This is a genomic window from Streptomyces botrytidirepellens (assembly GCF_003721215.1).
Lineage (GTDB): Bacteria > Actinomycetota > Actinomycetes > Streptomycetales > Streptomycetaceae > Streptomyces > Streptomyces himastatinicus.
Genome location: NZ_RIBZ01000179.1, coordinates 56,447 through 110,808, shown reverse-complemented (window position 1 = coordinate 110,808; position 54,362 = coordinate 56,447). Strand labels below are relative to the sequence as shown.

Here is a 54,362-nt window from a genome sequence, read left to right as displayed (position 1 = left end):
TGTACGGGCCCGGTCGCGACCGCGGCGCGCTCGGCGAGCCCGGTGCGTACCCCTTCACCCGCGGCGTCTATCCGTCGATGTACACCGGCCGTCCGTGGACGATGCGTCAGTACGCGGGGTTCGGCACCGCCGCCGAGTCCAACGCCCGCTACCGGGAGCTGATCGAGCACGGCACGACCGGCCTTTCGGTCGCGTTCGACCTGCCCACCCAGATGGGCTACGACTCCGACGCGGCGCTTGCGCACGGCGAGGTCGGCAAGGTCGGCGTCGCCATCGACTCGATCGAGGACATGCGGATCCTGTTCGACGGTATTCCACTCGACCAGGTCTCGACGTCGATGACGATCAACGCGCCCGCCGCGCTGCTGCTGCTCCTCTATCAACTCGTCGCCGAGGAACAGGGGGTGCCGGGGGAGCGGCTGACCGGCACCATCCAGAACGACGTCCTCAAGGAGTACATCGCGCGCGGCACGTACATCTTCCCGCCCGCGCCCTCGCTGCGGCTCATCGCGGACATCTTCCAGTACTGCCGGGCCGAGCTGCCCAAGTGGAACACGATCTCGATTTCCGGCTATCACATGGCCGAGGCCGGTGCCTCGCCCGCGCAGGAGATCGCGTTCACGCTCGCGGACGGCATCGCGTACGTCCGTACGGCGCTCGCGGCGGGCATGGGTGTGGACGACTTCGCGCCGCGCCTCTCCTTCTTCTTCGTCTCCCGTACGACCCTCCTCGAAGAGGTCGCCAAGTTCCGCGCCGCGCGCCGGATCTGGGCGCGGGTGATGCGCGAGGAGTTCGGGGCGCGCGATCCGAAGTCGCAGATGCTGCGCTTCCACACGCAGACCGCGGGCGTCCAACTCACCGCCCAGCAGCCCGAGGTGAACCTCGTCCGGGTCGCCGTCCAGGGGCTGGCGGCGGTGCTCGGCGGTACCCAGTCGCTGCACACCAACGCCTTCGACGAGGCCATCGCCCTGCCCACCGCCACCTCGGCCCGGCTCGCGCTGCGCACGCAGCAGGTGCTGGCGTACGAGACGGATGTGACGGCGACCGTCGACCCGTTCGCGGGCTCGTACGCGGTGGAGGCGCTGACCGACGCCGTCGAGGAGGCGGCGGTGGACCTGATGCGCCGGGTGGAGGATCTGGGCGGGGCCGTGGCCGCCATCGAACAGGGCTTCCAGAAGGACGAGATCGAGCGCAACGCGTATCGCATCGCCCGCGAACAGGAGGCGGGGGAGCGGGTGGTGGTCGGGGTGAACCGGTTCCGGACCGACGCGGACGAGCCGTACGAGCCGCTGCGCGTGGACCCGGCCATCGAGGAGCGCCAGCGCGACCGGCTCGCCCGGCTGCGGGCCGGGCGGGACCGCGCGGCGGTGGGGGCGGCGCTGGCGGCGCTGAAGAAGGCGGCCGAGAGCGAGCCGGGCACGGCCAATGTGCTCTACCCGATGAAGGACGCGCTCGCCGCGCGGGCCACGCTCGGCGAGGTGTGCGACGCGTTGCGGGAAGTGTGGGGCACGTATGTCCCGGCTGACGCATTCTGAGCGGTAACGGACGGACACCTGCTACGTGGTCACCCCCGCCTCCGCTATGACGGCGCGTCCCGCCTGGGCGAAGGCGGGTTCGGCCCGGAAACTCGCCCGGGACATCCGCGGTGGGTGAGCGACACTGGGGTCATGTCTGCTCCCCGCCGCACCTGTCCGGTCTGCACCCGTGAGATCGCGGTGGTCGGCGGGCGCTTCGCCCGCCACGATCCGCCCGGCCGCCGCTCCGACTACGAGCTGGTCTCGTGCCCCGGGTCGCGGCGGATCGCGCCGCTGCTGACCACCCCGCCGAAGCTGTTCGGCGGGGACGAGCCGCCGACCCCGGGTCAGCAGCCGCTGTTCTAGCTAGCTCACGAGCCGGGAGGCGATCACGACGCCGGGGCCGGACTCGGCCAGCGCCTCGCTGAGCCGGTCGCCGGCCGCCGTCAGCGCGGCGTCGTCCATCGGCCCGAGCGCGTCCAGCACGAACATGGCGCGGGTGGTGGTGTGGGTGAGCCGGGTGCGGGTGCACTGCCGCCAGTTCCAGCGACGGCACGTGACGCCCGCGTCGTCCCGCCACACCACCTCGCCGGGCGCAGGGTGCTCCACGGCGGGCTCGCCGCTCGCCGTCGTCTCGAACGCCTCGTCGCCCGTGGCGCGCACCAGCCGGGCTGCGCCGGTGTAGTGGTCGAGGTCTTCGCCGCCCAGCGGGATCACGTGGGCGACCGAGATCGCGTTGTAGAGGTCCGTCAGCCGGTCCACCCGGGGCAGTCCGGCATCCAGCCTGCGCAGCAGCGCCTCCGCGCTGGGGCGGGTGCGCTGCGGCTTCGCGCCGAATCCGCGGAACGCCTCGCGCCATGCGGCCAGATGCGGATGCTCCTCCACCGGCCCGTCCCCGAAGCGCTCCCGCGCCTCCGTCTCGGCGGCCGACAGCCACTTCTCGCTCAGCTCGTCACTGGGCCCTGGGCGCAGGCCCTCGGCGGTGATGAGCAGCGCGCGGTAGTCGGGGCGCAGCGCGTGCACGGCGGGGTCGACGGTGGCGGAAGCGAGCCAGTGGGATGCGGTGGACGTCGTCATGCAGTCCACTATGACATACGCGTCGGTGCAGTTTTATGCACCGTCCGGGGTCCTGTCCGCGGTCCTAGAACAGGCCGATCTGGACGGTGAGCATCGCCATCACGATGGCGAGGACCCAGCCGATGGCGTGCTCCACCAGCTTGTCGTGGTCGGAGCCGGAGGGGCCGCCGGTGCCGGTGCGCGGGACGGCGATCTCGGTCATGCGGGTCGTCCTTGCTGCTTGGAGAAGCTGAGTCTGCTTATCGATGCTGAGTCTGCTTGGAGATGCTGAGGAGGATGGTGATGATGGTGATGAAACGGGCAACCACTGTTGCCCAGGGTGCGTGGCGTCCCCTCCCCGGGTAAAGGGGGAGTGGCCTAATTCACCTAGGTGTGAGAGCGAGGAGGTCCATCGTTGACCAGCGTCATTCCGAAGGGGCTGGGCCAGCAGGTCAAGGCGCTGGCCGACGGCGAGGTGACCTCGCGGGCGCTGGTCGAGCAGGCGCTGCGCCGCATCGCCGAGACTCAGGCCACCCTCAACGCCTTCCGGCGCGTCCGGGCCGAGGCCGCGCTGCGCGAGGCCGCCGACGCCGACCGGCGGCTGGCGGCGGGTGAGCGGCTGCCGCTCCTCGGGGTGCCCATCGCGGTCAAGGACGATACGGACGTGGCGGGCGAGCCGACCGCCTTCGGCTGCTGTGGCGACTTCCCGGCCAAGACGGAGGACGGCGAGGCGGTACGGCGGCTGCGGGCGGCCGGGGCCGTGATCGTCGGCAAGACGAACACGCCCGAGCTGGGCCAGTGGCCGTTCACCGAGGGCCCCGCCTTCGGCGACACCCGCAACCCCTGGAACCTCGCCCACACCCCCGGTGGCTCCTCCGGCGGCGCCGCGGCCGCCGTCGCCGCCGGGCTGGTCCCCGCCGCGCTCGGCTCGGACGGCGCGGGCTCGGTCCGCATCCCCGCTGCCTGGACCCATCTCGTCGGCATCAAACCGCAGCGTGGCCGGATCTCCACCTGGCCGGACGCCGAGTCCTTCAACGGCATCACCTGCCACGGCCCGCTCGCCCGCACCGTCGCCGACGCCGCCCTGCTGCTGCACGCGGCCAGCGGCAACCGTGACGGCGACCTGCACTGTCCGGACCCCGTGGACGTGCTGTCCGCCCCGGGCCGCGACCCGGGGCGGCTGCGGATCGCCCTGTCGTTCAAGCCCGCCTTCACGGGCACGCCGAAAAGCCTGGACCCGGCCGTCCGCGCCGCCGTCACCCGGCTCGCCGAACGGCTCGCCGCCCTCGGCCACGAGGTCGAGGAGGCCGAGCCGCGCTACGGCGCCGTCGGGCTCGCCTTCCTGCCCCGCGCCACCGCGGGCCTGTGCGAATGGGCGGCCCGCGTCCCCGATCCGCTCCTGCTGGACGTCCGCACCCGCGCCGCCGCCCGCAACGGCCGCCTCCTGCGCGGCACCGCCCTGCGCCTCGCCCGCGCCGCCGAAGAGCCCCTGCGGCGCCGGGTCGGGGCCATCTTCCAGCGGTACGACGTCGTCGTCTCCCCGACGACCGCCACCCCGCCCCCGCCCATCGGCGCCATGGCCCGGCTGTCCGGCTGGCACACCGACCGCGCGATGATCGCGGCCTGCCCGTACGCCTGGCCCTGGAACGTCCTGGGCTGGCCCGCCGTCAACGTCCCAGCGGGCTTCGCCGACCCCGCCACCACCCTCCCCCTGGGCGCCCAACTCCTGGGCCCGGCCTGTAGCGAACCCCTGCTGATCTCCCTGGCTGCCCAGCTGGAGGCCGACCAGAGGTGGTACGACCGCTGGCCGTAGGGCCGGGCTGCTCAGTCTGCCGGGCGTGTGCCCAGCGCCTTCGCCAGCGCGGACAGGTGGGTGTCCACCGGGCCGAGCGTCAGCAGGCCGCTGGCCGCGCCCGCCAGCTGGCCCGCGGCCGGGAGGAGGCGGGCGTGGGTTCGCTCCAGGGTGTCGCGGTCGCCGACGTCCCGGGCTACCGCCGCCTCCAGGCAGCACAGGGCCTCGTACAGCAGGTCCGCCGGTGGCTCCGGCAGGGCGCGCAGCGCCGTCCGTGCCTCGGCGGTGGCGCCCTCGCCGAGCAGGGCGAACGGTTCCGCCCAGGGGCGGTACGGGCCCCAGTCCGCGTCCAGGTCGACGGCCCGGCCCGCCTCCCGCGCGGAGCGCTCCCCGTCCGCCAGCCGTACGCACAGCAGCGCCAGCGGCAGCAGTCCCCGCTCCACGCCCGGCATCCCGGCGCCCTCCAGCCGTGTGGCCGCCGCCCGGTACGCGGCCTCGGCCCGGGCCGTCTCTCCGGCCGCGGCGAGCCGTAGCGCCCCGTACCACTCGGTGAAGACGCCCACGAGCGGCAGTTCGTGGCGCGCGCCCAGCCGGTCCGCGGCGGCGGCGTGCTCGTCCGCGGCCGGGAAGTCGCCGAGCGCGGCGCGCGCCTGGAGGCGGACCAGGTGGCCCAGCACCTCGTACGTCACCAGCCCGTGCCGGGCGGCCACCGAGATCAGCTCGGCGCCGATCGCGTCCCGCCGCGGCGCGAGCCCGGCGCGGGTGCAGGACTGCATGAACGCGCCGTTGAGGGCGAAGACCAGCAGCGCCGGATCGTCCAGCCGCCGGGCGATCTCCTCGGCCTCTCGCGCCGCCGCGGGCCCGCGCGGGGAGCGGGTGCCGCGCATCTCCAGCGCGATGGTGGCCAGCAGACGGCAGCGTGCCGCGCCGCCCCCGGGCAGGGAGGGCAGCGAGGGCAGCGCGGTCAGGGCACGTTCGGCCGCGCCGACGATCCGTTCCGCCAGCTCCGGATCGTCGCTACGGGTCCAGATCGCGGGCACGTCGTACGCGCCGATCACCCGCGCGGTCAGCTCCGGGTCGCCGCACTCCTCGGCGGCGGTGATGGCGGCCAGCCGGTGTTCGCGGGCCGCCTCCAGCCCCCCGCCGCCGGTCACCGCGAGGTTCCGGATCAGCCCCACCGCGGCCTCCAGCCGCGCCCGCGCCCCACCGCCGACCGTACGGTCGTAGACCGCCGCCGCCTCCGTCCACACCCGGGCCGCGACGCCTGCCCCGGCCTCCAGCCCGGGGTCCTGCGCCAGGATGTCCGCCTGGAGGCGGCGGAGGCGGGGGCCGGGGTCCAGGCCGAGCTGGTCGATCAGCGTGGTGCGGGCCCGGCGCAGGACGGCCAGCGCGTCCCCCTGGCGGCCCGCGCGGTACAGCGCGAGGGCCAGCAGGCGCCAGGCGTCCTCGCGCCAGGGGTGCTCGGTCAGGTGGGCGTCGAGGTCGGGGACCGCCTCGGCGGCGCGGTCCAGCGCGAGCAGGGTCTCGGCGCGCTGCTCGACGGCCCGGAGCCGCAGTTCGGCGAGGCGGGAACGTTCGCCACGGGCCCAGTCCGCCCGCTCGAACTCGGCGTACGCCGGACCGCGCCACAGCTCCAGCGCTTCGCCGAGCCGTCGCAGCGCCGCCGCGGGCGGCAGGTCCGTAGCGGCGGCGACGGCCGCCTCGAAGCGCCACGCGTCCACGGCGTCCGGCGCCGCCCGCAGCGTGTACCCGGGTCCCTCGGTGACCAGCAGCCGGGACCGGGCGCGCGGCGGACGGTCGGGTTCCAGGGCGCGGCGGAGGGCGCCGACGAAGGTCTGTACGGCGCCCACGGCCCCCGCCGGGGGCTCGTCCCACAGGTCCTCGACGAGTCGGGACACCGGTACGACCCGGCGGCGGGCCACGATCAGCCGCGCCAGCACCGCCCGGTGCCGCGGCCCCTTCAAAGCGAGCACGCCGCCGTCGCCCTCCGCCACCACCGGCCCGAGCACACCGAACGCGACCCGTTCCCACGTCACCCGGCCACCGTAACCGGGCGGCCAAGCCGGACTCCCAACGCCGGGCCCGCCACCGTGCCCGGCGCCTCGCGGCACCGTGCCCGGCGCCTGGCGGCACCCAGCGCGGAGCGTGGCGGCACCGAGCGCGGCGGCCTCGCGCCACCTGGCACGCCACCTTGCGCCACCGCTGGTGGGCCCCGCACCCACCAGATCCCGCTCGCCGCCATCCGGCCTGATCGGCAAGGCGGCCCCCGCCCGCGCTGACCCGCTGCTGATCCGGGCGCGGCACCCTCGACACGTCCGCCGGAAAACCCGGCGGATCCGCCACCAGCCGAGAGCAGCACGCGCCATGCCACAGATCCCCGCCATCCCCGGCTTCGCCCACCACCGCATCCCCGTCACCGACGACGGTGTCGCCCTGAACGTCGCCGTCGGCGGCACCGGCACCCCCGTCGTCCTGCTGCACGGCTTCCCGCAGACGCACCTGATGTGGCGGCACGTCGCGGCCGACCTGGCGGCCGACCACACCGTCATCTGCCCCGATCTGCGCGGCTACGGCGCGAGCGACAAACCGGCCGAGGCCGCCGACGGCGCGACGTACGCCAAGCGCACCATGGCCGCCGACATCGTGGCCGTGGCCCGGGCCCTGGGCCACGACCGGTTCGCCCTCGCCGGTCACGACCGCGGCGCCCTGGTCGCCTTCCGTGCCGGGCTCGACCACCCGGACGCCGTCACCCACCTCGCCGCCCTCGACGTGCTGCCGACCCTCGACATGTGGGAGGCGATGCACGGCACCACCGCGGCGGTCGGCTTCCACCTGTATCTGATGGCGCAGCCCCCGGGCCTGCCCGAGCGGATGATCGCCGCCGCGCCGGACGCCTTCTTCGGCCACTTCCTCGACCTCTGGGGCACGGACCCCGCCGCGATCCCCGCCGCCGTCCGCGCCGCGTACCTGGACGCCTGCCGCGCCGCCGTCCCCTCGATCGTCGCCGACTACCGGGCCTCCGCCGGGATCGACGTCGCCCACGACCGGGCCGACCGGGAGGCGGGCCACCGGCTGCGGATGCCGGTCACCGTGCTCCAGCAGGACTGGGGCGCCGCCCTCGGGTTCGACGCGGAGGCGCTGTGGCGCGCGTGGGCGCCCGACCTGCACCACGAGACCGTGGCGTACGGCCACTTCATGGCCGAGGAGGCACCCGCGGACGTCGCGAAGGCGCTCCGCGCGCTCCTCGCCCGCCCTTCCTGACAGTTCACACCGCCCGGGTCACCGCCACCGCCGCCTTGAGGTCCGCCCAGAACCCCGGCTGGGCGCTGACGCGGTAGCCCAGCCGGTAGACGGTCGTCCTGGCGGGGCCGCGGACCCGGAGCCGCACCTCGCTGGGGCCCGGGTGGGCCTGGAGGATCTCCTTCAGCTGCTGGACGGACCGCGGGGTGACGTGCGCCGCGAGCATGTCGAGGCACAGCGGGGCATCGGCGGCGCTCAGGTCGGGCACGGCCAGCTCCATGGCCACCAGCCGGGGCACGTCCTCGCGCTTGTCGAGCCGTCCCTTGACGAGGACGATCGCGTCCTCCACGAGCCGGGTGGACACCAGCTGATACGTGGCGGGGAAGAACATGCAGTCCAGCGAGCCCGCGAGGTCTTCCACGGTGGCGATGGCCCAGGCGTTGCCCTGTTTGGTCATCTTGCGCTGGAGGCCGGAGATGATGCCGCCGATGGTGACGATCGCCCCGTCGGCGTGCTCACCTCCCGTCAGCTGGGCGATGGCGGCGTCCGCCTTGTCGCTCAGCAGGTGTTCGACGCCGAAGAGCGGGTGGTCGGAGACGTACAGCCCGAGCATCTCCCGCTCCTGGGCGAGCAGATACGCCTTCTCCCACTCGTCGTCGGGGAACTCCACGTCGAGTCCGAGGGCGGGGGCGTCACCACCGTCCCCGGTCCCGAAGAGGTCGAACTGCCCCTCGGCCTCCTTCCGCTTGACCGCCACCACGGTGTCGACCATCGGCTCGTACCGGGCGGCGAGCCCCTTGCGCGTATGCCCCAGCGCGTCGAACCCGCCCGCCTTGATCAAAGACTCGATCGTCCGCTTGTTGCACGCGACCGCGTCGACCTTGTCCAGGAAGTCGGGGAACGAGGCGTACCGCCCGGCGGCCCGGCGGCGGCGGACGATGGAGTCGACCACGTTCTGCCCGACGTTGCGCACGGCGGTCAGGCCGAAGACGATCGTGTCGTCCCCGCGGGGCGTGAAGTCGGCGTCGGACTCGTTGACGTCCGGGGGCAGCACCTTGATGCCCATCTTGCGGCACTCGTTGAGGTAGACGGCCGACTTGTCCTTGTCGTCGCGCACCGAGGTCAGCAGCGCCGCCATGTACTCGGCCGGATAGTTGGCCTTGAGGTACGCGGTCCAGTACGAGACGAGCGCGTACGCGGCCGCGTGCGCCTTGTTGTACGCGTAGCCCGCGAACGGCACCAGCACGTCCCACACCGCCTGGACGGCGTCGTCCGGGTAGCCGCGCGCCCGGCAGCCGTCCCGGAACGGGATGAACTCCTTGTCCAGCACCTCCTGCTTCTTCTTGCCCATCGCCCGGCGCAGCAGATCGGCCTGGCCGAGCGAGTACCCGGCGAGCACCTGGGCGGCCTTCTGCACCTGCTCCTGGTAGACGACCAGGCCGTAGGTGATGTCGAGGACCTCCTTCAGCGCGTCCTCGACGCCCGGGTGGATCGGAGTGATCTCCTGCTGGCCGTTCTTCCGCAGCGCGTAGTTGATGTGCGAGTTCATGCCCATCGGGCCCGGCCGGTACAGGGCGGTGACGGCCGTGATGTCCTCGAAGTGGCTGGGCTTCATCAGGCGCAGCAGCGAGCGCATCGCGCTGCCGTCGAACTGGAAGACGCCGAGCGTGTCGCCGCGGCCGAGGAGTTCGAAGGTCGTGGGGTCGTCCAGCGGCAGGTCGAGCAGCGTCAGATCGATGCCCTTGTTGGCGCGCACCATCTTCACGGCGTCGTCCATGATGGTGAGGTTGCGCAGGCCGAGGAAGTCCATCTTCAGCAGGCCCAGCGACTCGCACGTGGGATAGTCCCACTGCGTGATCGTGACCCCGTCGGTGTGCCGCACCCACACCGGGACGTGGTCCACGACCGGCTCGCTGGACATGATCACGCCCGCGGCGTGCACACCCATCTGCCGCACCAGGCCCTCGACGCCCCGCGCGGTGTCGATGACCTTCTTCACGTCCGGGTCGCCCTCGTACATCGACCGGACCTCGCCCGCCTCGCCGTACCGCGGGTGCTCCGGGTCGGTGATCCCGGACAGCGGGATGCCCTTGCCGCCGACGTCGGCGGGCATGGCCTTGGTGATGCGGTCGCCCATCGCGTACGGGTAGCCCAGCACCCGCGCCGAGTCCTTGATCGCGTTCTTGGCCTTGATGGTGCCGTACGTGCCGATCATGGCGACCTTGTCGGCGCCGTACTTCTCCGTCACGTACCGGATCACCTCGGCGCGCCGGCGCTCGTCGAAGTCGATGTCGACGTCCGGCATGGAGACGCGCTCGGGGTTGAGGAACCGCTCGAAGATCAGCCCGTGTTCGACCGGGTCGAGGTCGGTGATGCCCATCGCGTACGAGACGATCGAGCCCGCCGCGGAGCCGCGCCCCGGGCCGNGTACGAGACGATCGAGCCCGCCGCGGAGCCGCGCCCCGGGCCGACCGCGATGCCGTTGTTCTTGGCCCACATGATGAAGTCGGCGACCACGAGGAAGTAGCCCGGGAACCCCATCTGGATGATGACGTCCATCTCGTACGCGGCCAGCTTCTCCCGGTCCTCGGGCACGCCGCCGGGGAAGCGGCGGGCCATGCCCCTGCGGACCTCCTCCCGGAACCACGTCACCTCGGTGTACCCCTCGGGCACGTCGAAGCGCGGCATCAGGTCGCGCTTGGTGAACCAGCCGGTGACATCGACCTGTTCGGCCACCAGGAGGGTGTTGCGGCAGCCCTCCTGCCAGGCGTCCGAGGAGTCGATCGCGTACATCTCGTCCGCCGACTTCAGGTAGTAGCCCGTGCCGTCGAAGCGGAAGCGGTCCGCGACGGCCAGGCTCTTCCCCGTCTGGATGCACAGCAGCGCGTCGTGCGCCTGCGACTCGTGCGCGTACGTGTAGTGCGAGTCGTTCGTCACCAGCGGCGGGATGCCCAGCTTCCGCCCGACCTCCAGCAGCCCGTCCCGGACCCGGCGCTCGATCTCGATGCCGTGGTCCATCAGCTCCAGGAAGTACCGGTCCCGGCCGAAGATGTCCTGGTACTCGGAGGCCGCCTTCAGCGCCTCGTCGAACTGCCCCAGCCGCAGCCGCGTCTGCACCTCACCCGACGGACACCCGGTCGACGCGATCAGCCCCTCGGCGTGCTCGGCGATGACCTCCTTGTCCATCCGCGGCCACTTCTGGAGCCAGCCGTGGGCGTACGCGTCCGACGACAGCCGGAACAGGTTGTGCAGCCCGGTCCTGTCCGCCGCCCAGATCGTCTTGTGCGTATAGCCGCCGGAGCCGGACACGTCGTCCCGCTTCTGGTGCGGCTGCCCCCACTGCACCTTGCGCTTGCTGCGCCGTGACTCCGGCGCCACGTACGCCTCGATGCCGATGATCGGGGTGATCCCGGCGCCGGTGGCCTGCTGGAAGAAGTCGTACGCGCCGTGCAGATTGCCGTGGTCGGTCATGGCGATGTGCGACATGCCCATCTCCCGGCAGGCCGCGAACATGTCCTTCAGCCGCGCCGCGCCGTCCAGGAGTGAGTACTGCGTGTGGACGTGCAGATGCGTGAAGGGGCGTGTGGCTGGCACCGCTGACCCCTGTCAGGCGCCGGAGACGTCGGGGTCGAGGTCCTCGGCGCTGTCAAGGTCTTCGGCGATCCTCCGCAGCCCCGCGGCCACCTCGCGCGCCGACGGGGCGTGTTCGGGGTCGATCAGCCACTGCTGGGTCAGCCCGGCGACCAGCGCCATGTGCACCGACCCGACCGCGCGGGCCAGTTCGCGCGCCTCCGCGCTGTCGGTGGCGTCGATCCCGTGCAGATCCGCCGCCATTTCCGTACGGGACCGCTCGAACGCCTCCGCGATCTGCTGACGGATCTCCGGGAACCGCTCGGCCTGCGCGAACGCCTCGACGCCGGCCACCAGCAGCGGCCGGTCCGTGGCCTCGGACCCGACCATCCCCGCCCACATCGCCTCCAGCCGCGGCCCCACCCCGGCATCCCGGGCGGACCCCGCCGACCGGGTCAGGACCTTCTCGCCCCACTCGTGGAGCGTCTCCAGGAGCGCCGCGTTGAGCAGCGCTTCCTTCGAGCCGTAGTGGTAGTTGATCGTGCCGAGCGGCGCGTTGGCGGCGGCGGCGATGTCGCGCGAGGTGGTGCGGGCGTATCCCCGCTCCTCCAGGCACTGCTTCGCCCCGGCCATGAGCTGTTCGCGGTGTCGCATGCGGGGCAGCGTACCTCACTTCTGAACGAGCGTTCAGGACGGTCGTTCAGAATGGTCGCCCAAAGCGCTCCTGGGCAGCAGCGATAGCGAAGCGTGAACGGGGTACGGTGTCCCATGCCTGCCACCTTCAGTTCCGCGAGAACCCGCGGCGCACTCCGCTCATCAGCGCGTATATCCGGTGAATTGCTCCTGGTCCTCGCGATGACCGCGGTGGCCCTGTGGCTTCTGGGTCAGATGTGGTCGATCGTCTGGCCGCTCATCGTCGGCTTGCTCCTTACGACGCTCACCTGGCCCCTGACGCGTTTTCTGCGCGGGCACGGGTGGCCTCCCGCCGTGGCCGCGTCGGCTGTGACCGCGCTGTTCCTCCTGGTCGCCACGGGCGTCGTGGCGCTGATCGCGGTCCCGGTGGCATCCCAGTCCGGCGAGCTGGTCGACGGCGTGACCCAAGGCATGCACCAGGTGCGCGAGTGGGCCGCCGGGCCACCGCTGAACATCGACGACGCTCAGATCGCGCAGGCGACCGACACTGCGGCCGCCCGCCTGCAAAAGAGTGCCAGCGGCATGGTCTCCACTGTCGTCACGGGAGTGAACGCCGTGGTCGGTGGTCTGGTCACCGCCGTCCTGGCCCTCTTCCTGATGTTCTTCTTCCTCAAGGACGGCCCGCGGTTCCTGCCCTGGCTCGCTCGCCAACTGCCCGGTCGGCTCGCCACCGATGTCCCCGCCGTGGCCGCGCGCAGCTGGGACACGCTCGGCGCGTTCGTGCGGTCCCAGGCGCTGGTGGGTCTGCTCGACGCCGTCTTCATCGGCCTCGGCCTGTTGATTCTGGGCGTGCCGCTGGTGCTGCCGCTGGCGGTGCTGACCTTCGTATCCGCGTTCGTGCCGATCGTCGGCGCCCTGTTCGCGGGCTTCGTCGCGGTGCTCATCGCGCTGGTGGCCAACGGCCCGACGGACGCGCTGATCACTCTGGCGATCATCGTGGTGGTGCAGCAGCTTGAGGGCAATGTGTTCCAGCCCATGATCCAAAGCCGCGGGCTCGGCCTGCACGCCGCGGTGATCCTGCTGGCGGTGACGCTGGGCGCCAGCCTGGCCGGTGTCGTGGGCAGCCTGCTCGCCGTACCGGTCGCCGCGCTGATCGCGGTGGTCTGGAACTACGCGCGCGAGCAGCTCAGCGACCCGCTACAGGAGCCGGAACACCTCGGTTAGCCGGGCGTTAGCGGAGTGGCAGTGGAGCGGCAGCTTCACGGCAGCGGTCCCGACCAGAGTGGTTGTCGTACCGAGGAAACAACGACACCAACTGCCCCGGGGGGGACCCGAAATGAACGCCACCACCACTGCCCGCACCGCTCGCCGCCGCACCCTGCGCGTCGCCGCCGCGACGCTCACCGCGGCCGCCGCCCTGACCCTCACCGCATGCAACGGCTCGGACACCGCCGGCGCGAAGACGTCGGGCAAGGCGGACTCGGCCGCGGCCGCGGACCGCGAGGGCGCGGGCTCCTCCGAGGTGCAGGGCTCCGAGTCCCAGGCGGACGCCGGCACGAAGGCGGGGGCCGCGGGCAAGCAGTCCGCCCCGCGCTGCCACACCGACGGCCTGAAGGCGGCGTTCGCCACGGGCGAGGACGCGGTCCCGGACCCGAACGCGGAGGGTTCGACGACCACCAGCATCGTGCTCACCAACACCACCGGCACCAGCTGCAAGATCGGCGGCTTCCCGGGCGTGGACCTCAACACCGAGCACGGCAGCGGGGACTGGTCGCTTCAGCGCTCCTCGGCCAAGTTCAGCTCGATCACCCTGGGCCCGGGGGACAGCACCGACTTCACCATCAACCTCGCCCTGGCCGGGGAGGACGACGAGGACTCCTGGACGCCCGCCTACGCGGTCATCACCCCGCCGAACGAGACCAAGTCGATCACCCTGGACTGGCCCTGGGGCGGCCTCGTCGACCAGCGGAGCGCCACCCACCCGGCCACCTTCGTCAACCCCATCGGCTGAGCCGAGAGAGTCCGCTGCCCCGGTGTGTCACACCGCGGCAGCGGACGTGGTGCTCTCCTTACGCTCCTCAACGGCGCCCAGCTCTCCGTGGAGACGCGCGAACACCGCGCACACCAGCGGCATGACCACCGGGGGCAGCAGGAGAAGGGCCACGGCTGTGGGCAGGATCTTCACCAGCACGCCGGTGATCCACACGTTGTCGTCGCTGAGCCACAGCATGCCGAGCCCGGCGGGGTGAGTGAGGGGAGCGGCCGCGTACCGGGCCAGCAGGAAGACGAGCACGGCGGCCACGGTGACCAGCGCGCCCATGCCGAGGGTGCGCCACCGCGCGCGGCGGGTCAGCACCCACGAGCGGTACAGCGCCACGAACGGGGAACGGCGTTCCAGCACCGTCTCGGCGGTGGCCACCGCCAGGCGGGAGTACAGCAGCGGGCCGAGACACCCGATGGCGATCGGCAGCACCCATCCCACCAGCGTGTACTGCCAGGTCGCCGTCTCGTGCAGGGGTGTGGGCTCGACACCGGGCACCTTGCTGCCGTCCACGAGGCTCCACAGCACCAGCCCCGCCACCTCCACGGCGCCCACGGCCAGTCCGGTCAGCGCGTTGACCCCGAGGGCGGCGGGAAAGCGCCGACGGGTACGCCGCCACACCTCGCGGCTGGAGAGCGGCCCGCCGTCCCGCGCGGCATGGGAGTCCCCGACGGCGTACGCGGTGTGCAGGACGGACACGACGAGGAGCCCCAGAACGAGCAGCAGCAGCGACACCACGAACCCGACCCTGACCAACGGGGGCAGGCCACCGTCGGCGTAAGCCACGTAGGAGTCCTCGTTGGCGATGTTGCGGTCCGCGTAGTCCCGGACCCTCCCGAAGGCATCCCACGCCGCCGCGAACCCACCACCCACGATCGCGCAGCCGAGCACGGCGGTCAGGGCGGACACGCGGAGGGTGAAGCCGTACAGCGCGCGGCGGTAGCGGTTGACCACGCCGAGCGCCCCGCCGATGCCGCCACCCGGCTGCCCGGTCGACTGGTTTCCCTCGTGTGCCATGACCCGCCCTGATCTCCGTACGACTCCGTGGTGACGGCAGCCAAGACGGCTGCCGGGCCCATGGGGTTCCCGGGACCGGGTTCACTCTGGCCGGCTGGTCACTGGGCGAATCAGTCCGAAGGCCCGGATGCCGCGTACAACGCGGTGCGGATGCGCTGGGCGGTCCGCGCGGCGAGCGAGATGCCGGTTTCCTTGTCACCGCCGGACGTCACGATGGCGAGCACGCCTCCGACGCGGACGTCGACGGCATAGGACGGAGTGCCGTCGTACTCGTCACCGCCGGTTCGTCGCGAGATCTCCAGCAGCGCGTCGTCGCCGAGGGCGGCGACATCCCGGGCCTCGTGGTGCTCCTGGACGGGGGCGGCCTCCGTGTCGACGGTGACGTCCGGACAGGATGTGTGGAGTCCGCGCCGGACCTTCAGATAGCGCTCGGCGCGCCCGGCGGGCATCGACACCAGCTGTACGGTGACGATCCGGTCGTTCTCCGCGGCGCGTGCACGGTGCACGGTCTGCTGGGCGCTGGCCCCCTTGAAGCCCCTCAGCTCCACGCGCAGGTCGTTCCCGGCCCGGCACTGGGCCCAGTCGCCTCCCCCGTACCGGCCGAAGAGCCCCAGGTCCGTCCCGATGACCTTCGCGTGCCTGCCCAACGCCCCGGCGGGCGGGAGCGCGGCCTTCAGCTCGGTTTCGGTGAAGACCCGTTCCGGGTCGGCCTCGCCGTCGACGCCGGGCGCCGTCGTGGCGGGACGGGGAGCAACGGACGGGCTCTCCGTGTCGGCGCACCCTGCGAGGAGGGCCACCGCCAGCATGACGGCATGGCCCGCTATCCCCGCGCGTACCGCGGCTCGCACGTCAACCTCCCCCGGTCGGCGAACAGTTCGACAGGAACCCTGGACGAATGAGTGAGCGGGTCATTGGGTGAAGAAGGACGGCGGGTGGGTGGGGTCCGTCGCGCAGAGGAAGAGGCCCGCGTGGCTGCCGCGGCCGACCGTCATGCCGGTCGGTTCGCGCGCCGCGTTGAAGGCCGGGGTGCCCGGTTCGAGGTGGCGTTCCTCCAGCGGCCAGAACCGGTCCGGTTCGCGGCCGCCGTACGTGAACTCGTACGTATCGAACTGCACGAACAGCGCGAGCGGGCCCCCGCAGTCCCCGCACGTCAGCGAAAGCGGCATGTCCGTCGTCGCCCAGCCCATGCCGCCGCCGAGCTTGCAGCCGGGGACCGTCGACACGTCGTCGTACGCGTGGTCGTCCAGCCGCTCCCTGAGGTCGTCCGGCAACTCCTCCGGCCACGGGTACTCCACCACCCGCTCCGGATCCAGCACGCACGGGCGCGGCACCATGTCGCTGTCGTACTCCCAGTGTTCCGCCGGATCGGGCTGTTCGGCCAGCACCTCGCCGACGTCCGCGGCCCGCCGCCAGAACACCCGGCACGCCTGCCCCCACCCCTCCGGGTGCGGCTGGTCGTGCCAGTCGGGGCACCAGAGGACCTGGGCGAGGTCCGTCCCGGCGGGAAAGGCGATCTCGGGGAAGTCGGCGGCAGTGAGCTGAGCCACGGCGACGAGCGGATACGGGCCGAGCGGCCTGCCGTTGATGTCCTTGTGCTCATCGCAATACGGCCACGGCTCGGCGCCCGGCCACAACAGGGGCCCGCCGATGTGACTGTCCCGCACACCGGGCTCACCCCGCCGGGGATGCAGCCGGACCGTCGTCCGGGCGTACGGGGCGATCTCGGGGAGGCTCTGTGCGAGGTCGACGGAGGGCGCGCCGGTGGTGAGGGCCATCGGGGCAGTGTCGCAGCCGCCGCGCGCGGGCTGTCTCCGGGGACGGCCCGCGCACGGTGCGGTCACGCTCGGGCGGCGATGCGCTCGCCGAGTTCGGCGGCTGCCCGACTGTCGGGCATGGACGTGACGCGGGCGGCGATGTTGGTCAGGCCGTCGTTGATCCGTACGGACTGCACGCCGTCGGCGCAGTCGAGGAACTCCCTCCAGGTGGCCAGAGCCGTCTCGCTGTTGCCGCGTTTGAGCTGGACGTGTCCGAGGTCGGCGAGCACGATCGCCCGGGTGCGCTTGCGGTCGAGGCCGTGGATGTCGAGGGCGAGATGGAGGTGTTCTTCTGCGGCGGTGAGGTCGCCGAGCTTGGCGTGGATCATGCCCGATTCATGGGCCACCGGCCGTGGCTGTAGTGGCTCGCCCAGGATTGGCCCGGCCGGGACGGCGCCTGCTCGATGGCGGCTTGGGCGGAGGTGAGCATCGTCGTGGCGGTGGGGTGGTCGCCGTCGGCGGCTGCCGCGCGGGCGAGGGTATTGCGGTAGTACGCGAGCGCCTTGGGGTTGTCGAGTCTCCGGCCGCGCTGTTCGCACGCCTCGGCGAGCCGTACGGCGGTGGGAATGTGGCCGAGGTCGATGGCCTGTTCGGCGAGTCCGCGCAAGGCCGTCGCCGCGAGTTCGTTCTCCCCGGCCTCGGCGGCGAGTTTGAAGCTGTGCAGGTGGTATTGCTGGCTCAGCCCTTGGTCGCCCTCGTCACGGGCCATCCAGCCGATCAGGTGCACCAGTTCGCTGGTCGCGGCGAACAGCTCGCGGCCGACCTTGTCCGCGTAGCGGCCATCCAGCCATCGCTTGACGTCGACGGTGAGGTAGCGCACCGCGAGATGCCGGGCGTGGCCGCCGCCGGTCTCGGAAGCGGCATCGCCCAAGGTGGTGGTCATGGTGCGGACGGCGGCGACTTCGCCCATGCCGACCGCCACGGGGCCGGGACGGTTCACACGGCGGGTGACCGCTTCGGTGTCAGGGAGGTCGAGCGCGGCCAGGCCGACGGCGGCGGATGCAGCGAGGAACTGTCGTCGGTCCACGTCGCTGCCTCCCAGGATCATGACCGAGGTCACGGTATCGGCGAACTCAGACTCATTGTCCTCGGACAGACTGACGGTGAGGACTTGTTCGATGAACGGCAACCACACCTGGGGCACTCGGCGTCCCGTTTCCCATCGGTAGACCTGCTGCCGGTCGCAGAACCCCGTCTTCCCCCAGCGCGCCACTGAGAGTTCGTCCGCAAGCCTCGCCTGGCTGCACTTGGGGCGCCGTGCCGTGCGTGCTGTGCGGATGCGCTCCCCGATGGTCATGCCCGGCCCGATCGTCGGTCCTGGTTCACAACTGGCCTACAGGTGGCAGACATTGTGGCAGCTCCCCACACGACGCATCCGGGCGTTGACTGATGGTAACCACTCGGTGGGGCAGCCGCCGGGTAGCGAGCGGAAGGAACACCCTCATCATCACCCGAACTGGCACTTCCGCTTCGCACTACAGCGTGCTGCATCTCCGCCACCCGCAAGGGCGCCCGTCTCGCCCGGCTGCTCGCGACCGAGCGCATTCGCGCCTGGGAGCTGCCGCATGAGAAGGCGGCGCTGATCGTCGCCGAGCTGGCCGCGAACGCCGCGCTGCACGGCCGCGTGCACGGGCGGAACTTCCGGCTGGCGCTCAGCGCGACCGCCGAGACGCTCCGCATCGAGGTGAAGGATCCCCGTGCCGAGCGGCTGCCCTCCGTGCGGCCCAAAACCGACACCGGCGAGCCGCGCGAATCGGGGCACGGGCTGCTGCTCGTCGAGGAGTTGGCGGACCGCTGGGGTTTTCGGTCCGAGCTGATCGGCAAAACGGTCTGGGCCGAACTCGACCTCCCCGCCTGAGCCCGTCCCACCGGAGGCCCGGAAACCTGGATCCGGTGGGGTGCGCGCCGGTGCGGCGGGCCATCAAAAGCCAAGAACCCTGGGAAAGAACCCTCCCAACCCATCCAAACCTCACACTAGTCACCCGGACGGGTGATTCCGCCCAACTCGGCTGGCGCGAGGACGGATTGGCGCGGCAGGCTCGGGCACAACAACCCCAGACATGCGACGGCCCCCGGCCGGGACTGGCATCCCGAGTCGAGGGCCTGACCACCGAGGAAGTAGGGCTTCCCGATGGCTGAGCAGCACCCTAGCGCGCCTGCGCGCGCCCTATCTCTCGTTCGCCGATCCGCCGGCGGAGTCACCCATGTGAGGGAACGACACCCGAACCGCTACACGATCGTCGGCAACCACCTCACCCAGCACCGCGAACTGTCCCTCACCGCGATCGGCCTCGCCGCGCACATCCAGTCGCTGCCGGACGGCGCGCCGGTGGACATCCGTACGCTGGCCGAGCGGTTCCCGGAGGGGCGGGAGCGGATCGCCGCCGCGCTACGGGAGTTGGAGGCGTACGGGTACCTCGAACGCGTCCGGGAGCGCACCTCGGACGGCCGGGTCGTGACCCGGACGTACGCGTACAACCACCCGGAAGCCACGCGCACCCGCCGCGCCCGCGAGTCGCAACCTGTGCAGCCCGTACGCGAGTCGCAACCCGTGCAGCCCGTACGCGAGCCGCAGCCCGCGCCGCCGCCCACCCGCCACACCCCCGAACCCGAGCCCGAGCCTGGACCCGCCCCGGCGCCCGTTGCCGCGACCGCGCCCACACCCGCCGCGGCCGCCATCCTCGCCACCCTCCGCCGCGACGACGACCGGTTACTGCTCTCCGAGCGCGACGTACGCCGCCTCGCCCCGGCCGTGGCCGCCTGGCTGGAGCGCGGCGCCGCGCCCGACGCCGTACGCCGCACCCTCAGTGCGAACCTTCCGCCCGACCTCCGCCACCCCGCCGCGTTCCTGGCGCACCGCCTCACCGCGCTGCTCCCGTCACCCCTCCCGGCGGCTCCCGCGCCCAGCCCCCGGTCGGTGGTCGTACCCCTCCGGAACTGCAACGGCTGCGACCGCGCCTTCCGCTCGCCCACCCCCGGTGCCCGCTGCCGCGACTGCCGCCACGCCGCCGCACCTGCGGCCGCGTGATCGGCTCGCCCGGAGCGCGGAGGAGTCGCATGGGGCGTATCGTCGTAAAAGGACTTTCGGAGGGGTGGATACCACCCTGCGCCGGAAAAGGCCGCACCTCATCTGGTCAACCCCTGTTGCTATGCAGATGGTCACCACGTCACCAGAGAGGTCAGGGATTGCCATGGCTACGGTGAGCAGCGTCCGGTACGTTTCCCCCTTCTCCTGGGTCAGCCTCAATGCGAACGAGGGGCTGGAGGTCTTCGCCCGCGGTTCCGACGGCACCCTTCAGCACAACTGGCAGACGGCCCCGAGCCGCAACGAATGGTCGGGGTGGAAATCGCTCGGCGGCAACCTGCAAGGCGACCCGGTCGTGGCCACGAACCTCGATGCTCGGATGGAGGCTTTCGTCCGCACTACGGACGGCAAGGTCCAGCACGCCTGGCAAACCGCCCCCCACAGCACCTCATGGTCGCGTTGGGAATCGCTCCCCGGCAACCCGTCCGCGGCAGGCATGCCGACCGTCGCCAGGGACTTCGACGGCCGACTGGAGGTTTTCGTCCGTGCCACGGACGGTTCCGTCCAGCACATCTGGCAAACCGCCCCGAACAACGGATGGCGAGATGATTGGAAAGTTCTCTTCGTCGACGACGTGATGGGCGACATGGCGGTCATCCAGGACTCCGATGGCCGACTGGAGGCCTTCGTCCGCGGCTACGACGACGAAAATGGGGTGCTCACCGTTCTGCACGCTTATCAGCGACCCCACGTCGACGGATGGGCCTTCGGCGAACTCGGCGGCACCCCGCAGGGCGACCCGACGGCCGTCTTGAACACCTCCGGCCAGCAGGAGGTCTTCGTCCTCGGCCCGAGCGGCTCCATCGAGCACATCTGGCAGACCAAGCCCAGCAATGGATGGGCCCCGGGGTGGACATCGCTCGGCGGCGACAATCCGGTGGGCACCCCCGCCGTCGGCGTGAACACCGATGGCCGGCTGGACGTCTTCACCCGTCAGGAAGGCGGCGCCCTCGAGCACATCTGGCAGACCAACCCCGCCCCCGACGGCCGGTGGTCGCCCCATTGGGCATCGCTCTACAACGGCGCCCTGCTCGTGATCGGCGACCCGGTGGTCGCCTCGAACGCCGACGGCCGCCTGGAGGTCTTCGCCCTCTTCGGCGACGGCACCATCAGGTGCACCTGGCAGAACACCCCCGGTGACGACACCGACTGGTCGGCCTGGCACTCGCTCGGCGTCCCCGGACAGTAGTCCTCCGGGGCCCCAGGGGGCTGCTCACGCCGCCGCGTGAGCAGCCCCCGGATCTTCGCGGATCTACCTTTTAGTTCTTCTCGCACTTCTTGGTGTCTTTGCTGACACCCATGATCTCGTTGATGTGCGCGAACTTGTACGTGCCCTGGGTCATTCCCTCGAAGCTGACGCACTTGTACCAGGGCGTCGCCCCGTCGTTCCAGAACTTGAAGGCAACCTTGGTCTTGAAGCCGCCCAGGCAGTGGTTGTTGTAGTACACCTTGGTGCTCGCGTATCCGGTCTTCCAGGAGAAGTTGATCCGCGAATTGTTTTCATTGCACTTGACGCTGCCCTTGCCCGCCTTCGGCGGGGGGCCCTGTACTGCCGCCGCGGTGGCGTCGGACGCCGAAGTGGGCGTCGCGAATGCCGGTGCGGACATCAGGCCGAGGGTGAGACCGGTGGCGGCGAGCATGCCTCCGGCCATGGTGAGCGTGCGCATGGATTCCCCCGTGGGAAGTCGCGTTTCAGATTGGTCGCGATCACTAAATGCTCCCGGGCCGGTAGGCGTCAACCCCTCATCCATAATGGGGCGTTGGGGTCATCAATGCTCACGGGGAGCTACGGCTTCCACGGCTGTAGAGGACGCGGGCGCGCGCCATATCGACAGACCCGTCCCCTGTGAAATCCAAGAAGTATTTTGTCTGCCATGCCTGAGTTCTGCTCGCCTGGCGATTGGTCGTGGTCACCCACGGTGGATAGACGCGGAAGCCACGCTTCCCGCCGGAGCCGCCACGGGACACGATGCCGTGCTCGCACAGCACGTCTCGCGGGTTGTGAGCAACGAAAGCCACTCGGGTCGTACAGCAGCGTGTTCGCCGCCAGCAAATCGTCGTGAAAATCCGCCCACGGCTCATTCGTCGCCATGCTCACATCCTGCCAGGGCCGTGTTCATCCGTGCCCATGGACATCCGTCCGCCATTATGGGGGAGAACATCCGATTTGCCTGGAGGTCTCGCATGCACCATGACGGCTTTCCTGCCCCGGATTCCGGGCTTCTCCTCACCCACTTTCTGACGGTGGCCGACGTGGCCCGGTCCCGCGCCTTCTACGCCGACGTCCTCGGTGGTGAAGTGGTGCTCGAGGAGAACCCCTGCACCATCAAGCTCGCCAACGGCTGGATCATCATGAACCCGGGCGGCGGCCCCACCCCGGACAAGCCGGACGTCACCCTGCGCCCGCCCGCCGACCCGAGCACGGTCAGCAGCTTCCTCAACCTCCGCGTCGCCGACATCGAGGCGTGTCACCGGGAGTGGAGCGCGAAGGGCGCCGAATTCCTCACGCCACCCATCGATCGCAAGGCCGAGGTGCGGTGCTATTTGCGCGACCCGGACGGCTATCTCATCGAAGTCGGCCAGGCCACCGGCATGATGCGCGGCGTCTACGCCGACCCGCCCGCCGGTGGTCACATGTAGAAGCGGACGGTCGTGCCCTCGGGGCCGGTGTGGACGCGGACGAGATCGGCGAGGTTGTTGACCGTCAACAGGCCCCGGCCTCCGGGCTCGTCGTGCTGGGGCGGGCGACGGCCTGCCAGTGGGTCCCGCAGCCATCCTCGGTCTCTCACCTCGCACACGATCTGCGTCCCGTCGTCCCAGACCGAGACGGTGCCCGAGCCGCCGCCGTGCCGCACGCTGTTGGTGGTCAACTCGGTGACGGCAAGCGAAAAGTCGTCCCATCGCTCACCTGTCAGACCGAGGCGCTTGGCCAGCTCGACGGCCAGGTCCCGCGCGCCGGGCAGACGGTCGGCGCCAAACGCGAATACGACGGCCCAGGGTGGTGGCACGAGGAGTTCATTGAATGCGGAGACAGCGCCGTCGGCGTCGTAGGCCGTACTGCGCTGCTCCCTGCCGTCGACGACGACAACGGGATGCGTGGTGTACGCGTCGGCAAGCCATCCGGCGTTGAGCCGTACGGCGTCGTAGGGGCACAGGATGGTGACCTTCCGGCCGCGGAAGGCCTTGTTGATCAGTGCCTCGTGCTGGACACAGGCCGGATATTCGGCCGGTGTACGGGCGGGCCAGATCGGCTCGCCGATGATCCGTACCCGCTCGGTGGGATGCGCGTCGGCGAACCCCCGCAGCACCTGGGGAATGATCCGCCCCGGGTTCCGCCCTGCCCGGCTCATGTCGGTGAACTGCACCTGTTCGGCGCTTGCGCCCAGCTCCGCGCGCAGTGGCCCGATGTTACTCGCGGGCACGGCCACCGCCACCGGCTCGCCCGCGGCCAGACCCTCCTCGATGAACGGGACCGTCCCGGCCACAAACTCCCGGACGCCTCGGTAGAACAAGGCCGGATGCGCGAAAGGCTCAGCCGCGCACATGCGTCATCGCCTCGATCGCCACCGAGTCGGGCAACAAGGCAGCCCATGTGCGCCACGGCGTTGGCGGCGGCCCCCTGATGACCAAGCGCCGCCTGCCGTCCAGGTCCTGGGCAGCCAGCACCAAGGCGGTCGCACCGCCGACATCGACGAACGTGAGCCCGGACAAGTCCAGCATCACGTCGCCACTTCTGCGGACAGCATCTTTGGCGCCTGCTCTCACGAGGCCCGGGTGGATTGGGTGACCTCGCCGGAGACGCGTATTCCAGTCCGGTCCGGGAGCGGGCGGATCTTCAGTGCGCTCACTCTTTTTTCGGCGGCCAGCCATGTGCCCGACCGGTCCGAGGCGCCCACGTTCGCACCTCCACCGGCCTCGACGCCGGAAGCACCACCTCTTTCACCGTAGCTCGGTAAGGGGGACCTACCAAGGGACACCCTGTTGCTCGCTCTCAGTGACCGTACGGAGATCGACTGGCCGCGGCGGTAAAAGGGATGCCGTGGTGTCCGACCGCGCTGTTAGCGGCTCATTCAAACGGGAGGACGGGGGCAGCACGTGGCAGCGGCCACGTTTCGTATCGGCTGCCAGGTCGCCCTCGCCTGGCTCCTCGGCCACTCACCGGTCATGGTTAACGCCGCGGGTTCCCTCGGCATCGCTGCTCGCCGCGCTGGTCAGGATCGCGCTTGCGACAACGTCGAAGAGGTGATCGGCGCGTGGCGCCAGCGAGGGTTGATCACCGATCCAGGCGAGCGCCGCTACCAGTGCGAACAAATCGGCGCCATCAATGTCGGTCCGCGCCATGCCCGCGGCCTGGGCACGGGTGAGAAGCCGTGCGCCGGCCGCGCGCAGGGTGACGCACGAAGCGTGGAGTGCAGACTCGGTGTCCTCGATGGCGGCTGCCATCAGCACGGTCACGCCGCGGTACTCGGTTGTCCACGCGGTGCAGTCGCGTAGCCACGAAACGAGAGCGTCTTCGGGCGAGCTCGACGTCTCAAGCTCGCCTGCCTTTGCCGTCAGTTCGCCGAAGCTCGTATGGAGCAGGGCTTCGAGCAGCGCCTCGCGCGTCGGGAAGTGCCGCAGGAGCGTCGCGAGCCCGACGTCGGCTCTGCGTGCGATGTCGCGCAGGGACACGTCGACGCCGTGCTCGGCGATGGCGGTGCCCGCTACTGCCAGCAGGTGGTCGCGGTTCTTCCTGGCGTCGGCTCTCATCCGTCCTTCTTGACTATTCGGATCAGTGGTCCGTATATTCCGGATCAGTGATCCGATTACCTGGACCGCTGATCCGAATAAGTCTATCCCGCGGCGCGAGCAGGAGAAAAGCGTGTCCACACACACAATGAGGGCCATCCGGCTGCACGACTTCGGCGGCCCCGAGGTGCTGCGTCACGAGGAGGCGCCGGTTCCCCAGCCAGGGCCGGGCGAGGTGCTCGTCCGCGTGCACGCGGTCGGCATCAACCCTCCTGACTGGTACGCGCGTGAGGGAATGCCCGACGTTCCTCCTGAGGTCAAGCCCACGTTCGATCTCCCCCTGATTCCGGGGACCGACGTCTCAGGCGTCGTAGAAGCCGTCGCGGCCGACGTCAACGGCTTCGCGGCCGGAGACGAGGTGGCCGGCCTCCTGCGCTTCCCCACCCTTCTCCAGGCCGGCGCGTACGCCGAGTACGTCACCGCGCCGGCATCGGACTTCGCACTCAAGCCGGCCGGCGTTGACCACGTGCGGGCCGCCGGCCTGGCCATGTCGGGGTTGACGGCGTGGCAGTTCCTGATCGAGCTCGGGCACGACCACCCCTCGCCGTTCCAGGAGGCCCAGCACCGCCCGACGGCACTCGACAGCGAGACCACGGTGCTCATCAACGGCGCTGCCGGTGGCGTGGGGCACCTCGCTCTCCAGCTGGCCAAGTGGAAGGGAGCCCGCGTCATCGCCGTGGCCTCCGGCGCCCACGAGACGTTCCTGCGCGAGCTCGGCGCCGACGAGTTCATCGACTACACCAAGGAGCGGCCCGAGGAAGTCGCCGGTGACGTCGATCTCGTCCTGGACACCGTCGGGGGTCCCGACACCAGGCGCTTCCTGAGCACCATCAAGCGCGGCGGCGCGCTCTTCCCGGTGTTCCCTGGCGGTTTCAGCGAAGAAGAGACCGCGAAGCTGGACGTCACGGTCTCGAGCGCGCAGGTCCGCTCGAGCGGCACGCAGCTCACCGAACTGCTACGCCTGCTCGACGCGGGCACGCTGCGCGTCGGGATCGACAGCACCTTTGCGCTCGCGGATGCCCAAGCGGCGCACGAGCGCGCCGCCCGGGGGCACATCCAGGGCAAGATCGTGCTCACGGTCGCTTAGGAACGAGCCGTTTCACCGACGCGTCCGGACTCCCGTCCGCTGGGCGCCCGCGGCCATCAAGATGCCGATGCGGAGAGCTTGGGGCGAGTCTGGCGACCAGGCGGCCCGGCGGGAGCGCCTGGCCGCCGCTGTCGCTGCGGGCGGTCGATCTTTCGCCCGCCAACCGACCACGAACGAGGCTTGATATGACGGCCACTGCGGCTTTCGGCTGGGGAAGCAGCCACCTCGACACAACGCCAGCGGGAGAGGTGGATCTCGACCCTGCAGAGCGGTTCGCCGTCCAGCAGACGCTGGCCCGCTACGCCTTCGCCCTGGATCACGGAGATCTGGTGACGTTGGCGGGCGTCCTGACCGAAGACGCCACCATGACGCTCACGATCGCCGGTGAGATCGAGCAAGGCCCCTTCATCGGACGCGCGGCGATACTCGACTTGACGCGGAATGCGACGGAAGCGCAAACCGATCAGCGCAGGCACAACCTGACCAACATGGTCTTCCGCAGCGCGGACGCCGGCACGGCAGTGGTGTGGGCCTACCTCATGCTGACGTCGAACGCAGGTGGAAGCCCGACCGTGATCACGACCGGCTTCTACACGTTCACGCTGCAGCACACCGAAGGCGAGTGGCGTATCGCGAAACTGTTCGTCGGTATGGACAACGCCGTATGAAGCGCAGCGACCACTGAAGCGTGGATCGACTGCCCCGTCCTGGCCCTGCACGGAGGGGCCGGCCCCTTCGCCCCCGACCCCGCGGCCCTGGCCCCCTTCGCCGGGGCCGCCGGTGCGCGGGGAGCTGCGCACCTGGCCCGACGGCGAGCACACGCTCTCAGTCCGGCTGGCGGCGCAGTCCCGCGATGAGGAGTTCGACCAGACGGCGCGGGTCGTAATGGGCATCGCTGCCCGCGCCGATGCAGAGGTTTCCCACGCCGCGCATCAGCTGGTACGCCTCCACCCCGGAGCGGATCTCGCCGGCCTCGGCCGCGGCGTCGAGGAGTTGGGTGCACACGGGCACGAGGCGGTCGAGGAAGTAGGCGTGCAGAGTGTCGAAGCCGGAGCTGTCGGACTGGAGCACGGCGGCGAGGCCGTGCTTGGTGACCAGGAAGTCGACGAAGAGGTTGATCCATTGCCCCAGCGCGGCGTGCGGGCTCGCGCTGGAGGCCAGCAGGGCGGGTCCGGCCTCGGCGCACGCTTCGACCTGGTGCCGGTAGACGGCGATGATGAGGTCCGCCCGGGTGGGGAAGTGGCGGTAGATCGTGCCCATGCCGACGCCCGCCTCGGCCGCGATGTCGCGCACGGGCGCCTCCACGCCTGACCGGACGAAGACCGTGGCGGCCGCGTCGAGCAGCGTCTCCTTGTTGCGCCGGGCGTCCTTCCTTTTGGACGGGGCCGCGCGCCCCGTGCCGTCCCCGCCCTTGCCGCCGTCGTTCACCGTGCCGCTCCCTTCGCCATCGCACTTGCCAAAACGGAACAGCGTTCCGTATTGTCCAAACGGAACGAGGTTCCGTTTGTTCATGATGTCAGCTCCACCCGTAATGGAGGAACACCGTCATGCTCTACCGCACCCTGGGCCGCACCGGCGTGCAGGTCAGCACCCTCGCGCTCGGCGCGATGAACTTCGGCGCGATCGGGCGCACCACCCAGGACGAGGCCACCGCCATCGTCGACGCCGCCCTCGAAGGCGGGATCAACGTCATCGACACCGCCGACATGTACGGCGGCGGCGAGTCGGAGGAGATGGTCGGCAAGGCCATCGTCGGCCGCCGCGACGACATCGTGCTGGCCACGAAGGCGGGCCTGCCCATGGGGGAGGAGCGCAACCACCGGGGCAGTTCGCGCCGTTGGCTGGTCACCGCGCTGGACAACAGCCTGCGCCGCCTCGGCGTCGACCACGTGGACCTCTACCAGATCCACCGGTGGGACCCGAGCACCGGCGACGAGGAGACGCTGTCGGCCCTGACCGACCTCCAGCGCGCGGGCAAGATCCGGCACTTCGGCACCTCGACCTTCCCCGCCTACCGCCTCGTCCAGGCCCAATGGGTCGCCCGCGAGCACCACCTGAGCCGTTACGTCACCGAACAGCCCAGCTACTCGATCCTCCAGCGCGGCGTCGAGACGCACGTCCTGCCCGTGACCGAGCAGTACGGCCTCGGCGTGCTGGTGTGGAGCCCGCTGGCCTCGGGCTGGCTGTCGGGCGCGGTCCGCGCGGGCCGGTCCATCGCCACCAGCCGCTCGACGTTCATGCCGGAACGCTTCGACACCACGATCCCCGCCAACCGGGCCCGGCTCGAGGCCGTCGAGCGGCTGGCCAAGGTCGCCGACGACGCCGGTCTGACGATGATCCAGCTCGCGCTCGGCTTCGTCACCGCGCACCCCGCCGTCACCAGCGCCCTCATCGGCCCCCGCACCCTGGACCACCTGCACGCCCAACTCGCCGCCGCCGACACCGTGCTCCCGGCCGACGTACTCGACGCGATCGACGCCATCGTCGCCCCCGGCACCGACCTCGCCCCGCACGAGAAGTACGACACCCCGCCCGCGCTGCTCGACCCGTCCCTGCGCCGCCGCTGACGCCAACTCGCGGGCCAACTCGCGTGCCCGGAAATCCGTTGATGTTCCTGGTGGCGACCGCTAGGTTCAGCCGGGTGACTGCCGGGTCGGCCCCAGAGGGCCATGCACGAGTGAGGCGCCCGGCCTCGGCGTGAGGCCGGGGCGGGCCAGGGCCCCGCCCCTCCATCTCCGTGTTCTTCGTCCGCATCGCGACCACCGCGACCACGACAACACCGGAGATGCCTCACGTGTCCGTACACGACATCCACCTGAACCACACCGCCGTTTACGCCTCGGACCGGCACTGGTCGGCCGAGTTCCTCGCCACGGTCCTGGACCTGGAGGTCGGCGCCCCGTTCGGCCCGTTCCTGCCCGTCGACCTCGGCAACGGCGTCACGCTCGACTACTACGAGAAGCGGGACGAGCCGATCCAGCCGCAGCACTACGCGTTCCTCGTCCCCGAGGAGCGCTTCGACGCCATGATCGCCCGCCTGGAGTCGGCCGGGGTCACCTACTACGCGGACCCCGGCCACACCGACCCCGGCCGGATCAACACCCTCTTCGGCGGCCGCGGTGCGTACTTCGACGACCCGGACGGCCACAACATGGAGATCATGACCCGGCCGTACGTCCGGCCGTGATCCCCCAGCGCTACGGCGCCAGGATGTCCAGCTCGCGCAGGGCGCCCATGGTGATCTCCCGGGTGTAGCGCTCGGCGCGCTCCGCGTCCCGCGCGCGGACCGCTTCGGCGACCCGGACGTGGAGGGTGACCGCCTCCGGGTCCGGGTCGCTGAACATCACCCGGTGCTCGGTGCGGCCCGCCAGGACCTCGGCGACCACGTCGCCGAGCCGCGCGAACATCTCGTTGCCCGAGGCGCGCAGGATCGTCCGGTGGAAGGCGACGTCGTGGACGAGGTAGGCGGGGAGCTGCTGGCCGCGGGAGGTGGCGACCATGTTGAGGGCGTGCTCGGTCAGCTCGGCGCACTGGGCGGCGGTGGCCTGCTCGGCGGCCAGGGCGGCCGCGGCCGGTTCGATGGCCGAGCGCAGGGAGGTCAGGGAGCGCAGCTGGCGGGGGCGGTCGGGGCCCGCCAGCCGCCAGCGGATGACCTGCGCGTCGAAGACGTCCCACTCCTCCGGGGGGAGGACGGTCACGCCGACGCGGCGGCGGGAGCGGACCAGGTGCATGGACTCCAGGACCCGCACCGCCTCGCGGACCACGGTCCGTGAGACGTCGAAGCGCTGCTCCAGCTCGTCGGTGCGCAGCACCGTCCCCGGCGGGTAGTCGCCCGCGGTGATCGCGGGCCCGAGGGACGCCAGCAACCGAGCGTGCAGTCCCCGCCCCGTGACGGGCCCCTGGTTGTCCATGGAGTCAGCCTACGTGGCCGCCGCTCTCGATTTAAGTATGACTTTTAAATCACGAACTCTTGAATACGTCGTATCAGTGGGGTTGAGTGTGCTGCCAGCGGTGCCGAGGTCGAGACCGACAGTCGAGGAAGACAGCACCGGAGCAGACAGCGAGGTTTTCCACATGCATGCCCCCCTGGTCGTCGTCATGGGAGTGTCCGGCACGGGCAAGACCACGATCGGCCCCCTGCTGGCGGACGCGCTCGGCGTGCCGTACGCCGAGGCCGACGACTTCCACCCGCCGGCCAACATCGCCAAGATGTCGGCCGGGACCCCGCTGGACGACGAGGACCGCAGGCCGTGGCTGGACGCCATCGGTGCCTGGGCCCATGAGCACGTCGGTCACGGCGGTGTGGTCAGCTGCTCCGCGCTCAAGCGGATCTACCGGGACCGGCTGCGCGCCGCCGAGCCCGGGGTCGTCTTCCTGCACCTCACCGGTGAGCGCAAGCTGATCGCCGACCGGATGAAGGAGCGCAAGGGCCACTTCTTCTCCGGGGAGATGCTCGACTCGCAGCTCGCCACCCTGGAGCCGCTCCAGCCGGACGAGCACGGCGTCGCCGTGGACATCGCCCCGGACCCCGAGATCATCACCGAGCGGGCCGTCGCCGCACTGCGGCAGCGGCAGCCCGGACACCAGTAGCTTCACGTTAGGAACCCTCCGTGACCAGACTCAGCGTCGAGATGCTGGCAGCGGACACCGTCGACCCGATCACGTCGGCCGGTCACGCACAGCTGGGCATAGCCGTCCTCGTCGGCATAGCCGTACTCGTCCTGCTCATCACCAAGACCAAGCTGCATGCGTTTTTGTCGCTGACGATCGGCTCGCTGGCGCTCGGCGCCGTCGCGGGGGCGCCGCTCGACAAGGTCATCACCAGCTTCTCCGGCGGGCTGGGCGACACGGTGGCGGGCGTCGGCGTGCTGATCGCCCTCGGCGCGATCCTCGGTAAGCTGCTCGCCGACTCCGGGGGCGCCGACCAGATCGTGGACACGATCCTCGCCAAGGCGAGCACCCGGACGATGCCCTGGGCGATGGTGCTCATCGCGGGGATCATCGGCCTGCCGCTCTTCTTCGAGGTCGGCATGGTGCTGATGATCCCGGTGGTGCTGCTGGTCGCCAAGCGCGGCAACCTCTCCCTGATGCGGATCGGCATACCGGCGCTCGCGGGTCTGTCCGTGATGCACGGCCTGGTGCCGCCGCACCCCGGCCCGCTCGCCGCGATCGACGCGGTCCACGCCGACCTGGGCGTCACCCTGGCGCTCGGCGTCCTCATCGCGATACCGACCGCCGTCATCGCGGGCCCGGTCTTCTCGCGCTTCGCCGATCGCTGGGTCGACGTCACCCCGCCGGACCGGCTGATGCCGACGCGTCCCTCGGAGGACCTGGAGCGGCGGCCCGGCTTCGCCGCGACCGTGTGCACCGTGCTGCTGCCGGTCGTGCTGATGCTCATCAAGGCGCTGGTCGACATCGCCGTGGACGACCCGGAGAACTCCGTCCAGCGGATCGCCGACGTCATCGGCAACCCCCTGGTCGCCCTGCTGGCGGCGGTGCTCGTGGGCATGGTCACCCTCGGCCGCGCGGCGGGCTTCACCCGGGACCGCATCGCCACCACCGTGGAGACCTCGCTCGCCCCGATCGCCGGGATCCTGCTGATCGTCGCGGCGGGCGGTGGCTTCAAGCAGACGCTCATCGACATCGGCGTCGGCAACATGATCATGGACATCTCGAAGGAGTGGAACGTTTCGGCGCTGCTGCTCGCCTGGCTGATCGCGGTCGCGATCCGGCTGGCGACCGGCTCGGCGACCGTGGCCACGATCTCCGCGGCCGGGCTGATGGGGCCGCTCACCGCCGACATGTCCACCACACACGTGGCCCTGCTGGTGCTGGCCATCGGCGCCGGATCCCTCTTCTTCAGCCATGTCAACGACGCGGGATTCTGGCTGGTCAAGGAGTACTTCGGGATGAGCGTGGGGCAGACGGTGCGGACCTGGTCCGTGATGGAGACGGTCATCTCGGTCGTCGCGCTCGGCTTCGTCCTGCTGCTGTCACTGGTGATCTAGCGCTGAGCCGGCACCGGGGATTTTGAGAACCGAGAGGGTACGAACGCCATGACGACACATCCGCTCTTCGACATCACGGGCCGCACCGCCCTGGTCACCGGCTCCAGCCGCGGCATCGGCCACGCGCTCGCCCGCGGCCTGGTGGAGGCGGGCTGCACGGTGGTCCTCAACGGCCGCGACCAGCAGGCCCTGGACAAGGCCGCGGCCGAACTCGGCGGCGCGGAGGCGGGCGTGCACACCGCCGCCTTCGACGTCACCGACGGCCCGGCCGTCGCCGCCGGGATCGCCGACGTGGAGGAGCGGGTCGGCCCCCTCGACATCCTGGTCAACAACGCCGGGATGCAGAACCGCGCACCGCTGCTGGAGTTCACCGACGAGGCCTGGCGGCAGATCGTGGACACCAACCTGACCAGCGCGTTCCTGGTGGGCCGGGAGACCGCGCGGCGCATGACCGCACGCGGCCACGGCAAGATCGTCAACATCTGCTCGCTCCAGAGCGAGGTGGTCCGCCCCGGCATCGCCCCCTACTCGGCGACCAAGGGCGCGCTGAAGATGCTCACCAAGGGCATGTGCGCCGACTGGGGCCCGTACGGCATCCAGGTCAACGGGGTCGGCCCCGGCTACATCGAGACCGAGCTGACCCGGCCGCTCGTCGAGGACGAGCAGTTCAGCACCTGGGTGCGCGGCCGGACCCCGGCGGGCCGCTGGGGCCGCACCGAGGACCTGATCGGGGCGCTGCTCTACCTCGCCTCGCCCGCCGCCGACTTCGTCAGCGGGCAGGTGCTGTACGTCGACGGCGGCATGACGAGCCAGCTGTGAAGCACATGACAGAGGAGGCAGGGCGGATGGTGCTGGGCTGTGTGATCCATGGACAGGGCGACCTGCGGGTCGACGAACTCCCCGAACCGGAGGTGGCGCCCGGACAGGCGCTGGTGGCGATCCGCTACGGCGGGATCTGCGGGTCGGATCTCCACTACCACCAGCATGGCGGCGTGGGCGACTTCCGGCTGAAGCAGCCCATGGTGCTGGGGCACGAGGTCGTCGGCACGGTCGTGTCGTACGGCGAGGGCGCGGATGGGCCCGCCCCCGGCACCCCGGTCGCCGTGCACCCGGCAACGCCGTGCGGGGTGTGCCCTGAATGCGCCGGCGGCCGCGCCAACATCTGTAGCGACACCCGCTACCTGGGCAGCGCGGCGCGCTTCCCCCACGTCCAGGGCGGGTTCGCGTCCCGTATCGCCGTCCCGGCCGGGCAGCTGCGGGTCCTGCCCGAGGGGCTGGAGCCGCGCCGGGCGGCGCTCGCCGAACCGCTGTCCGTCGCCCTGCACGCGGTGCGCCGCGCGGGCGATCTGACGGGACGCCACGTGCTGATCACCGGCTCCGGGCCGATCGGCTGTCTGGCCGTCGCCGCCGCCCGCGCGGCGGGCGCGGCGAGCATCACGGCGACCGATGTGCTGCCCCGGGCCCTGGAGTTCGCGGCGGCGGCCGGTGCGACGGCGTGCGTACGGGCCGACGACCCGGACGACCCGAACTGGCCCTCCGACGCGGTGGACGTCGCGATCGAGGCGTCGGGCGTGGCCGCCGGGCTCGACACCTGTCTGCACCGGGTGCGGCGCGGCGGGGTCATCGTCCAGCTCGGCATGCTGCCGCCGGGGCAGAGCCCGTTCGCCGGAAACCTGCTGGTCGCCCGGGAGATCGACCTGCGCGGCGCGTTCCGCTTCCACGAGGAGTTCGACGACGCGCTGCGGCTGCTGGCGACGGAGCCGTCGTTCGACGCGCTGATCAGCGGGGTGCGGCCGGTGGGGGAGGCGGTGGAGGCGTTCGCCCAGGCGGCCGACCGCCGCGAGTCCTGCAAGGTGCTGCTGGACTTCGAGGCCTGATCTATCGGCAACTGTCCGTCGCCCCTGGTGCCGCACCGGGGCGGCGGACGCCGCTACTCCAACCGCGGCGCTCAGCCCGACGACGGTCCCTGCTCAGGGCGTTGGGCACCGACCAGTTCGCCCGCCGACCCGGAGTGATGCCACCCGCGATGTCGGCGCGCCCCTCTGAGAGGGGCACCCTCTTGGACTGGGCGACGCGAGCTGCAAGGTGGCGACGGAGCTTTGGGGGCGGAGTGCGGCCGGACAGTGGACCAGGTGCCGGTCCCCGCCGTTCCCCCGGCATGACGAAGGGGCCTGCTCGCGCGGCTCGCGAGCAGGCCCCGTACGCGTACGTGCTTACTTCGTGAAGCCGTAGGTCAGCAGCTTCTTCGCGTCCGCGGTGCGGTTGGGGACCGAGGACGAGGCGAGGACGGTGCCGATGACCGTCTTGCCGCTGCGGGTGGCGGCGAAGACCAGGCAGTACTTGGCCTCCGGGCCCGATCCGGTCTTCACGCCGATGGTGCCCGAGTAGGTGCCGAGCAGCGGGTTGGTGTTCTCCCACGTCATGTTGCGGTAGCCACCGCTCTTGGTGACGGTCTTCTGGGTCGTCTTCTTCGTCTTCACGACCGAGCGGAACGTCGAGTACTTCATCGCGCTGCTCGCGAGCTTCGTCAGGTCGCGCGGCGTGGAGTAGTTCTTGCCGTGCCCTATGCCGTCGAACGAGTCGAAGTTCGTGTTCTTCAGGCCCAGGCTCTTGGCGGTGGAGTTCATCTTGCCGATGAACGACTTCACCCGCGCGGCGCGGGTCGAGCCGCTGCCGAACTTGTCGGCCAGGGCGTACGCGGCGTCACAACCGGACGGCAGCATCAGCCCGTAGAGCAGCTGGCGGACGGTGACCTTGTCGCCGACGATCAGACGGGCCGAGGAGGCCCAGTTGTTGTCGACGATGTAGTCGCTGTACGCCTTCTGGATCGTGACCTTGGAGTTCAGGTTGAGGTTCGGCTGGGCCAGAACCACCCGGGCGGTCATGATCTTGGTGGTGGAGCCGGTGGAGAGACGGGTGTCGGCGGCCTTCTTGTAAAGGTCCTTGCCCGTCCCGTTGTTCATCACGTACCCGCCCTTGGCGGTGATCGTGGGCGCAGCGGCGGTGGCGGCCTGCGCCGGGACGAACGCCCCGGAGGCCAGCACGGATCCCGCGGCGAGAACGCTCAGCGCGGAGAGGCGACGCATGCGCTTGGTGGTGGTTTTCAAATGAATACTCCAAATGTCCCATCGGCGTCGGCGCGGCCGTCCAGAGGGAAAGCCGTCGAGTCGGGGACGCATGAGAGCGGTCAATGGATGTGCGCTCCGCGATGGTAGCCGTACCCGCTGTGCGATTTCCCGTCGTATCGTCCTACGCGCCCAAGGTGGTGAGATATCCGGTCACCTCGTCCGCCCGGTCGGCCGCGCACCCCACGTACCCGTCCGGTCGGATGACGAAGACGCCCTGATCCGCGTACCCGGCGCGGAGGTGTCCGTCCGGGTCGAGCAGATCGGGTGCCGGGCCGCCGACACGATACGTACGCACGGACGCGCGGTCGGGGGCGGGCGGTTCCGCGCCGCCGAGTGCGAGCACCGTCACATGCGGGCCGCGGAAGGCGTCGAAGAGGTGGAACGGGGTGCCGTCGGGGAGCGTGCAGGGGGCGTCGGGCGCGCGGTCACCCGCCCGCAGCGCGGTCGCGTCGTGCGGTGTCCGCCGGTCGACGGCGAGGGCCGTGCCGCGGTACGTCAGCCCCAGCTGGTGCACCTCCGCCGTGCGCCGGGGCTCCTTCGCGTCCGCGTCGCCCGCCGCGCCCTCCGCCTCGGCGCGGTGGATGCGGGTGCTGATGCCCAGCACCCCGGCGGCGACGGGCATCCGCTCCTCCTCGTAGCTGTCCAGCAGTACGGGATCGGCGCCGCCGCGCAGTACGGCGCCCAGCTTCCAGCCGAGGTTGTACGCGTCCTGGACGCTGGTGTTGAGGCCCTGGCCGCCCGCGGGGGAGTGGATGTGCGCGGCGTCGCCCACCAGGAAGACCCGCCCCTCCCGGAACTGTTCCGCCATCGCCGCCCGAGCCCGGAACGGTGACGCCCACCGCACCTCGCCCACCTCGGACTCCGCCAGATGCGTCCGGTCGACGATCAGCCGCCGCACCGCCTCCGGGTCCGGGTCGGGTACGGCGTCCTTGTCCTCGTACTGGGCCACCGCCTGGAAGAGGCCGGTCCCGGCGAGCGGGCACAGCGCGAGGGCGCCGCCCTTGGCGTGCTGCCACACGTGCCAGTGGTCGCGGTCCAGGCCGGTCGGGCCGGTCAGCGTGACGTCCGCGACCAGCAGCGGATGCGGGTCGACGGTCTCGCCCGCCATGGCTATGCCGAGCGCCTTGCGGACCGTGCTGCGGCCGCCGTCGGCGGCCACGGCGTAGGCCGCCCGTACGGTGCCGGTCGAGCCGTCGGCGTAGGAGAGGTGCGCGATGACGCCGTCCGCGTCCTGTGTGAGTCCCGTGCACGCCGCGCCGAACTCGACCTCGCCGCCCATCTCGCGCAGCCGCGCGTACAGGATCTCGGCGGTCCGCCACTGCGGCAGCATCCAGATGTCGTGGTACGGGGTGCCCGGGGTCGGGCCGGTGCGGACGATCATCTCGAACGCGCCGAGCCGCCGACCGTCCTCCCACCCCATCATCGGCGGATACGGCCCGCCCGCCGCGCGGACCGCGGCCATGACGCCGAGGTCGTCGAACACCTCCTGTGTCCTCGGCTGGAGCCCCTTGCCGCGCGACCCCGGGAACAGCCGCTCGCCGCGCTCCACGATGCGCGCCGCGACGCCGCGCCGGGCGAGGTCGATGGCCAGGGTGAGCCCGGCCGGGCCTGCCCCGATGATCAGCACTTCCGCTTCCTTAACGTCGTTAAATGCCATGGCATCGAGAGTGCGCTTAACATTGTTAAATTGTCAAGGGGGGCGAGGCTGAGCTGCGAGGATGACCCCATGGCGACAACGCGACTGGACCGGGACCAGGTGGTGGACGCCGCGCTGCGGCTGCTCAACGAGGTGGGCCTCGAAGGGCTCACCCTGCGCCGCATCGCCAAGGAGCTGAACGTCCAGGCGCCCGCCCTTTACTGGCACTTCAAGAACAAGCAGGCGCTGCTCGACGAGATGGCCACCACGATCTTCCTGCGGCTGGCCGAAGAACCGGGGAACCTCGATGAGGCGATGACCTGGCAGGAACGTCTCATCGAGGGCCAGCACGCCCTGCGCCGAGCCCTGCTGCGCTACCGCGACGGGGCGAAGGTCTTCAGCGGCACCCGCTTCACCCGCACCGACCACGCCGTCACCATGGAGGCCCACCTGCGCGCCTTCGTGGCCGCGGGCTTCACCCCGGGCGCCGCGGCCCGCGCCTCGTTCATCGCGTACGCCTTCACCCTCGGGTTCGTGACCGAGGAGCAGGCCGTCGAGCCCATGCCGGGCGAACGCGCCCCCGGCTACGACGTCGCGGAACGGGCCGACCTCATCGGCCCCGACTACCCGCTCGCGGCCGCCGTCGGCGCGGACCTCTTCCTGGACTACGACGCCCGCTTCGAGGAGGGCCTGCGCACGATCGTCGCGGGCATCGAATCCACGCTGGGCCCGGCGGCACAATGACCGCATGACGATCGACTCCGCGACCGCCCACGCCTGGGCGGCCCTCGGCGGCCCACCCGCCCTCGCCGAGCGGATCACGTACGCCCCGGCGGGCGAGGTGCTCCCCGCCCGGCTGCCGGTACGGCAACTGGCCCGGGCCACCGTGGGGGTGTGCTCGCTGGCCGCCGCCGAACTGGCCGCGCGGCGCGGTGGCGGTGCGGTCCCCGCCGTACGGGTGGAGGAGGGCGCGGTCGCCACCGCGTTCATCAGCGAACGCCACCTGCGCATCGACGGCCGCCGCCCCACCACCTTCGCCCCGCTGTCGGGCTTCTGGCGCACGGCCGACGGCTGGGTGCGCACCCACGCCAACTACCCCCACCACCGTGCCCGGTTGCTGTCCGCGCTGGGCCTGCCGGAGCAGGGCGACGCCGATGCCCTCGCCGCCGAACTGGTACAACGCCAGTCGCGCGAGATCCAGGAGACGGCGTACGCGGCGGGCGCCCTGGCCGTGGCCGCCGTGGAGCCCGTCGAGAGCGAAATCCCCTTGAGCGGTATGCCGTTGGTCGAAGGCGTGCCCACGGGCGAGGCCCTGTCCCGCCCCCTGTCTCCTGCCGCGCTGCCCGCCGAGGGAATCCGCGTCCTGGACCTGACCCGGGTCATCGCCGGTCCGGTCGCCACCCGCACCCTGGCCCTGCTGGGCGCGGACGTCCTACGCGTCGACTCCCCGCGCCTCCCCGAGGACCCCGACGCCCACGCCGACACCGGCTTCGGCAAGCGCTCGACCCGCCTGAACCTCGCCGACCCCCACGACCGCCGCACCTTCGACGAACTCCTCGCCCAGGCCGACGCCGTGGTCACCGCCTACCGCCCCGGCGCCCTCGACCGCTACCTCACCCACCACCCCGGCCTGATCGTCGCCCAGCTCAACGCCTGGGGCTGGACCGGCCCGTGGGCCGACCGACGCGGCTTCGACAGCCTGGTCCAGGCCGGAACCGGCATCGCCCTGACCGAGGCCGCCGCCGACGGCCACCCCGGCGTCCTCCCCGCCCAGGCCCTCGACCACGGCACCGGCTACCTGATCGCCGCGGGTGTCCTCCGCGCCCTGACCGACCGCGCCGACACCGGCACCGCCCGCCACCTGCGCTTCTCCCTGGCCGGAACGGCATCGTGGCTGATGCGCGGCATCACCCCCACCCCACCGCCCGACGGGACGTACGCCCCCGACCCCTGGCTGACCGAGCGCCCCTCCCCATACGGCCACCTCCGCCACGCCCTCCCCCCGATCGCGTACGACGGCGCTCCCCGCGACTGGACCCGCCCACCCGGCCACTGGGGTACCGACGCCCCGACGTGGGGCTGAAATACCGTCGTCGAGGCCGGGTCAGGCGGGGCCGAGCCCGGTGAACAGGGACTTGGTCACCATGTCGGCTCCCTGTGCCGGGGTCAGCTCGGGCATCTCGTGCGAAGCCATGTTGGTGAGATGAACCAGCAGGGAGCGGGCCCAGCGGTCCGGAAGGCCCGGGCGGATGAATCCTTCGCGGACCGCGCGGACCATGAAGGCGTCGAGCTGCTCGATCAGCCGACTGAGGCGGGCGGCCGCCGCTTCGTCCTGTACCTGCTGCACGTCCACCGGCCACCGCCTGCTGGCCGTGATGATGCCCTCCGCGTACCGGTGCAGCGCCGCGACCACGGGCGCCTCGTCCAGCCGGGCCCGGGAGAGGGCTTCCTCGCAGGCGTCGAGCTTGGCCGTGTGGACGGCGGCCATGAGAGCCTCGCGGGTCTTGAAGCGGCGGTAGACGGTGCGGCGGTCGACGCCTGCCGCCTGGGCGATGGTCGCGATGCTCGTGCCGGGGTCCCGCGCGAGCAGGCGTGCTCCGGTCTGTAGGACCGCGTCCAGGTTGCGTGCCGCGTCAGCTCTCATCGTGACCGGAGCATACGCAGGAGTGGTGCTGACAGGCCAGAAGATGCCATATCGCTCTTGCTAATCTCTCGTTAAGTGTCACATAGTTGTGGTGGTTGATCCGTCGGGCGTGCGCCGTCGCGCGCCGTTCCTCGCTCTGGAGTCATGCGTGAGCTCGGTCCATATGTCTGAAAAGCTGAAAAAGGCCCTCGATGCCCGGGTCTTCGTCACTGTGGCGACCCTCCAACCCGACGGCAGCCCGCACCAGTCGGTGGTCTGGGTGGGGCGGGACGGCGACGACCTGTTCTTCGTGACGGGTGTCGACAAGCTCAAGGTCCGCAATCTGCGGCGCGATCCGCGGCTGAGCGTGACGGTCAACCCGCCCGACGAGCCCTACGGGTACGCGGTCATCAGCGGCACCGCGCGATTCGAGAGCGCGGGCAGCCGGGAGCGGATGGACGAACTGGCCGTCAAGTACACCGGCGTGACGTACGCGGAGCACCACCCGGAGTCGTACGCCACCCTCCCGGAACTGGTCACCGTCCGCCTCACCCCCGAAAAGATCGCGGCCCGCTTCCTATGAGCCGAACGATGAAGACCTATGTCATCACCGGAGGCACGGACGGCATCGGCAAGGCCCTGGCCCTCACCTACCTGGAACGAGGGCATGAGGTGATGGTCGTCGGGCGCAGCGCGGAGAAGGGCGAGGCGTGGCTGGAGGCCGCGCGGCACCATGGTGCGGCCGCGCGGGCGCACTTCGTGCGGGCCGATCTGAGCCTGGTGTCCGAGACCAGAGCGGTGATCGACCGTATCCGGACGGCCTTTACGAAAATCGACGCCCTGGTGCTGTGCGCCCGGCATTTCCGGACCACCCGCTTGGTCACCGCCGAAGGCTTCGAGAACACCTTCGCGCACTTCTACCTGAGCCGCTTCGTCCTGTGCCACGAACTGGCCGACGTGCTCGAAGCAGCCAATACACCGGTCATCCTCAACGTCGCCGGACCCGGCGGCGATGGTGAAATCCACTGGGCGGATATGCAACTTGAACGGGCGTACGACGGCCAACGGGCGCTCGCCCAAGGTGGACGACTCAACGACCTGCTCGGCGTCGGCTTCACGGACAGCCGACCGGAGACGCCGGTCCGGTACGTACTGCTCAACCCGGGAACGGTCAGTACCAGCTTCTCCGGGCAGTACACCCCGGCCATCGCGACGCAGATCGAAGCCATGCGCCGATCCGCCCAGCTGGTCGACGAGGCCATAGCGCCGATCCTCAAGGTGCTGGCCGCCCCACCGGCCGCGCCGCTCAGCGCCATGGTGCGGGGAGAGCGGCTTGACCCGCACGGTCCCGGCTTCGCGCTCGAGGATGCGCGGCGGCTGCGCGAACACACGAAGCGGCTGCTGGCCGCCTGCCCAGAGGGCTGAGGCGGCGAACACCGCACCGTGCTGCCGGGGCAGCAGCCCGACCATGGCTGCCAACCGAAGCGCTCGCAGCGCCGCTCCCAGCTCTCCTCTATTCAATCCCCGTGCTTCGACCACCATTCGGAGAACGGCTCCGCATGAGCGAGGGCCGTATCCCGGTAGCCGATGAACTCTTGCGCCCGGTCGTCGGACAGCGTTTCACGCCCGGTGACAGCCCCCGAGGCGTCGTAGTGCATGACGACCGGGGCCTGAGCGTCGAAGAGCCAGAAGTCTCCCACCCCTTCGAGTGGGTTGGCCTTATCGGTGGTGTCGAGGATGAAGAATTCCTCACCGCCGGCCTGGTTCGTCCGGTGCCCCCAGCCGAGTTCGAAACGGAGGTAGGGCGTAAGCGGCCGAGAAAGGATGTGCACCCGGTAGACGCGCTTTCCCAGACTGGTGTGAGAGCGAAGCTCTGCCACCCACTCGGCGTTGTAGTCCTCCGGCGGAGGATCTCCTGCGAGGAACCTCCCGTACGCGCCCGTGTTGCCCGACCCGCCGTAATCGTCCAGCGTTTCCAGCCGAAACGCCTCCCGCTCGAAGGTGTCGAACAGCTCACCGAGGTTCTTCATACGTCCCCTCCTGGCCGGTACGTCGAGTGCGGAACTGCCCGCTGCCAGACGGATTCGAATGCCGGCCCGACCATCCTCGCCGTGGCCGGGTCGGAGCGCGCCTCCATCCCCGTGGCGGGGTCCCAGTTCCCATTGCCGTCGAAGTGGTTGAAGATGACGATCTCCTCGTCGATCAGCCAGCAGTCCGCGCCAGGAAGCGCGAGGTCTGCCGCGCGCCTGCGGGGCAGCCAGCGCACCTCTTCTCCGGCGGCCACGTTATGGCGCTCCGTCACGGCGTACTCGAACTTGATGTACTCGCTGACGGGCTCCGAGACGACCCGAGCGCGCCGCATCCGCACACCGCGCGAAACGGTTGCCACGACGAGGTCGAACCAGCCCTGCCACCGCTCGGCAGGGTCGAAGCGGACGCCGGCGCGCCAGTCGGCGAAATCGGGGTCGTCGGGTGTGTAGATGTCCCGCATCTCCAGATGCACAGCCGAGCGCTGCGCCTTCCCTAACGCCTCACGTACCGCTGTGGCCATCGATCTCGAACTCCTCATGAGGAATGGCGCGTCGCCAAACTGACTCGAAAGCGGCAGAGCAGAGCTTCAGGACACCGGGGTCGTCGCTGAGCGACGGCCCAGCGGACGCCCCGTCACCGGTAAAGTGGTTGAACTCAACCAGCTGATCATCGAATACCCAGAAGTCATTGCCGGGCAGGGCCAGGTCCGAGGCCTGTCTCCGGGGCAGCCAACGCACCAGTTTACCGGCCTCGATGTTGTTGACCGTGCCCGCATGCTCGAAGCGGATGTACTCGCTCACCGGTTCCGACACGATGCGCGCCCGCCGCATGATCACGCCTCGTTCGACCGCTCCCGAAACGAGATCCTTCCAGGCTGCCAGTACTCGGGGTTGTCCCACACTCCGGTCTTCCGCCACAGGTCGAAGTCACCGGTCTCGTAGTCGACTGCGTAAGCGTCGCGCATTTCCAAGTGGACGGCTGACCGGTGGCAATCGGCTAGCAGCTCAGCGAAGGCCGGTACCTTCTGCGACATCGCACGCCTCCTTCCTGCGCTGCTCGCGCGCCCTACACAGACTGAGGGCAAGGAACGTCCGGCCGCATGCGGTGTGGACTGCATGCGATCAGGCACACGGACAGGAACCGTTGCCCGGTGAGGTACCAGCCGCCGACCACGTCCTCGCCCTGCGCGATCCGCTCGACGGCCCGGCTGGCCCTGTCGGCGAGGCAGGCGCGTTCGTGTTCCGATGCGAACGAGGCCGAAGAGGCCCGCGCTTGTCCGCCGAACCATTCCGCTGCCTCCTGCGCGTCCTTCCACGTGCCCTGGATAAATGACGGCGGCTTGAGCAGCCAGTGGGCCAGTTCCAGGGGGACGACTTTGCTGGATCTGAATTCGGGGTGCAGTGGGCGTCGGGGGCCGTCCTTGTGTAAGTCGTGGGCGGATCCGAGCCAGGTGTAGCCGTGGTGGTGCAATGTGCTCGCTCTCTCGGTGCACTGCGGCCCCCACCCGAGGAGCGGGGGCCGCGTGCTGTCTCACCTGCTACTGGCGGCCGCAACCGTCGCCGTCGCCGCAGCCGCCTTGCTGCCCGCCCTCGGTCGGCTCGTCGTCCTCGGGGTCCTGCCGGAGGACGACGGCCTTGTGTCCGCGTAAGTGCATCGGGATGATTCCTCTCGGTACTGTCGGACGCGGGGGCTCTCCTCGCGCCGCCGTGCACGTGCACCCGTTCCGCGCTGGGCTCGACCTGCCAGGGCTCCGGTCCAGCCGGGACGGGGGTTTTAAAGGGGCCGCTCAACTCGTGGCGGCCTGCTCCTCCAACGCGGCGCGCATGACGATTTCCGCGAGGCGGTTCGCGCTGTCGAGCGGAATGCGGCCGAGTGCGACCATGGGGTGCCCAGAGACCGTTACCTCTCCCCGCAGGACCGGCCAGAACAGGTCCTGGTTCTCTACGCCGTGGGGTACGGCTACGTCGGGCGTGAAGCCGAGGCGCCCCAGCGCCTCGCGCAGTAATTCGGCGACGGCCCTTGCCTCGGCTCTGGCCGCCCGGTGGCGCGCGGAACGCATGGCGTCGATGTGTTCCTCGGTGATCTTCATGGCACGTAGCTCCCCGCAAGAGTGAGTGACGGAGTCGTTACGGAGCGAATCAATGCCTGCTCAACGACGTTGCTCGAAGCTGCTGAGGAATCTCAGCCGAGCGAGCCGCTGGGCGTGCCCCGGGGAGTTGGGCAGCAATCTGCTCGATTTCGGGGACGGCGACCATGATGTGCCCGCGCAGCCAGAGGGTGAGCGTCTCCACCTCCTCCACGGAGAGGAGTTCGGCGCCTTCGGCGAGCAGACGGCGCGTGCTGGCGCGCATCGTCTGCGGGTCGAGGGGGCGCCGGTCCCGCTCTTCGCTGGTCGGCGGACGGGGGGGGGAGAAGGGGCCATGCCTCGACGCTAGGAACGCGGCGTATGGCATCTCCAGCGATGTGCAGATCTGTGCACCAGATGTGCCCGGACGGGTGGCATGCTGCTCGCCCTCTTGACTACCTACTCACAGCGCATGACCGTGGTGCACACAACTGCACAACTCATTGACGGAGGCGGTCATGTCATCGCTAGTGTTCATCGGCATCGACCCCAACACCGGGGACAAACAGAGTCCTACGGTGTGGGTTGACCAGGTGAAACAGGAACTCGTCTTCCAGGGCTGGAAGCCCGGCCCCGAGCTTGAAGCACAATGCGCCGCGTTCGAGGCGCCGGGCCACGCCAAGGGCATCCCGGAGAACGAGGCCGTGATCCGTATCCCCGCCAGGATGGTGCACATGATCAGGGAGGCTTGTGATGCCGTCGAGCGCGCCGACATTCGATGAGCTGATCGCCAACTGCACGCGCTCTGCCGTGCACCTGGAGATGCGTGACGCCTACGCCGTCGACTACGAAGAGGGCCCGTTCGCCGCATGGAGGAACGGTTTCCGCCACGACCCGGCGGACCGTGCGTCCTGGTGGCGTCCGTGGCTCGACTTAATCCAGGAGACCGTGAGCCGCGGCATCGTGGTGCGCCGGGCCCGTATCGTGTCCGAGCCGGTCAGCGAGTACACCCGTTTCCTGTACGACGGCACGTTCACGAACGTCGCGGCTGGCGAACATGTGCGGTGGCTGCCTCGCCGACGGGCCTCCGACATCGCGTTGCCGGGCAACGACTTCTGGCTGTTCGACGGCCAGTGGATCCACTGGAACCACTTCGCCGGTGACGGATCGTGGACCGGCGAGGAGATCACCGACGACCCGGCCGCAGCCAAGCTGTGTGCCGAAGCATTCGACACGGTGTGGACACGCGCCACCCCGCACGACCAGTACGACGTCCACTGACAGCGCGCACCGGACAGGCCAGCTCATGCCCATCTCCCCGTCCTCGTCCGCCCAAGCCGCACGCGCAGTCGTCGCGCGGAGGCTTCGCGACCTCCGCAAGAGCGCCGGGCTGACGGTCGTCGAGCTGGCCAACCGGTGCGACTGGCACCACTCCAAGACCTCCCGCATCGAGAACGCCCAGACCGGTCCGTCAGCAAAGGACATCCGTGCGTGGACCAACGCCTGCGCGGCAAGCGATCAGGCGGAAGATCTCATTGCCCAGTCCCTGCACGCCGAGTCGATGTACACGGAGTGGCGGCACCAGGTCCTCCGAGGGATGAAACAACTACAGGACAGCGCGGTGCAGCTCTTCCACAACACCGAGCTGTTCCGCATCTACTCATCGACGATGGTCCCAGGGCTGTTGCAGACCGAGGGGTATGCGGCCGCGCTCCTGAGCAACATCGCAGACTTTCGCGGCATCCCGTTCAACGATGGCGCCGAGGCCGCAGCCGCGCGCGTTGAGCGGTCCCACATCGTTCATGAGCGAGGCCATCGGTTCGTGATGCTCATAGAGGAGGCAGTCCTTTACGCCCAGTTGGGCGACGGGGACGCGATGGCGGCACAGCTTGGCTATCTGCTCACCGCCGGCGCACTGCCCCAGGTTTCGCTGGGCATTATCCCCATGGCCACACGGGAGCGGCGGCAGTGGCCGGTCGAGACGTTCCACGTGTATGACGACGCCCTCGTGTCGGTGGAGTTTGTCTCGGCGGAGGTCAACATCACCCAGCCTTCCGAGATCGCCCTGTACCTGAAGGTGTTCGAGCAGTTGCGCGACATGGCCGTGTACGGGGCGGAGGCGCGGGCGTTGATTCTGAAGGCAATCGAGGCCCTGTACTGACCCCGGGCGCGACAAAGGCCCCCCGCCTGGCCCAGAGTCAAGACGGGCCCCTCGCGACAGGGGCGGGGAGGGAATTCAGGAAGTCCAGCGGGCACATCGATCGGCGACTGGGAATCTCCGGGAGGCCGAGCTTGGCGGCCTTAGATGGCCATCTTCGCCGTCTTGAATGGATCGGCGAACCGGTCTAGGTACCAAGGCGGCAGGACGGCCTACGAACCAGCGAACGTCCGTGACTCCCGCATCAGGCGTCGGCGACGTGATCCAACTGGCCGGCCTTGGCGGCGCGTATGAACTCCTGGCAGTGCGAAGACTGGCGCCACGAGACCACGTTCATGTGCTGCTCCTTGTCACAGTTCGCGGATGAGGCCATGGATGAATTCGCGGGACTGCTCCTGGTCGAGCGCGATGGCCTCCATTTTGCCGATCAGCAGCCGATACTTCTCTTCCGCAGTGAAGATCGCGTGGACGTGAACAATGGGTTGGCTGGGCGACCGTCCGCATACGGCCGCATGCGCCGGCGCTCCGCGCGCGTGATCAGTGTTCAGCGACAGTGTCGAACTCGCCGCCCTTGGCAGCACGTATGAAGGCTCTCAGGGGCGCTCGGGTGGTCGAGAGCAAGACCTCGGGGTGCTCGCTCTCGCGGAGCACTATCGCGTCGCGCTTTCCCACGCCGACGAAGAGGCAGTTGGACCCCTCCACGCTGTAGGACGACTTCCGCCAGTGACGTTCGGACACGTACGTTCCCTTTCAGGTGTCGAGCGCGACACGGCGCATCAGGTCCCGTGACGCTTCCGGGGTGAGCGCGGTCTCCTCCAGGCGGTCCAGGACGGACCGGTACTTCGCCAACTGCGCTTCCGCGTCCAGGAACTCGCAGCCGTGATCGGTATCCAACGTCACCGTATCGAGCTGAGGCACCGGACCATATACGTAGTCGATCGGCTGGCCGGAGCCGGGGAACGGGCCACTGCCGAACGGGATCACACGCACGGTGATGTTCTCGCGCTCGCTCATGTCCATCAGGTGCTCCAGCTGTGCTCGGGCGACCGTCGGCCCGCCGCAGCCCAATCGCAGAGCGGCTTCGTGAATGATGACCTTGTACGGCATCGGCCGCTTGCCGTGGAGGACTCCTTGTCGGCGGACGCGGAAGGCGACCCGGTGCTCCACCTCGTACGGCTCCAGGGCCGGGACGGTTTCGCGGTACAGGGCACGGGCGTGATCCACGGTCTGGAGCAGTCCGGGCATGTGGACGGCCAAGGCGACGCGCAAGCCCGAAGCTTCCTGTTCCAGTTCGGCGATGTCGAGCATGACTGTGGGCAGGACTTCGCGGTACTCCTCCCACCAGTGGCGGTCCCGTCGCCCAGCCATGGCGGCCAGCGCGTCGATCAGGGCTTGATCTGCGGCGTCGTAGCTCCGCGCGAGTGTGCGCACGCGCTCGGCGCTCACGGCGTAGCGTCCCGCCTCAAGGTTGCTGATGCGTGCCTGGTTGACGCCGTTGGTCACTGCCGCCGCGGTGGAGGTCAGCCCCGCGCGTTCGCGCAACTTCCGTAGCTCGGCTCCCAGACGGCGCTGGCGGACGGTCAGTGCGTCCCTTGGTGGCATCCGGCCTCTCCTTCTCGCGCCTGGGCACAGTGTGCCGCGAAAGCCTCTCTCGCTGCACCTAGAAGATCATCTATGAGAGTATAGAAGTTCTTCTAATTACTGCCCTACGATGTGAAGCAGGCCACTTCGGCGTGACCGTGGTCATCGGTCAGCCACGCCCTGGTCCGGCCAACTGCACCTCTCGGTAAGGAGACACGCAATGTCCGCTGTGCCGCCGCAGGAAACCCCGGTTGAGCCGTTCGACCTCGGCAAAGAACTCCGCGCTCTCGCCCTCGCCACCGCGCCCCGCCTCTTCGCCGTGGCGCGCATCCACCCGTACGAGGACACCGACGAGGTGGACGTGGAGATCGCGGCGTGGGGCATGGATTACGGCGATGGGTGCACCGAAGTGATCGGGCTTGGACAGCGGTTGGTGCTCTCCTCGCCGGAGCGGGTGGAGGCATGGTTCTCGCGGGGTGCGGTCACCGCGCAGCTCGTGTGGCTCATGCCGTCCACGACAGCCTCGCTCGACCCCGGCCTGGCGGCCTGACCTGCGGCCCCGGCGCTCGCTGTCGGCGGTTACCGGGCGGGTGTCGCCAGGGCTCTCGGGGCCTGGCGCGCGTCGCTCTGACCGCGCTGGCGTCTGGGTCCGGCTGCTGAGCTGATCTGCCACTTCAGCCGTAGGCTGAAACGCGCGCCTGAGGGACAGGAGGCTGACGTGGCTGAGACGACGCTGACCGAGGTGATGGCCGAGCTGGCCCAGCTCGAGGATCCGAAGATCCGCGCGGTGAACGAGAAGCACGGCGACGATCACGGGGTGAACCTCACCAATCTGCGCGCGCTCGCGAAGCGGCTGAGGACGCGGCAGGAGCTGGCGCGTCAGCTCTGGGAGACGGGCGACACCGCGGCGCGGCTGCTGGCGCTCTTGATCTGCCGCCCGAAGGCGTTCGAGCGCGACGAGCTGGACGGCATGCTGCGCGAGGCGCGCACCCCCAAGGTGCACGACTGGCTCGTGAACTACGTGGTGAAGAAGAGCGCGCACGCCGAAGAGCTGCGCTCGGCCTGGTCAGCCGATCCGGATCCCGTGGTCGCGAGTGCGGGCTGGGCGCTCACCACCGAACGTGTGGCGAAGCGGCTCGACGGCCTCGACCTCGCGGGACTGCTCGACGCCATCGAGGCGGAGATGAAAGACGCCCCGGATCGCTTGCAGTGGGCGATGAACCACTGCCTGGCGCAGATCGGGATCGAGCACGCCCAGCACCGCACCCGTGCGGTCGGCATCGGTGAGCGCCTGGAGGTGCTCAAGGACTATCCGACGTCCCCGGGCTGCACGTCACCGTTCGCGCCCGTCTGGATCACGGAGATGGTGCGTCGGCAGCAGGCGTGACAGGGATCGTGCGCTTGTGGACCAGGGCCGTGAGCTCCTCCGGCAGCGCGTCCGCGGCCAGCAGCCGGGGGAGGAGGGCGGCTTCGCGGGTCAGGGCGCGGAAGGCGAGGGCTATGGTCACGTCGTGGTCCGGGCGGTGCACGATCTCGACCGGGTCGCCGGTACGCAGGGTGCCGGGGGCGATGACGCGCAGATAGGCGCCGGGGAGCGCGGCCTCGGTGAAGCGCTTGATCCAGCCGTCGCGCTCCAGCCAGCCCTGGAAGGTCGCGCACGGGATCCGGGGGCACGACACCTCCAGGACCACATCGGGCCCGATGCGCCAGCGCTCGCCGATCAGGGCGGCGTTGACGTCCAGGCCGGTGATGGTGAGGTTCTCGCCGAAGACGCCGTTGGCCAGCGGCCGGTTCAGCTCGGCCTCCCAGCCGTCGAGATCCTCGCGGGCGTAGGCGTAGACGGCCTGGTCGGGGCCGCCGTGGTGCTTGACGTCGTACGCCCGGTCGCCGTCGAGACCGACCGCGCCGGTGCCCTTGGGGCCGGGGGCGGTGACGGTGACCGGGCCGTCGACGGGGCGTTTGTCGATGCCCGTCGCGCTGAGGCCCTTCCACGGGTTGGGCCGGGGCTTGCCGACGTTCACGGAGAGCAGCTTCATGCGGGCGACGGTACGGTCCGCCGCCCGCAGAGGCGAAGCATTTTCAGCGCACCCGGGCCGCCGAGAGTGAGCGTTTCAGCACGGGCGTGAGGCGCTGTTCCACGAAGTGGTAGAGCAGCCAGGCCAGGGTCAGCATCAGCAGGATCGTCAGGAAGAAGGTCCCCAGGGTGGGGATGCCCAGGGTGCGGTGGAGGTGCTGGACGACGACCCAGCCCAGGTGTTCGTGGACCAGGTAGAACGGGTACGTCAGCGCGCCCGCGACCGTCAGCCAGCGCCAGTTGGCCCAGTTCAGCTTGCCCAGCGCGACCAGGGCGACGGCGATGTAGCCGAAGGCGACGATCGCGACGATGCCGAGGGTGGACCGGTAGGAGAAGAAGTCCGGGTTGGGGCGGTGCCAGAGCTCGGCGACCGCGTAGTGCTGGCCGATGAGGAAGCTGAGGGCGACGATGCCCCACGCGGTGGCGTCGTGGCCGTAGCGGTGGATCAGGTAGAGGCCGATGCCGCCGATGAAGTACGGGGCGTAGTTCGGCATCAGGATGAGGTCCAGCAGGGGCTGGTCGGCCGCGTCGGTGATGGCCGCGGCCAGCGTCCACACCGCGCAGAACAGGACGACGCGCTGGCGGCCGGCGCCCGGCAGGACGACGAAGAGCGCGAAGAGGGCGTAGAACCGCAGCTCCGCCCAGAGGGTCCAGCACACGCCGAGGACCCGGTCGGCGCCCAGCGGCTGCTGGAGCATGGTCAGGTTGACCAGGGTGTCGCTCGGCGAGACCGTCTCGAACGCCACCCACGGGAGCGCGAAGACGGCGGTGACCAGCAGGATCGCCGCCCAGTAGGCGGGGAAGAGCCGGGAGACGCGGGAGGCGAAGAAGGAGCGCAGCGGGCGCCCCCAGCCGCTCATGCAGATGACGAAGCCGCTGATGACGAAGAAGATCTGGACGCCGAGGCAGCCGTACGAGAAGTACGGCGAGACGGTGGGGAAGATCTCGCGCGGGGAGGCGCCCCACGCCTGGGCGATCTCGCCGTCGCGGCCGCCGTAGTGGTACGCGGCGACCATGAGCGCGGCCAGCAGCCGCAGCCCGTCCAGGGCGCGCAGCCGCACCGGCTGCCCCTTGCGGCCCGGGACCGGCTGTCCCGGCCCCTGCCCCGGCTCGGGCTGCCCCGGGGCCCCCTGCCCCGGTTCGCGCTGGGACGGAACCGTGAGGGGGGAGGGGGATATCGGACCCGCTTCGGGTGCGGGCGGTGCGCCCGCGGTCATGACGCCACCCCCGAGGCGCCGGTGCGTATGTGGCTTGCCCCGTGGTCGGCGGTCACGCCGTTGCTCCTTCGCAGTCGGGGGACGGTGTGCGGGTGAGTCAGCCCGTCGCGGTCTTCTTCAGCGCGGCCTTCTTCAGCGCCCGCGCCCGGCGCGCGACCCGCCGCACCGTCTCGTTGCGCGGGATGAAGCCGAGCTGGGACGGGACCGCCCCGGGCAGGGCGAGCGCGGTCAGGCGGCGGCGCTTGAAGTAGCGCCAGGTGTGGGCGTCCAGATGCGCGGCGAGATAGCGCTCCGCGGCGGGCCGCAGACCGGGGTAGATCTTCGCCTGCATGCAGAAGCCGACGGCGGCGACCAGCCCGGTCAGCTTCTGGCCGGACCGCTCGTCCACCGCACCGGCACCGGCGGCCACCGCCTTGTGGTCCTCCAGGTCCGGAAGCAGCGCGTCCACGATGGTGACGGGCATCCGGTTGCTGTTCTGGTACGGGGTGAGCCGCTCCAGCAGCGCATCGGTGCCGATCCTCGCCACCGGCAGCCCGTAGAAGACGCTCGCGGTGAGCAGCGCGGTGGAGAAACAGCCGATGACCAGGCCCGGTTCCATGCGCTGGTAGAGCACCTCGGCGAGGACCGGGGTGTCCATGACGGTCAGCTCCGCGCCCAGCTCGGCGGCCTTCTTCTCCAGCATCCGCGACCAGCGCGCCGGGGCCGTGGGGTGCGGTTTGAAGACGACGGTGCGGTGGCCGAGCGCCACCGCGCCCCGCAGCATCCGCACATGCAGCTCTTCCTCCTCCTCCGGAGTGAGGATGTCCAGCGCGGACAGGTACTGACCGAGCATCAGGGCGGGCCCGGTGCCGGTGCCGACACGCTCAGTCGAAGAAGCGGCCGCGGAGGCGACGGTGCGCGGGGCGGCCTCGCCGATCTCGGCGAGCACCTTGGTGAACGTCTCGGTCGGCAGCACCTCGGCGGGCACCCCGAACTCGGTGAGCAGCAGCGGCTTCAGCCCCGGCACCAGGTCGAGGTGGAGCAGCCGGCGGATGCGGGTGCCGACCAGCGGGTGGAGCTTGTTACGGGTCGGGCCGTAGCTCATCAGCCCGTCCGCGTAGACGTCGATGGGCGCGCCCTGGAACACCTGGGCGATCGCCATCGCCGGGTTGACCTGGATGGACTCCAGGACCAGCTCGACGTCGTCCTCGCCCAGGTTCCACAGCAGCCGCAGATGGCGCTCCCACAGCGGGGCGTCGTCCTGGCGCGGGCCCCAGCCGCCGGGGTGGAAGGGGCTGATGGTCTCGTTCCAGGACAGCACCCGGTCGAAGCGCGGCCGCAGCCGCTCGAAGCCCGGCATGTCGTCGACGGCGGGCGTGGTCTCCGGCGTCGCGGCGTTGTTGCTGACCAGCAGCAGCCTGCGGTCGGCCGGTCCGACGCTGCCCGCGTCGATCGCGGCGGCGAGGGTGGCCGCCCCGTACAGGGTGGAGGCCATGAAGATCTGGGTGCGCTTGCGTTCGCCGCGCGGGGTGTACGTCGGGGTCGCGGACATCAGGCCGCCACCTCCGTACCCGCGCCGCGGCGCTTCAGTCGCCGCAGCCGCGCGGCACGCTCGTAGTCCATGGAATCCAGCGCGTCCTTCAGTACGTCCTGGGGCATGCGCTTCAGCGCAGCCGCCGACATCGAACGCAGCTTGCGGGCCACCTGGGGCTCGAAGCGTTCGATGTTTCCGAGATGGTGGGAGATGATCGCGCAGTAGGTGCGCACGGCCTTCGGCAGCAGGGTGTCCGCGTCGCGGTCCCGCGCCGTTTCCTCGATGACCTGGTCGAACGCGCGGATGAAGTCGAGCTGCCGCACATCGCCGATCTGGGTGAGCGAGGAGGAGACACCGCGCCGGTAGAAGACGCCGTGCATGCCGAGGGCGGCGAAGCTGCGCGCCTCGCGGTGCAGCCGCCAGATCCAGGGCCGGTCCTCGGCGGTGCGCAGCCCGTGGGTGAAGTGGAGAAGCCCCTCGTCGGCGAGGCGGCGGTGGTACATGCCGGCCCAGGCGAAGGCGTAGTCGACCGAGGTGGAGCGGTCGGTGGGCAGGATCACGTCCCGCGGGTTCATCACCTGGTTCCGCAGACCGTGCGGCACCCGGGTGACCGAGCGCTTGCGGCCGGTGCACTGGACGTGGTCGGTGCGGACGAAGTCGCACCCCAGGTCCTCCATGGCCGCGAGCAGCTGCTCGTAATACCCGGGCGCGAGCCAGTCGTCGCCGTCGAGGAAGGTGATGTACTCGCCGTTGGCCGCGTCCAGGCCGGTGTTGCGCGCGGTGGCGAGCCCGCCGTTCTGCTCATGACGGATGTAGACGGCCCCCGGGAGTTCGCGCTCGGCGCGTTCGAGGATCTCCGGTGTCCCGTCGGTGGCATGGTCGTCGACGAGAATGAATTCGAAGTCTTCACGCGCGTTCGCACGAAGACTTCTGAGCGTGTCAGGGGCATAGGTCTGCACGTTGTAGAACGGCACGATGACGGAGAGCTTAACCACGCGGGTGACGCTAGGTCGCCAGGCGGCATTCGTCTTGACCGCAGGTGTACGTCAAGGTGAACGAAGTACGTCGGAACGGTTAACCCGCTGCTCCTGCCAGCCGATTCGCCATTCGTCGACGCGCTGTTAACCCTTTGTTGCTTCTGCGTTGGGCCGTGAATCGGAATCCCTTCCTAGCGTCTCCCACGTGTCCTCACGTATCAAATCCCCCGTGCGAGTAGCCGTGCTCGCCGACTCCGACACCCGGTGGAAATGGGGCGCGCTCACCGCGCAGCGTCTCGTCCCCGACAGCTCGGATTCCTCGGACGCGGGCTCAGCGGATTCAGCGGGTTCAGCGGGTTCGGGCCGACGCCTGGACGGCTACCTGCTGCGCGGCCGGGCCACGCCGACCGTCCGGCAGCTGGCCGAGGTCGGGGTGCGCACGGACTCGCTGCGCGAGGTGACGGGCATCGAGTTCGTCCGGTCCATGGACCGCGAGCGGTACGACGTGATCGTGCTGTCCCTGGTGGGCGGCGGCGTCCAGGCCATGCTGCACGGTCTCGCGCACGCCTGGCAGGGGGCCACCCGCCGCCCGGTGATCGTCACCGGCTACGTGGGCGTCGTCTACGAGAAGCTCGCCGACGGCCTGCTGCTGCGGCACGGCGCCGATGTGGTGCTCGCCAACTCCCGCCATGACGCGGACCGGTTCCGCGACGTGTACACGGGCGTCGGCACCACGGGGGACAGCGTCACCGAATGCGCGCTGCCGTTCCTGGGCGGCGCCCGCTACGACGAGAAGGCCCGGCAGGGGCGCAAGTACCCCGGCGGCACGGTGGTGTTCGCCGTCCAGCCGTCCGTCCCGGACAACCGCGCCGACCGTACGTACCTGCTGCGCCGGGCCGTCGACCACGCCCGCCGCCACCCGGACCGCGAGGTCGTGGTCAAGCTGCGCTCCAAGCCGGGCGAGCACACCACGCACATCGAGGAACTGCCGTACCAGAAGCTGATCGCCAAGTTCGGTGACGGGCTGCCGCCCAACTTCCGCCTCGCGTACGGGAACATGGGCGAGGTCCTGGACACCACCGACCTGCTGGTCACCATCAGCTCCACGGCCGCCCTGGAGTCCCTCCACCGCTCCATCCCGACCGCGATCCTCACCGATCTCGGGATCCGCGAGCCGCTGGGCAACCACCACTTCCTGGGCTCCGGCTGTCTGGCCTCGTGGGACGAGCTGGACGCCGGATACCGGCCCGAGCCCGACCCGGAGTGGCTCGCCCGCCAGGGCGTGGCCGCCGACGGGTCGTACGAGACCGCGTTCGACGCCGCCCGGCACAAGGTCTCCGCCCTGGCCGCCGCCGAAACCCTCCCGGCGCTCGCCCCCTACTACACCCGGGCCACCGCGCCCGGCTATCTGCCCCGAATCCTCGAGCGGTACGGCTTCGAGCCGGACGGCCGCCCCCGCCCGGGCGCGGCTTCCGCGGACGAGGCCGAGGTCAGCGGATTGCGGCGGGTCGTGCGCAACACCATGCGGGACGCGGCGCGCGGCGCCTACCGGCATGGCGTCCAGCGCGTGGCCCCGGTCATCCGGCGGATGGGGGAGCTGTGAGCGACGTAGCGAACCGCGGTGGGGCCCTGAGCGAACGGGCCACATCCGAATCCCCCGAAGGAGCCGCCATGCCCGCATCGAGCCCCCGTGTGCTCGCCGTGATCCCCGCCC

57 protein-coding genes and 3 pseudogenes (2 of these 60 running past the window's edge) are annotated in these 54,362 nt (G+C 70.4%); 29 read left to right on the top strand and 31 right to left on the bottom strand.

Going from position 1 to position 54,362, the window contains the following annotated elements; genetic code table 11:
* A protein-coding gene (locus tag EEJ42_RS14230) for an acyl-CoA mutase large subunit family protein (protein ID WP_123100306.1) crosses the window boundary here: on the top strand, positions 1-1,535 show its 3' portion. Its footprint begins 40 nt before the window's first position; the window shows 1,535 of its 1,575 coding nt (coding positions 41-1,575); the start codon falls outside the window, past its left edge; its stop codon occupies positions 1,533-1,535.
* Between the two features lie 132 nt (positions 1,536-1,667).
* On the top strand, positions 1,668-1,880 hold the full coding sequence (locus EEJ42_RS14225; RefSeq protein WP_055546847.1) for a hypothetical protein: 213 nt from the start codon (positions 1,668-1,670) through the stop codon (positions 1,878-1,880).
* Here EEJ42_RS14225 and EEJ42_RS14220 read toward each other — a convergent pair whose 3' ends face one another.
* Together EEJ42_RS14220 and EEJ42_RS14215 are read right to left on the bottom strand one after the other, a co-directional pair.
* Positions 1,881-2,591: a B3/B4 domain-containing protein gene (locus EEJ42_RS14220; protein WP_123100305.1), complete on the bottom strand. Its 711-nt coding sequence runs from the start codon at positions 2,589-2,591 to the stop codon at positions 1,881-1,883.
* Positions 2,592-2,655: 64 nt separating this feature from the next.
* Complete coding sequence (locus EEJ42_RS14215) at positions 2,656-2,793, bottom strand: SCO1431 family membrane protein (protein WP_123100304.1); 138 nt, start codon at positions 2,791-2,793, stop codon at positions 2,656-2,658.
* A 192-nt stretch (positions 2,794-2,985) separates the two neighbouring features.
* On the opposite strand from EEJ42_RS14215, the gene EEJ42_RS14210 reads away from it, so the two are divergent.
* Complete coding sequence (locus EEJ42_RS14210; protein ID WP_123100303.1) at positions 2,986-4,383, top strand: amidase; 1,398 nt, start codon at positions 2,986-2,988, stop codon at positions 4,381-4,383.
* Positions 4,384-4,394: 11 nt separating this feature from the next.
* On the opposite strand, the gene EEJ42_RS14205 is transcribed toward EEJ42_RS14210, so the two are convergent.
* Positions 4,395-6,398: an AfsR/SARP family transcriptional regulator gene (locus tag EEJ42_RS14205; RefSeq protein WP_184503078.1), complete on the bottom strand. Its 2,004-nt coding sequence runs from the start codon at positions 6,396-6,398 to the stop codon at positions 4,395-4,397.
* Positions 6,399-6,726: 328 nt separating this feature from the next.
* On the opposite strand from EEJ42_RS14205, the gene EEJ42_RS14200 reads away from it, so the two are divergent.
* Entirely contained in the window at positions 6,727-7,623 is an 897-nt protein-coding gene (locus tag EEJ42_RS14200; protein WP_123100302.1) for an alpha/beta fold hydrolase, read from the top strand.
* Positions 7,624-7,627: 4 nt separating this feature from the next.
* Here EEJ42_RS14200 and dnaE read toward each other — a convergent pair.
* Together dnaE and EEJ42_RS14190 are read right to left on the bottom strand one after the other, a co-directional pair.
* Positions 7,628-11,196, bottom strand: a pseudogene (dnaE, locus tag EEJ42_RS14195) (DNA polymerase III subunit alpha).
* A gap of 12 nt (positions 11,197-11,208) precedes the next feature.
* The gene (locus tag EEJ42_RS14190) at positions 11,209-11,826 is read right to left on the bottom strand and encodes a TetR/AcrR family transcriptional regulator (RefSeq protein WP_123100301.1); all 618 of its coding nucleotides are present in this window, start codon (positions 11,824-11,826) and stop codon (positions 11,209-11,211) included.
* Between the two features lie 114 nt (positions 11,827-11,940).
* Between EEJ42_RS14190 and EEJ42_RS14185 the strand changes: the two genes are divergently transcribed.
* The gene (locus tag EEJ42_RS14185; RefSeq protein WP_123100300.1) at positions 11,941-13,029 is read left to right on the top strand and encodes an AI-2E family transporter; all 1,089 of its coding nucleotides are present in this window, start codon (positions 11,941-11,943) and stop codon (positions 13,027-13,029) included.
* A 112-nt stretch (positions 13,030-13,141) separates the two neighbouring features.
* Positions 13,142-13,816 carry a DUF4232 domain-containing protein gene (locus EEJ42_RS14180; protein ID WP_123100299.1) on the top strand — a complete coding sequence of 225 codons (675 nt, stop codon included), beginning with the start codon at positions 13,142-13,144 and terminating at the stop codon, positions 13,814-13,816.
* Between the two features lie 27 nt (positions 13,817-13,843).
* Here the strand turns inward: EEJ42_RS14180 and EEJ42_RS14175 are convergent, their stop codons facing one another.
* From EEJ42_RS14175 to EEJ42_RS14155, 4 genes and pseudogenes are all read right to left on the bottom strand, one after another.
* Positions 13,844-14,863, bottom strand: a complete 1,020-nt coding sequence (locus EEJ42_RS14175; RefSeq protein WP_123100298.1) for a hypothetical protein — start codon at positions 14,861-14,863, stop codon at positions 13,844-13,846.
* A 110-nt stretch (positions 14,864-14,973) separates the two neighbouring features.
* Positions 14,974-15,711, bottom strand: a complete 738-nt coding sequence (locus EEJ42_RS14170) for a hypothetical protein (RefSeq protein WP_148081941.1) — start codon at positions 15,709-15,711, stop codon at positions 14,974-14,976.
* A gap of 60 nt (positions 15,712-15,771) precedes the next feature.
* The gene (locus EEJ42_RS14165; protein ID WP_123100296.1) at positions 15,772-16,638 is read right to left on the bottom strand and encodes a YwqG family protein; all 867 of its coding nucleotides are present in this window, start codon (positions 16,636-16,638) and stop codon (positions 15,772-15,774) included.
* A 62-nt stretch (positions 16,639-16,700) separates the two neighbouring features.
* Positions 16,701-17,974 (bottom strand): annotated as a pseudogene (locus EEJ42_RS14155) (NsdA family TPR-like regulatory protein).
* A gap of 159 nt (positions 17,975-18,133) precedes the next feature.
* Between EEJ42_RS14155 and EEJ42_RS14150 the strand changes: the two are divergent.
* From EEJ42_RS14150 to EEJ42_RS14140, 3 genes are all read left to right on the top strand, one after another.
* On the top strand, positions 18,134-18,535 hold the full coding sequence (locus tag EEJ42_RS14150; protein ID WP_123100293.1) for an ATP-binding protein: 402 nt from the start codon (positions 18,134-18,136) through the stop codon (positions 18,533-18,535).
* 273 nt (positions 18,536-18,808) lie between these two features.
* Positions 18,809-19,705 (top strand): helix-turn-helix domain-containing protein, encoded by an 897-nt coding sequence (locus EEJ42_RS14145; protein ID WP_184503077.1) that lies wholly within the window; start codon positions 18,809-18,811, stop codon positions 19,703-19,705.
* Between the two features lie 172 nt (positions 19,706-19,877).
* Positions 19,878-20,951, top strand: coding sequence for a PLL family lectin (locus EEJ42_RS14140; protein ID WP_184503076.1), 1,074 nt, complete (start codon positions 19,878-19,880; stop codon positions 20,949-20,951).
* Positions 20,952-21,021: 70 nt separating this feature from the next.
* Here EEJ42_RS14140 and EEJ42_RS14135 read toward each other — a convergent pair whose 3' ends face one another.
* Entirely contained in the window at positions 21,022-21,429 is a 408-nt protein-coding gene (locus EEJ42_RS14135; RefSeq protein WP_246096713.1) for a hypothetical protein, read from the bottom strand.
* A 109-nt stretch (positions 21,430-21,538) separates the two neighbouring features.
* Positions 21,539-21,844 (bottom strand): MepB family protein, encoded by a 306-nt coding sequence (locus tag EEJ42_RS14130; RefSeq protein WP_342778286.1) that lies wholly within the window; start codon positions 21,842-21,844, stop codon positions 21,539-21,541.
* 102 nt (positions 21,845-21,946) lie between these two features.
* Here EEJ42_RS14130 and EEJ42_RS14125 point away from each other — a divergent pair, with 102 nt between their 5' ends.
* Positions 21,947-22,402 (top strand): VOC family protein, encoded by a 456-nt coding sequence (locus EEJ42_RS14125; protein ID WP_123100290.1) that lies wholly within the window; start codon positions 21,947-21,949, stop codon positions 22,400-22,402.
* On the opposite strand, the gene EEJ42_RS14120 is transcribed toward EEJ42_RS14125, so the two are convergent.
* The 3 genes from EEJ42_RS14120 to EEJ42_RS14110 all read right to left on the bottom strand — a co-directional run bounded on the left by EEJ42_RS14120 (position 22,393) and on the right by EEJ42_RS14110 (position 24,511).
* Positions 22,393-23,307, bottom strand: a complete 915-nt coding sequence (locus EEJ42_RS14120) for a sensor histidine kinase (RefSeq protein WP_123100289.1) — start codon at positions 23,305-23,307, stop codon at positions 22,393-22,395. The genes EEJ42_RS14125 and EEJ42_RS14120 overlap by 10 nt on opposite strands.
* The gene (locus EEJ42_RS53840) at positions 23,294-23,632 is read right to left on the bottom strand and encodes an STAS domain-containing protein (protein ID WP_123100288.1); all 339 of its coding nucleotides are present in this window, start codon (positions 23,630-23,632) and stop codon (positions 23,294-23,296) included. The genes EEJ42_RS14120 and EEJ42_RS53840 overlap by 14 nt, the downstream gene beginning before the upstream one ends.
* A gap of 285 nt (positions 23,633-23,917) precedes the next feature.
* A complete protein-coding gene (locus EEJ42_RS14110; RefSeq protein WP_123100287.1) occupies positions 23,918-24,511 on the bottom strand; it encodes a TetR/AcrR family transcriptional regulator in 594 nt (197 codons plus the stop codon).
* A gap of 112 nt (positions 24,512-24,623) precedes the next feature.
* Here EEJ42_RS14110 and EEJ42_RS14105 point away from each other — a divergent pair, with 112 nt between their 5' ends.
* Positions 24,624-25,637: an NADP-dependent oxidoreductase gene (locus tag EEJ42_RS14105; protein WP_184503082.1), complete on the top strand. Its 1,014-nt coding sequence runs from the start codon at positions 24,624-24,626 to the stop codon at positions 25,635-25,637.
* 185 nt (positions 25,638-25,822) lie between these two features.
* A complete protein-coding gene (locus EEJ42_RS14100; protein WP_123100285.1) occupies positions 25,823-26,305 on the top strand; it encodes a nuclear transport factor 2 family protein in 483 nt (160 codons plus the stop codon).
* A 157-nt stretch (positions 26,306-26,462) separates the two neighbouring features.
* Here the strand turns inward: EEJ42_RS14100 and EEJ42_RS14095 are convergent, their stop codons facing one another.
* Positions 26,463-27,065, bottom strand: coding sequence for a TetR/AcrR family transcriptional regulator (locus EEJ42_RS14095; protein ID WP_123100284.1), 603 nt, complete (start codon positions 27,063-27,065; stop codon positions 26,463-26,465).
* A gap of 119 nt (positions 27,066-27,184) precedes the next feature.
* Between EEJ42_RS14095 and EEJ42_RS14090 the strand changes: the two genes are divergently transcribed.
* Together EEJ42_RS14090 and EEJ42_RS14085 are read left to right on the top strand one after the other, a co-directional pair.
* Positions 27,185-28,204, top strand: coding sequence for an aldo/keto reductase (locus EEJ42_RS14090; RefSeq protein ID WP_123100283.1), 1,020 nt, complete (start codon positions 27,185-27,187; stop codon positions 28,202-28,204).
* A gap of 218 nt (positions 28,205-28,422) precedes the next feature.
* Positions 28,423-28,824, top strand: coding sequence for a VOC family protein (locus tag EEJ42_RS14085; protein WP_123100318.1), 402 nt, complete (start codon positions 28,423-28,425; stop codon positions 28,822-28,824).
* A gap of 10 nt (positions 28,825-28,834) precedes the next feature.
* Here the strand turns inward: EEJ42_RS14085 and EEJ42_RS14080 are convergent, their stop codons facing one another.
* A complete protein-coding gene (locus tag EEJ42_RS14080; protein ID WP_123100282.1) occupies positions 28,835-29,548 on the bottom strand; it encodes a FadR/GntR family transcriptional regulator in 714 nt (237 codons plus the stop codon).
* A gap of 163 nt (positions 29,549-29,711) precedes the next feature.
* Between EEJ42_RS14080 and EEJ42_RS14075 the strand changes: the two genes are divergently transcribed.
* Genes EEJ42_RS14075 through EEJ42_RS14060 form a run of 4 tightly spaced genes read left to right on the top strand, consistent with a single transcriptional unit; the run spans position 29,712 to position 33,522 of the window.
* The gene (locus tag EEJ42_RS14075; protein ID WP_123100281.1) at positions 29,712-30,227 is read left to right on the top strand and encodes a gluconokinase; all 516 of its coding nucleotides are present in this window, start codon (positions 29,712-29,714) and stop codon (positions 30,225-30,227) included.
* 20 nt (positions 30,228-30,247) lie between these two features.
* Positions 30,248-31,645, top strand: coding sequence for a GntT/GntP/DsdX family permease (locus EEJ42_RS14070; protein ID WP_123100280.1), 1,398 nt, complete (start codon positions 30,248-30,250; stop codon positions 31,643-31,645).
* A 48-nt stretch (positions 31,646-31,693) separates the two neighbouring features.
* Positions 31,694-32,464, top strand: a complete 771-nt coding sequence (locus tag EEJ42_RS14065) for a glucose 1-dehydrogenase (protein ID WP_123100279.1) — start codon at positions 31,694-31,696, stop codon at positions 32,462-32,464.
* Positions 32,465-32,490: 26 nt separating this feature from the next.
* Complete coding sequence (locus EEJ42_RS14060) at positions 32,491-33,522, top strand: L-idonate 5-dehydrogenase (RefSeq protein WP_184503081.1); 1,032 nt, start codon at positions 32,491-32,493, stop codon at positions 33,520-33,522.
* A 336-nt stretch (positions 33,523-33,858) separates the two neighbouring features.
* Here EEJ42_RS14060 and EEJ42_RS14055 read toward each other — a convergent pair whose 3' ends face one another.
* Both EEJ42_RS14055 and EEJ42_RS14050 read right to left on the bottom strand, forming a co-directional pair.
* A complete protein-coding gene (locus EEJ42_RS14055; protein WP_123100316.1) occupies positions 33,859-34,731 on the bottom strand; it encodes a D-alanyl-D-alanine carboxypeptidase family protein in 873 nt (290 codons plus the stop codon).
* A 163-nt stretch (positions 34,732-34,894) separates the two neighbouring features.
* Entirely contained in the window at positions 34,895-36,430 is a 1,536-nt protein-coding gene (locus EEJ42_RS14050; RefSeq protein WP_123100278.1) for an FAD-dependent monooxygenase, read from the bottom strand.
* Between the two features lie 69 nt (positions 36,431-36,499).
* Between EEJ42_RS14050 and EEJ42_RS14045 the strand changes: the two genes are divergently transcribed.
* Both EEJ42_RS14045 and EEJ42_RS14040 read left to right on the top strand, forming a co-directional pair.
* A complete protein-coding gene (locus tag EEJ42_RS14045) occupies positions 36,500-37,153 on the top strand; it encodes a TetR/AcrR family transcriptional regulator C-terminal domain-containing protein (RefSeq protein WP_123100277.1) in 654 nt (217 codons plus the stop codon).
* Positions 37,154-37,157: 4 nt separating this feature from the next.
* A complete protein-coding gene (locus EEJ42_RS14040) occupies positions 37,158-38,492 on the top strand; it encodes a CoA transferase (RefSeq protein ID WP_123100276.1) in 1,335 nt (444 codons plus the stop codon).
* Positions 38,493-38,513: 21 nt separating this feature from the next.
* On the opposite strand, the gene EEJ42_RS14035 is transcribed toward EEJ42_RS14040, so the two are convergent.
* Positions 38,514-39,053: a TetR/AcrR family transcriptional regulator gene (locus EEJ42_RS14035; protein WP_123100275.1), complete on the bottom strand. Its 540-nt coding sequence runs from the start codon at positions 39,051-39,053 to the stop codon at positions 38,514-38,516.
* Between the two features lie 163 nt (positions 39,054-39,216).
* Here EEJ42_RS14035 and EEJ42_RS14030 point away from each other — a divergent pair, with 163 nt between their 5' ends.
* Together EEJ42_RS14030 and EEJ42_RS14025 are read left to right on the top strand one after the other, a co-directional pair.
* On the top strand, positions 39,217-39,615 hold the full coding sequence (locus EEJ42_RS14030) for a PPOX class F420-dependent oxidoreductase (RefSeq protein WP_123100274.1): 399 nt from the start codon (positions 39,217-39,219) through the stop codon (positions 39,613-39,615).
* A gap of 8 nt (positions 39,616-39,623) precedes the next feature.
* Entirely contained in the window at positions 39,624-40,457 is an 834-nt protein-coding gene (locus EEJ42_RS14025; RefSeq protein ID WP_123100273.1) for an SDR family NAD(P)-dependent oxidoreductase, read from the top strand.
* Between the two features lie 92 nt (positions 40,458-40,549).
* On the opposite strand, the gene EEJ42_RS14020 is transcribed toward EEJ42_RS14025, so the two are convergent.
* The 5 genes and pseudogenes from EEJ42_RS14020 to EEJ42_RS50840 all read right to left on the bottom strand — a co-directional run bounded on the left by EEJ42_RS14020 (position 40,550) and on the right by EEJ42_RS50840 (position 43,414).
* Complete coding sequence (locus EEJ42_RS14020) at positions 40,550-41,062, bottom strand: DUF6879 family protein (protein WP_123100272.1); 513 nt, start codon at positions 41,060-41,062, stop codon at positions 40,550-40,552.
* Positions 41,059-41,583: a DUF6879 family protein gene (locus EEJ42_RS14015; protein WP_123100271.1), complete on the bottom strand. Its 525-nt coding sequence runs from the start codon at positions 41,581-41,583 to the stop codon at positions 41,059-41,061. The genes EEJ42_RS14020 and EEJ42_RS14015 overlap by 4 nt, the downstream gene beginning before the upstream one ends.
* A pseudogene (locus EEJ42_RS14010) lies at positions 41,564-42,096 on the bottom strand (DUF6879 family protein). The gene EEJ42_RS14015 and the pseudogene EEJ42_RS14010 overlap by 20 nt, the downstream one beginning before the upstream one ends.
* A 753-nt stretch (positions 42,097-42,849) precedes the next feature.
* A complete protein-coding gene (locus tag EEJ42_RS14000) occupies positions 42,850-43,152 on the bottom strand; it encodes a hypothetical protein (RefSeq protein ID WP_123100269.1) in 303 nt (100 codons plus the stop codon).
* A gap of 49 nt (positions 43,153-43,201) precedes the next feature.
* Complete coding sequence (locus EEJ42_RS50840) at positions 43,202-43,414, bottom strand: DUF6415 family natural product biosynthesis protein (RefSeq protein ID WP_184503074.1); 213 nt, start codon at positions 43,412-43,414, stop codon at positions 43,202-43,204.
* A 232-nt stretch (positions 43,415-43,646) separates the two neighbouring features.
* On the opposite strand from EEJ42_RS50840, the gene EEJ42_RS13990 reads away from it, so the two are divergent.
* From EEJ42_RS13990 to EEJ42_RS13980, 3 genes are read left to right on the top strand one after another with little or no spacing between them, the layout of a single operon-like run.
* Complete coding sequence (locus EEJ42_RS13990) at positions 43,647-43,910, top strand: hypothetical protein (RefSeq protein ID WP_123100268.1); 264 nt, start codon at positions 43,647-43,649, stop codon at positions 43,908-43,910.
* Positions 43,882-44,409, top strand: coding sequence for a DUF6879 family protein (locus tag EEJ42_RS13985; RefSeq protein ID WP_123100267.1), 528 nt, complete (start codon positions 43,882-43,884; stop codon positions 44,407-44,409). Before EEJ42_RS13990 ends, EEJ42_RS13985 begins: the two co-directional genes overlap by 29 nt.
* Before the next feature lie 25 nt (positions 44,410-44,434).
* Positions 44,435-45,289, top strand: coding sequence for a helix-turn-helix domain-containing protein (locus EEJ42_RS13980; RefSeq protein ID WP_123100266.1), 855 nt, complete (start codon positions 44,435-44,437; stop codon positions 45,287-45,289).
* A 347-nt stretch (positions 45,290-45,636) separates the two neighbouring features.
* On the opposite strand, the gene EEJ42_RS50255 is transcribed toward EEJ42_RS13980, so the two are convergent.
* The 3 genes from EEJ42_RS50255 to EEJ42_RS13970 all read right to left on the bottom strand — a co-directional run bounded on the left by EEJ42_RS50255 (position 45,637) and on the right by EEJ42_RS13970 (position 46,888).
* Positions 45,637-45,867, bottom strand: coding sequence for a hypothetical protein (locus EEJ42_RS50255; protein ID WP_148081939.1), 231 nt, complete (start codon positions 45,865-45,867; stop codon positions 45,637-45,639).
* Positions 45,824-45,958 carry a hypothetical protein gene (locus EEJ42_RS13975; protein WP_246096715.1) on the bottom strand — a complete coding sequence of 45 codons (135 nt, stop codon included), beginning with the start codon at positions 45,956-45,958 and terminating at the stop codon, positions 45,824-45,826. Before EEJ42_RS13975 ends, EEJ42_RS50255 begins: the two co-directional genes overlap by 44 nt.
* A 78-nt stretch (positions 45,959-46,036) precedes the next feature.
* Positions 46,037-46,888 (bottom strand): helix-turn-helix domain-containing protein, encoded by an 852-nt coding sequence (locus EEJ42_RS13970; protein WP_123100264.1) that lies wholly within the window; start codon positions 46,886-46,888, stop codon positions 46,037-46,039.
* A gap of 199 nt (positions 46,889-47,087) precedes the next feature.
* On the opposite strand from EEJ42_RS13970, the gene EEJ42_RS13965 reads away from it, so the two are divergent.
* Both EEJ42_RS13965 and EEJ42_RS13960 read left to right on the top strand, forming a co-directional pair.
* Positions 47,088-47,417 (top strand): hypothetical protein, encoded by a 330-nt coding sequence (locus EEJ42_RS13965; RefSeq protein WP_123100263.1) that lies wholly within the window; start codon positions 47,088-47,090, stop codon positions 47,415-47,417.
* A 195-nt stretch (positions 47,418-47,612) separates the two neighbouring features.
* Entirely contained in the window at positions 47,613-48,254 is a 642-nt protein-coding gene (locus tag EEJ42_RS13960; RefSeq protein WP_123100315.1) for a DNA alkylation repair protein, read from the top strand.
* Here the strand turns inward: EEJ42_RS13960 and EEJ42_RS13955 are convergent.
* The 4 genes from EEJ42_RS13955 to EEJ42_RS13940 form a co-directional block, all read right to left on the bottom strand.
* Entirely contained in the window at positions 48,223-48,903 is a 681-nt protein-coding gene (locus EEJ42_RS13955) for an MOSC domain-containing protein (RefSeq protein ID WP_123100262.1), read from the bottom strand. The two genes, EEJ42_RS13960 and EEJ42_RS13955, sit on opposite strands and share 32 nt — an antisense overlap.
* Before the next feature lie 43 nt (positions 48,904-48,946).
* Positions 48,947-50,158 (bottom strand): acyltransferase family protein, encoded by a 1,212-nt coding sequence (locus tag EEJ42_RS13950; protein ID WP_123100261.1) that lies wholly within the window; start codon positions 50,156-50,158, stop codon positions 48,947-48,949.
* Between the two features lie 97 nt (positions 50,159-50,255).
* Entirely contained in the window at positions 50,256-51,689 is a 1,434-nt protein-coding gene (locus EEJ42_RS13945) for a polysialyltransferase family glycosyltransferase (protein WP_123100260.1), read from the bottom strand.
* On the bottom strand, positions 51,689-52,666 hold the full coding sequence (locus tag EEJ42_RS13940) for a glycosyltransferase family 2 protein (protein ID WP_123100259.1): 978 nt from the start codon (positions 52,664-52,666) through the stop codon (positions 51,689-51,691). The genes EEJ42_RS13945 and EEJ42_RS13940 overlap by 1 nt, the downstream gene beginning before the upstream one ends.
* A 223-nt stretch (positions 52,667-52,889) precedes the next feature.
* Between EEJ42_RS13940 and EEJ42_RS13935 the strand changes: the two genes are divergently transcribed.
* Entirely contained in the window at positions 52,890-54,251 is a 1,362-nt protein-coding gene (locus EEJ42_RS13935) for a DUF6716 putative glycosyltransferase (protein WP_184503080.1), read from the top strand.
* A 68-nt stretch (positions 54,252-54,319) separates the two neighbouring features.
* Positions 54,320-54,362, top strand: partial view of an acylneuraminate cytidylyltransferase gene (locus EEJ42_RS13930; RefSeq protein WP_123100257.1) — the 5' end (the start) only. 1,157 nt of this gene lie beyond the right edge of the window; the window shows 43 of its 1,200 coding nt (coding positions 1-43); the start codon lies at positions 54,320-54,322; its stop codon lies off the right edge, out of view.

Excerpts from the sequence above, each read along its gene's own strand:
- EEJ42_RS14225 (WP_055546847.1), top strand. The coding sequence starts at position 1,668 with ATGTCTGCTCCCCGCCGCACCTGTCCGGTCTGCACCCGTGAGATCGCG.
- EEJ42_RS14220 (WP_123100305.1), bottom strand. The coding sequence starts at position 2,591 with ATGACGACGTCCACCGCATCCCACTGGCTCGCTTCCGCCACCGTCGAC.
- EEJ42_RS14215 (WP_123100304.1), bottom strand. The coding sequence starts at position 2,793 with ATGACCGAGATCGCCGTCCCGCGCACCGGCACCGGCGGCCCCTCCGGC.
- EEJ42_RS14200 (WP_123100302.1), top strand. The coding sequence starts at position 6,727 with ATGCCACAGATCCCCGCCATCCCCGGCTTCGCCCACCACCGCATCCCC.
- EEJ42_RS14190 (WP_123100301.1), bottom strand. The coding sequence starts at position 11,826 with ATGCGACACCGCGAACAGCTCATGGCCGGGGCGAAGCAGTGCCTGGAG.
- EEJ42_RS14185 (WP_123100300.1), top strand. The coding sequence starts at position 11,941 with ATGCCTGCCACCTTCAGTTCCGCGAGAACCCGCGGCGCACTCCGCTCA.
- EEJ42_RS14180 (WP_123100299.1), top strand. The coding sequence starts at position 13,142 with ATGAACGCCACCACCACTGCCCGCACCGCTCGCCGCCGCACCCTGCGC.
- EEJ42_RS14175 (WP_123100298.1), bottom strand. The coding sequence starts at position 14,863 with ATGGCACACGAGGGAAACCAGTCGACCGGGCAGCCGGGTGGCGGCATC.
- EEJ42_RS14165 (WP_123100296.1), bottom strand. The coding sequence starts at position 16,638 with ATGGCCCTCACCACCGGCGCGCCCTCCGTCGACCTCGCACAGAGCCTC.
- EEJ42_RS14145 (WP_184503077.1), top strand. The coding sequence starts at position 18,809 with ATGGCTGAGCAGCACCCTAGCGCGCCTGCGCGCGCCCTATCTCTCGTT.
- EEJ42_RS14135 (WP_246096713.1), bottom strand. The coding sequence starts at position 21,429 with ATGCGCACGCTCACCATGGCCGGAGGCATGCTCGCCGCCACCGGTCTC.
- EEJ42_RS14130 (WP_342778286.1), bottom strand. The coding sequence starts at position 21,844 with ATGAGCCGTGGGCGGATTTTCACGACGATTTGCTGGCGGCGAACACGC.
- EEJ42_RS14125 (WP_123100290.1), top strand. The coding sequence starts at position 21,947 with ATGCACCATGACGGCTTTCCTGCCCCGGATTCCGGGCTTCTCCTCACC.
- EEJ42_RS14120 (WP_123100289.1), bottom strand. The coding sequence starts at position 23,307 with ATGTGCGCGGCTGAGCCTTTCGCGCATCCGGCCTTGTTCTACCGAGGC.
- EEJ42_RS53840 (WP_123100288.1), bottom strand. The coding sequence starts at position 23,632 with ATGGCTGGCCGCCGAAAAAAGAGTGAGCGCACTGAAGATCCGCCCGCT.
- EEJ42_RS14110 (WP_123100287.1), bottom strand. The coding sequence starts at position 24,511 with ATGAGAGCCGACGCCAGGAAGAACCGCGACCACCTGCTGGCAGTAGCG.
- EEJ42_RS14100 (WP_123100285.1), top strand. The coding sequence starts at position 25,823 with ATGACGGCCACTGCGGCTTTCGGCTGGGGAAGCAGCCACCTCGACACA.
- EEJ42_RS14090 (WP_123100283.1), top strand. The coding sequence starts at position 27,185 with ATGCTCTACCGCACCCTGGGCCGCACCGGCGTGCAGGTCAGCACCCTC.
- EEJ42_RS14085 (WP_123100318.1), top strand. The coding sequence starts at position 28,423 with ATGCCTCACGTGTCCGTACACGACATCCACCTGAACCACACCGCCGTT.
- EEJ42_RS14080 (WP_123100282.1), bottom strand. The coding sequence starts at position 29,548 with ATGGACAACCAGGGGCCCGTCACGGGGCGGGGACTGCACGCTCGGTTG.
- EEJ42_RS14075 (WP_123100281.1), top strand. The coding sequence starts at position 29,712 with ATGCATGCCCCCCTGGTCGTCGTCATGGGAGTGTCCGGCACGGGCAAG.
- EEJ42_RS14065 (WP_123100279.1), top strand. The coding sequence starts at position 31,694 with ATGACGACACATCCGCTCTTCGACATCACGGGCCGCACCGCCCTGGTC.
- EEJ42_RS14060 (WP_184503081.1), top strand. The coding sequence starts at position 32,491 with ATGGTGCTGGGCTGTGTGATCCATGGACAGGGCGACCTGCGGGTCGAC.
- EEJ42_RS14055 (WP_123100316.1), bottom strand. The coding sequence starts at position 34,731 with ATGCGTCGCCTCTCCGCGCTGAGCGTTCTCGCCGCGGGATCCGTGCTG.
- EEJ42_RS14050 (WP_123100278.1), bottom strand. The coding sequence starts at position 36,430 with ATGGCATTTAACGACGTTAAGGAAGCGGAAGTGCTGATCATCGGGGCA.
- EEJ42_RS14045 (WP_123100277.1), top strand. The coding sequence starts at position 36,500 with ATGGCGACAACGCGACTGGACCGGGACCAGGTGGTGGACGCCGCGCTG.
- EEJ42_RS14040 (WP_123100276.1), top strand. The coding sequence starts at position 37,158 with ATGACGATCGACTCCGCGACCGCCCACGCCTGGGCGGCCCTCGGCGGC.
- EEJ42_RS14035 (WP_123100275.1), bottom strand. The coding sequence starts at position 39,053 with ATGAGAGCTGACGCGGCACGCAACCTGGACGCGGTCCTACAGACCGGA.
- EEJ42_RS14030 (WP_123100274.1), top strand. The coding sequence starts at position 39,217 with ATGTCTGAAAAGCTGAAAAAGGCCCTCGATGCCCGGGTCTTCGTCACT.
- EEJ42_RS14025 (WP_123100273.1), top strand. The coding sequence starts at position 39,624 with ATGAAGACCTATGTCATCACCGGAGGCACGGACGGCATCGGCAAGGCC.
- EEJ42_RS14020 (WP_123100272.1), bottom strand. The coding sequence starts at position 41,062 with ATGAAGAACCTCGGTGAGCTGTTCGACACCTTCGAGCGGGAGGCGTTT.
- EEJ42_RS14015 (WP_123100271.1), bottom strand. The coding sequence starts at position 41,583 with ATGGCCACAGCGGTACGTGAGGCGTTAGGGAAGGCGCAGCGCTCGGCT.
- EEJ42_RS14000 (WP_123100269.1), bottom strand. The coding sequence starts at position 43,152 with ATGAAGATCACCGAGGAACACATCGACGCCATGCGTTCCGCGCGCCAC.
- EEJ42_RS50840 (WP_184503074.1), bottom strand. The coding sequence starts at position 43,414 with ATGCGCGCCAGCACGCGCCGTCTGCTCGCCGAAGGCGCCGAACTCCTC.
- EEJ42_RS13990 (WP_123100268.1), top strand. The coding sequence starts at position 43,647 with ATGTCATCGCTAGTGTTCATCGGCATCGACCCCAACACCGGGGACAAA.
- EEJ42_RS13985 (WP_123100267.1), top strand. The coding sequence starts at position 43,882 with ATGCCGTCGAGCGCGCCGACATTCGATGAGCTGATCGCCAACTGCACG.
- EEJ42_RS13980 (WP_123100266.1), top strand. The coding sequence starts at position 44,435 with ATGCCCATCTCCCCGTCCTCGTCCGCCCAAGCCGCACGCGCAGTCGTC.
- EEJ42_RS13970 (WP_123100264.1), bottom strand. The coding sequence starts at position 46,888 with ATGCCACCAAGGGACGCACTGACCGTCCGCCAGCGCCGTCTGGGAGCC.
- EEJ42_RS13965 (WP_123100263.1), top strand. The coding sequence starts at position 47,088 with ATGTCCGCTGTGCCGCCGCAGGAAACCCCGGTTGAGCCGTTCGACCTC.
- EEJ42_RS13960 (WP_123100315.1), top strand. The coding sequence starts at position 47,613 with ATGGCCGAGCTGGCCCAGCTCGAGGATCCGAAGATCCGCGCGGTGAAC.
- EEJ42_RS13955 (WP_123100262.1), bottom strand. The coding sequence starts at position 48,903 with ATGAAGCTGCTCTCCGTGAACGTCGGCAAGCCCCGGCCCAACCCGTGG.
- EEJ42_RS13950 (WP_123100261.1), bottom strand. The coding sequence starts at position 50,158 with ATGACCGCGGGCGCACCGCCCGCACCCGAAGCGGGTCCGATATCCCCC.
- EEJ42_RS13945 (WP_123100260.1), bottom strand. The coding sequence starts at position 51,689 with ATGTCCGCGACCCCGACGTACACCCCGCGCGGCGAACGCAAGCGCACC.